Annotated in this window: 64 protein-coding genes (2 of these 64 cut by a window edge); 17 read left to right on the forward strand and 47 right to left on the reverse strand. The window is 36.4% G+C overall.

The features are described from left to right. The 3 genes from BR87_RS05470 to yugI form a co-directional block, all read right to left on the reverse strand. Positions 1 to 94 carry the beginning of a glucose-6-phosphate isomerase gene (locus tag BR87_RS05470; RefSeq protein WP_035029599.1) on the reverse strand. 1253 nt of this gene lie to the left of the window's left edge, so only the first 94 of its 1347 coding nucleotides appear in the window; it begins with the start codon at positions 92 to 94; its stop codon lies off the left edge, out of view. 136 nt (positions 95 to 230) lie between these two features. Then, a complete protein-coding gene (locus BR87_RS05475; protein ID WP_035029601.1) occupies positions 231 to 611 on the reverse strand; it encodes a hypothetical protein in 381 nt (126 codons plus the stop codon). 77 nt (positions 612 to 688) lie between these two features. Then, positions 689 to 1066: a S1 domain-containing post-transcriptional regulator GSP13 gene (gene yugI, locus BR87_RS05480; RefSeq protein WP_035029604.1), complete on the reverse strand. Its 378-nt coding sequence runs from the start codon at positions 1064 to 1066 to the stop codon at positions 689 to 691. Positions 1067 to 1289: 223 nt separating this feature from the next. Here yugI and BR87_RS05485 point away from each other — a divergent pair, with 223 nt between their 5' ends. Continuing rightward, the gene (locus tag BR87_RS05485; RefSeq protein ID WP_035029607.1) at positions 1290 to 2465 is read left to right on the forward strand and encodes a MalY/PatB family protein; all 1176 of its coding nucleotides are present in this window, start codon (positions 1290 to 1292) and stop codon (positions 2463 to 2465) included. A gap of 49 nt (positions 2466 to 2514) precedes the next feature. Here the strand turns inward: BR87_RS05485 and BR87_RS05490 are convergent, their stop codons facing one another. Together BR87_RS05490 and BR87_RS05495 are read right to left on the reverse strand one after the other, a co-directional pair. After that, the gene (locus tag BR87_RS05490; protein ID WP_035029610.1) at positions 2515 to 3375 is read right to left on the reverse strand and encodes an ROK family protein; all 861 of its coding nucleotides are present in this window, start codon (positions 3373 to 3375) and stop codon (positions 2515 to 2517) included. 240 nt (positions 3376 to 3615) lie between these two features. Further along, positions 3616 to 4206, reverse strand: coding sequence for a peptidylprolyl isomerase (locus BR87_RS05495; RefSeq protein ID WP_035029613.1), 591 nt, complete (start codon positions 4204 to 4206; stop codon positions 3616 to 3618). A gap of 202 nt (positions 4207 to 4408) precedes the next feature. Between BR87_RS05495 and BR87_RS05500 the strand changes: the two genes are divergently transcribed. The 4 genes from BR87_RS05500 (at position 4409) to BR87_RS05515 (ending at position 7234) form a co-directional block, all read left to right on the forward strand. Beyond that, positions 4409 to 4909, forward strand: a complete 501-nt coding sequence (locus tag BR87_RS05500) for a divergent PAP2 family protein (RefSeq protein WP_035029616.1) — start codon at positions 4409 to 4411, stop codon at positions 4907 to 4909. 218 nt (positions 4910 to 5127) lie between these two features. Beyond that, positions 5128 to 6063 (forward strand): NAD(P)/FAD-dependent oxidoreductase, encoded by a 936-nt coding sequence (locus BR87_RS05505; protein WP_051929909.1) that lies wholly within the window; start codon positions 5128 to 5130, stop codon positions 6061 to 6063. Between the two features lie 130 nt (positions 6064 to 6193). Further along, positions 6194 to 6700 carry a phosphatidylglycerophosphatase A family protein gene (locus tag BR87_RS05510; RefSeq protein WP_035029623.1) on the forward strand — a complete coding sequence of 169 codons (507 nt, stop codon included), beginning with the start codon at positions 6194 to 6196 and terminating at the stop codon, positions 6698 to 6700. Positions 6701 to 6793: 93 nt separating this feature from the next. Beyond that, entirely contained in the window at positions 6794 to 7234 is a 441-nt protein-coding gene (locus tag BR87_RS05515; RefSeq protein ID WP_035029626.1) for an Hsp20/alpha crystallin family protein, read from the forward strand. A gap of 61 nt (positions 7235 to 7295) precedes the next feature. Here BR87_RS05515 and BR87_RS05520 read toward each other — a convergent pair whose 3' ends face one another. Genes BR87_RS05520 through BR87_RS05535 form a run of 4 tightly spaced genes read right to left on the reverse strand, consistent with a single transcriptional unit; the run spans position 7296 to position 11044 of the window. Continuing rightward, positions 7296 to 7931 (reverse strand): TIGR01906 family membrane protein, encoded by a 636-nt coding sequence (locus BR87_RS05520; protein ID WP_051929690.1) that lies wholly within the window; start codon positions 7929 to 7931, stop codon positions 7296 to 7298. Beyond that, a complete protein-coding gene (locus BR87_RS05525; protein WP_035029628.1) occupies positions 7931 to 8695 on the reverse strand; it encodes a TIGR01457 family HAD-type hydrolase in 765 nt (254 codons plus the stop codon). The genes BR87_RS05520 and BR87_RS05525 overlap by 1 nt, the downstream gene beginning before the upstream one ends. Positions 8696 to 8713: 18 nt before the next feature. Beyond that, complete coding sequence (locus BR87_RS13600) at positions 8714 to 9628, reverse strand: YutD family protein (protein ID WP_051929692.1); 915 nt, start codon at positions 9626 to 9628, stop codon at positions 8714 to 8716. Positions 9629 to 9646: 18 nt separating this feature from the next. Next, positions 9647 to 11044 carry a bifunctional metallophosphatase/5'-nucleotidase gene (locus BR87_RS05535; RefSeq protein ID WP_035029630.1) on the reverse strand — a complete coding sequence of 466 codons (1398 nt, stop codon included), beginning with the start codon at positions 11042 to 11044 and terminating at the stop codon, positions 9647 to 9649. Positions 11045 to 11780: 736 nt separating this feature from the next. Here BR87_RS05535 and BR87_RS05540 point away from each other — a divergent pair. The 4 genes from BR87_RS05540 (at position 11781) to BR87_RS05555 (ending at position 14715) form a co-directional block, all read left to right on the forward strand. Further along, positions 11781 to 12515: an amino acid ABC transporter ATP-binding protein gene (locus tag BR87_RS05540; RefSeq protein WP_280512195.1), complete on the forward strand. Its 735-nt coding sequence runs from the start codon at positions 11781 to 11783 to the stop codon at positions 12513 to 12515. A 31-nt stretch (positions 12516 to 12546) separates the two neighbouring features. Further along, positions 12547 to 13338, forward strand: coding sequence for a transporter substrate-binding domain-containing protein (locus tag BR87_RS05545; RefSeq protein ID WP_404813353.1), 792 nt, complete (start codon positions 12547 to 12549; stop codon positions 13336 to 13338). A 65-nt stretch (positions 13339 to 13403) separates the two neighbouring features. Next, positions 13404 to 14051 (forward strand): amino acid ABC transporter permease, encoded by a 648-nt coding sequence (locus BR87_RS05550; RefSeq protein ID WP_035029637.1) that lies wholly within the window; start codon positions 13404 to 13406, stop codon positions 14049 to 14051. Between the two features lie 16 nt (positions 14052 to 14067). Beyond that, positions 14068 to 14715, forward strand: coding sequence for an amino acid ABC transporter permease (locus BR87_RS05555; RefSeq protein ID WP_035029639.1), 648 nt, complete (start codon positions 14068 to 14070; stop codon positions 14713 to 14715). 427 nt (positions 14716 to 15142) lie between these two features. Here the strand turns inward: BR87_RS05555 and BR87_RS05560 are convergent, their stop codons facing one another. Both BR87_RS05560 and BR87_RS05565 read right to left on the reverse strand, forming a co-directional pair. Then, complete coding sequence (locus BR87_RS05560; protein WP_035029642.1) at positions 15143 to 16087, reverse strand: alpha/beta hydrolase; 945 nt, start codon at positions 16085 to 16087, stop codon at positions 15143 to 15145. Positions 16088 to 16170: 83 nt separating this feature from the next. Beyond that, positions 16171 to 17037: a helix-turn-helix domain-containing protein gene (locus BR87_RS05565; protein WP_035029645.1), complete on the reverse strand. Its 867-nt coding sequence runs from the start codon at positions 17035 to 17037 to the stop codon at positions 16171 to 16173. 105 nt (positions 17038 to 17142) lie between these two features. Between BR87_RS05565 and BR87_RS05570 the strand changes: the two genes are divergently transcribed. Continuing rightward, on the forward strand, positions 17143 to 17721 hold the full coding sequence (locus BR87_RS05570; RefSeq protein WP_169741135.1) for a hypothetical protein: 579 nt from the start codon (positions 17143 to 17145) through the stop codon (positions 17719 to 17721). Between the two features lie 111 nt (positions 17722 to 17832). Here the strand turns inward: BR87_RS05570 and BR87_RS05575 are convergent, their stop codons facing one another. From BR87_RS05575 to BR87_RS05590, 3 genes are all read right to left on the reverse strand, one after another. After that, complete coding sequence (locus BR87_RS05575; RefSeq protein WP_035029651.1) at positions 17833 to 18375, reverse strand: DUF1697 domain-containing protein; 543 nt, start codon at positions 18373 to 18375, stop codon at positions 17833 to 17835. 78 nt (positions 18376 to 18453) lie between these two features. Then, entirely contained in the window at positions 18454 to 19374 is a 921-nt protein-coding gene (locus tag BR87_RS05580) for an alpha/beta fold hydrolase (RefSeq protein ID WP_035029654.1), read from the reverse strand. Between the two features lie 683 nt (positions 19375 to 20057). Beyond that, positions 20058 to 20867 carry an aldo/keto reductase family protein gene (locus BR87_RS05590; RefSeq protein ID WP_035029659.1) on the reverse strand — a complete coding sequence of 270 codons (810 nt, stop codon included), beginning with the start codon at positions 20865 to 20867 and terminating at the stop codon, positions 20058 to 20060. A gap of 195 nt (positions 20868 to 21062) precedes the next feature. Here BR87_RS05590 and BR87_RS05595 point away from each other — a divergent pair, with 195 nt between their 5' ends. Together BR87_RS05595 and BR87_RS05600 are read left to right on the forward strand one after the other, a co-directional pair. Further along, positions 21063 to 21839 carry an ABC transporter ATP-binding protein gene (locus tag BR87_RS05595; protein WP_035029662.1) on the forward strand — a complete coding sequence of 259 codons (777 nt, stop codon included), beginning with the start codon at positions 21063 to 21065 and terminating at the stop codon, positions 21837 to 21839. A gap of 2 nt (positions 21840 to 21841) precedes the next feature. Further along, positions 21842 to 23533: a hypothetical protein gene (locus BR87_RS05600; protein WP_035029665.1), complete on the forward strand. Its 1692-nt coding sequence runs from the start codon at positions 21842 to 21844 to the stop codon at positions 23531 to 23533. 192 nt (positions 23534 to 23725) lie between these two features. On the opposite strand, the gene BR87_RS05605 is transcribed toward BR87_RS05600, so the two are convergent. From BR87_RS05605 to BR87_RS05625, 5 genes are all read right to left on the reverse strand, one after another. Beyond that, a complete protein-coding gene (locus BR87_RS05605) occupies positions 23726 to 24295 on the reverse strand; it encodes a hypothetical protein (protein ID WP_035029668.1) in 570 nt (189 codons plus the stop codon). Positions 24296 to 24487: 192 nt separating this feature from the next. Then, positions 24488 to 25048, reverse strand: coding sequence for an SOS response-associated peptidase (locus BR87_RS05610; RefSeq protein ID WP_035029671.1), 561 nt, complete (start codon positions 25046 to 25048; stop codon positions 24488 to 24490). 76 nt (positions 25049 to 25124) lie between these two features. Continuing rightward, positions 25125 to 26522: an ABC transporter ATP-binding protein gene (locus tag BR87_RS05615; protein ID WP_035029673.1), complete on the reverse strand. Its 1398-nt coding sequence runs from the start codon at positions 26520 to 26522 to the stop codon at positions 25125 to 25127. Between the two features lie 9 nt (positions 26523 to 26531). Further along, on the reverse strand, positions 26532 to 27212 hold the full coding sequence (locus BR87_RS05620; RefSeq protein WP_035029676.1) for a CbiQ family ECF transporter T component: 681 nt from the start codon (positions 27210 to 27212) through the stop codon (positions 26532 to 26534). Then, the gene (locus BR87_RS05625) at positions 27212 to 27802 is read right to left on the reverse strand and encodes an MptD family putative ECF transporter S component (protein ID WP_035029679.1); all 591 of its coding nucleotides are present in this window, start codon (positions 27800 to 27802) and stop codon (positions 27212 to 27214) included. Before BR87_RS05625 ends, BR87_RS05620 begins: the two co-directional genes overlap by 1 nt. 499 nt (positions 27803 to 28301) lie before the next feature. Between BR87_RS05625 and BR87_RS05630 the strand changes: the two genes are divergently transcribed. After that, complete coding sequence (locus tag BR87_RS05630; protein ID WP_244877034.1) at positions 28302 to 28631, forward strand: hypothetical protein; 330 nt, start codon at positions 28302 to 28304, stop codon at positions 28629 to 28631. A gap of 81 nt (positions 28632 to 28712) precedes the next feature. Here the strand turns inward: BR87_RS05630 and BR87_RS13485 are convergent, their stop codons facing one another. The 25 genes from BR87_RS13485 to BR87_RS05745 form a co-directional block, all read right to left on the reverse strand. Then, positions 28713 to 28844, reverse strand: coding sequence for a hypothetical protein (locus tag BR87_RS13485; protein WP_280511699.1), 132 nt, complete (start codon positions 28842 to 28844; stop codon positions 28713 to 28715). 75 nt (positions 28845 to 28919) lie between these two features. Further along, positions 28920 to 29576 carry a uracil-DNA glycosylase gene (locus tag BR87_RS05635; protein WP_035029681.1) on the reverse strand — a complete coding sequence of 219 codons (657 nt, stop codon included), beginning with the start codon at positions 29574 to 29576 and terminating at the stop codon, positions 28920 to 28922. Between the two features lie 152 nt (positions 29577 to 29728). Beyond that, complete coding sequence (locus BR87_RS05640) at positions 29729 to 30517, reverse strand: hypothetical protein (protein WP_035029684.1); 789 nt, start codon at positions 30515 to 30517, stop codon at positions 29729 to 29731. 50 nt (positions 30518 to 30567) lie between these two features. Continuing rightward, on the reverse strand, positions 30568 to 31314 hold the full coding sequence (locus BR87_RS05645; protein ID WP_035029685.1) for a DUF6557 family protein: 747 nt from the start codon (positions 31312 to 31314) through the stop codon (positions 30568 to 30570). A gap of 265 nt (positions 31315 to 31579) precedes the next feature. Next, entirely contained in the window at positions 31580 to 31891 is a 312-nt protein-coding gene (locus BR87_RS13360) for an MFS transporter (RefSeq protein WP_244877035.1), read from the reverse strand. Between the two features lie 63 nt (positions 31892 to 31954). Next, positions 31955 to 32779 carry an MFS transporter gene (locus tag BR87_RS05650; protein ID WP_244877036.1) on the reverse strand — a complete coding sequence of 275 codons (825 nt, stop codon included), beginning with the start codon at positions 32777 to 32779 and terminating at the stop codon, positions 31955 to 31957. Beyond that, the gene (gene abc-f / locus BR87_RS05655) at positions 32776 to 34260 is read right to left on the reverse strand and encodes a ribosomal protection-like ABC-F family protein (protein WP_035029688.1); all 1485 of its coding nucleotides are present in this window, start codon (positions 34258 to 34260) and stop codon (positions 32776 to 32778) included. Before abc-f ends, BR87_RS05650 begins: the two co-directional genes overlap by 4 nt. Positions 34261 to 34699: 439 nt before the next feature. Then, positions 34700 to 35080 carry a DUF956 family protein gene (locus tag BR87_RS05660; protein ID WP_035029690.1) on the reverse strand — a complete coding sequence of 127 codons (381 nt, stop codon included), beginning with the start codon at positions 35078 to 35080 and terminating at the stop codon, positions 34700 to 34702. A gap of 160 nt (positions 35081 to 35240) precedes the next feature. Then, positions 35241 to 36155 carry a PTS system mannose/fructose/sorbose family transporter subunit IID gene (locus BR87_RS05665; RefSeq protein WP_035029693.1) on the reverse strand — a complete coding sequence of 305 codons (915 nt, stop codon included), beginning with the start codon at positions 36153 to 36155 and terminating at the stop codon, positions 35241 to 35243. A gap of 21 nt (positions 36156 to 36176) precedes the next feature. Then, positions 36177 to 36980, reverse strand: a complete 804-nt coding sequence (locus BR87_RS05670) for a PTS mannose/fructose/sorbose transporter subunit IIC (protein WP_035029696.1) — start codon at positions 36978 to 36980, stop codon at positions 36177 to 36179. Between the two features lie 31 nt (positions 36981 to 37011). Next, positions 37012 to 38004 (reverse strand): mannose/fructose/sorbose PTS transporter subunit IIA, encoded by a 993-nt coding sequence (locus BR87_RS05675; RefSeq protein WP_035029698.1) that lies wholly within the window; start codon positions 38002 to 38004, stop codon positions 37012 to 37014. A gap of 341 nt (positions 38005 to 38345) precedes the next feature. After that, on the reverse strand, positions 38346 to 39629 hold the full coding sequence (locus BR87_RS05680) for an extracellular solute-binding protein (RefSeq protein ID WP_035029703.1): 1284 nt from the start codon (positions 39627 to 39629) through the stop codon (positions 38346 to 38348). Between the two features lie 24 nt (positions 39630 to 39653). Next, the gene (locus BR87_RS05685) at positions 39654 to 40946 is read right to left on the reverse strand and encodes an MBL fold metallo-hydrolase (RefSeq protein ID WP_035029706.1); all 1293 of its coding nucleotides are present in this window, start codon (positions 40944 to 40946) and stop codon (positions 39654 to 39656) included. Beyond that, entirely contained in the window at positions 40930 to 41748 is an 819-nt protein-coding gene (locus tag BR87_RS05690) for a carbohydrate ABC transporter permease (protein WP_035029709.1), read from the reverse strand. Before BR87_RS05690 ends, BR87_RS05685 begins: the two co-directional genes overlap by 17 nt. Positions 41749 to 41750: 2 nt before the next feature. Beyond that, the gene (locus BR87_RS05695) at positions 41751 to 42632 is read right to left on the reverse strand and encodes a carbohydrate ABC transporter permease (protein WP_035029711.1); all 882 of its coding nucleotides are present in this window, start codon (positions 42630 to 42632) and stop codon (positions 41751 to 41753) included. Then, positions 42632 to 43708: an ABC transporter ATP-binding protein gene (locus tag BR87_RS05700; protein ID WP_035029715.1), complete on the reverse strand. Its 1077-nt coding sequence runs from the start codon at positions 43706 to 43708 to the stop codon at positions 42632 to 42634. The genes BR87_RS05695 and BR87_RS05700 overlap by 1 nt, the downstream gene beginning before the upstream one ends. Before the next feature lie 278 nt (positions 43709 to 43986). Continuing rightward, positions 43987 to 44559: an MFS transporter gene (locus BR87_RS05705; protein WP_244877037.1), complete on the reverse strand. Its 573-nt coding sequence runs from the start codon at positions 44557 to 44559 to the stop codon at positions 43987 to 43989. Between the two features lie 291 nt (positions 44560 to 44850). Continuing rightward, positions 44851 to 45492, reverse strand: coding sequence for a bifunctional 4-hydroxy-2-oxoglutarate aldolase/2-dehydro-3-deoxy-phosphogluconate aldolase (locus tag BR87_RS05710; RefSeq protein WP_035029718.1), 642 nt, complete (start codon positions 45490 to 45492; stop codon positions 44851 to 44853). A gap of 15 nt (positions 45493 to 45507) precedes the next feature. Further along, positions 45508 to 46050 carry a 6-phospho-3-hexuloisomerase gene (gene hxlB / locus BR87_RS05715; protein WP_035029721.1) on the reverse strand — a complete coding sequence of 181 codons (543 nt, stop codon included), beginning with the start codon at positions 46048 to 46050 and terminating at the stop codon, positions 45508 to 45510. Then, positions 46047 to 46673 carry an orotidine 5'-phosphate decarboxylase / HUMPS family protein gene (locus BR87_RS05720; protein WP_035029724.1) on the reverse strand — a complete coding sequence of 209 codons (627 nt, stop codon included), beginning with the start codon at positions 46671 to 46673 and terminating at the stop codon, positions 46047 to 46049. Before BR87_RS05720 ends, hxlB begins: the two co-directional genes overlap by 4 nt. Further along, positions 46673 to 47635 (reverse strand): sugar kinase, encoded by a 963-nt coding sequence (locus tag BR87_RS05725; protein ID WP_035029728.1) that lies wholly within the window; start codon positions 47633 to 47635, stop codon positions 46673 to 46675. The genes BR87_RS05720 and BR87_RS05725 overlap by 1 nt, the downstream gene beginning before the upstream one ends. A 28-nt stretch (positions 47636 to 47663) precedes the next feature. Beyond that, the gene (locus BR87_RS05730) at positions 47664 to 48935 is read right to left on the reverse strand and encodes a hypothetical protein (RefSeq protein ID WP_035029732.1); all 1272 of its coding nucleotides are present in this window, start codon (positions 48933 to 48935) and stop codon (positions 47664 to 47666) included. 14 nt (positions 48936 to 48949) lie between these two features. After that, positions 48950 to 49195 carry a hypothetical protein gene (locus BR87_RS05735; RefSeq protein WP_035029736.1) on the reverse strand — a complete coding sequence of 82 codons (246 nt, stop codon included), beginning with the start codon at positions 49193 to 49195 and terminating at the stop codon, positions 48950 to 48952. A 2-nt stretch (positions 49196 to 49197) separates the two neighbouring features. Continuing rightward, positions 49198 to 49935 carry a sugar phosphate isomerase/epimerase family protein gene (locus tag BR87_RS05740; RefSeq protein ID WP_035029739.1) on the reverse strand — a complete coding sequence of 246 codons (738 nt, stop codon included), beginning with the start codon at positions 49933 to 49935 and terminating at the stop codon, positions 49198 to 49200. Between the two features lie 176 nt (positions 49936 to 50111). Beyond that, positions 50112 to 51101, reverse strand: coding sequence for a LacI family DNA-binding transcriptional regulator (locus BR87_RS05745; protein WP_035029742.1), 990 nt, complete (start codon positions 51099 to 51101; stop codon positions 50112 to 50114). A gap of 526 nt (positions 51102 to 51627) precedes the next feature. On the opposite strand from BR87_RS05745, the gene BR87_RS05750 reads away from it, so the two are divergent. Further along, positions 51628 to 52110, forward strand: a complete 483-nt coding sequence (locus tag BR87_RS05750) for a DNA-deoxyinosine glycosylase (RefSeq protein ID WP_035029745.1) — start codon at positions 51628 to 51630, stop codon at positions 52108 to 52110. 125 nt (positions 52111 to 52235) lie between these two features. Then, positions 52236 to 53123, forward strand: coding sequence for a GIY-YIG nuclease family protein (locus BR87_RS05755; RefSeq protein WP_035029748.1), 888 nt, complete (start codon positions 52236 to 52238; stop codon positions 53121 to 53123). A gap of 113 nt (positions 53124 to 53236) precedes the next feature. Here BR87_RS05755 and BR87_RS05760 read toward each other — a convergent pair whose 3' ends face one another. Next, complete coding sequence (locus BR87_RS05760; RefSeq protein ID WP_051929697.1) at positions 53237 to 55018, reverse strand: DUF2207 domain-containing protein; 1782 nt, start codon at positions 55016 to 55018, stop codon at positions 53237 to 53239. A gap of 370 nt (positions 55019 to 55388) precedes the next feature. Here BR87_RS05760 and BR87_RS05765 point away from each other — a divergent pair, with 370 nt between their 5' ends. Next, positions 55389 to 55787, forward strand: coding sequence for a VOC family protein (locus tag BR87_RS05765; protein WP_035029751.1), 399 nt, complete (start codon positions 55389 to 55391; stop codon positions 55785 to 55787). A gap of 93 nt (positions 55788 to 55880) precedes the next feature. On the opposite strand, the gene BR87_RS05770 is transcribed toward BR87_RS05765, so the two are convergent. Together BR87_RS05770 and mazE are read right to left on the reverse strand one after the other, a co-directional pair. Next, on the reverse strand, positions 55881 to 56237 hold the full coding sequence (locus tag BR87_RS05770) for a type II toxin-antitoxin system PemK/MazF family toxin (protein ID WP_051929699.1): 357 nt from the start codon (positions 56235 to 56237) through the stop codon (positions 55881 to 55883). Between the two features lie 22 nt (positions 56238 to 56259). Continuing rightward, positions 56260 to 56463, reverse strand: coding sequence for a type II toxin-antitoxin system PemI/MazE family antitoxin (mazE, locus tag BR87_RS05775; protein ID WP_035029754.1), 204 nt, complete (start codon positions 56461 to 56463; stop codon positions 56260 to 56262). Between the two features lie 216 nt (positions 56464 to 56679). Between mazE and BR87_RS05780 the strand changes: the two genes are divergently transcribed. Then, on the forward strand, positions 56680 to 57163 hold the 5' end (the start) of the coding sequence (locus BR87_RS05780; RefSeq protein WP_035029757.1) for a DEAD/DEAH box helicase. Its footprint extends 2054 nt past the window's final position; only the first 484 of its 2538 coding nucleotides appear in the window; the start codon lies at positions 56680 to 56682; its stop codon lies off the right edge, out of view.

Genomic DNA, 57163 nt, shown 5'->3' on the forward strand with positions numbered 1-57163 from the left:
CATTAGCAGTTGTTACTTGCTGTTGCATGTTTGAAATTTCATGTGGTTGAATAAATTTTTCGATTTTTGAATAATCAAATTTAATATGTCCCATTTAAATCACTCCATTATCTTGTATTTGTGAATCAAGGTGCAACGCTGTCATTCATTCTTAACTTTAGTAGTTTTAGAAGAAAAAAGCAAGAAAAAACAGCATTTCTACTAAGAAATACTGTTAAGAAATAGTTAAATTAAAATTGCGGAACCCCGGATATTTTCCAATTTTCTAGAGTTTCTGTCAAGATGCTTGATTGTTGCCAAGATAATTGGGAAAAGTTATTCTTTAATATCTCATTGGTTTGAATACTGGCATCAGCTAATTCAAATACAAAAAGCGGGATACGGTTTCCTTCAACTATAGCATTGGTTAATTCAAAAAGATTTAAATTTTGGATATCGATTGCCAGGGTACTCTTTAGCTCTTCTAAAATACAAGCTAAACCAGTTTGTTTACTCAGAATCTGGGTGGACGGAAACGAAAATTTTTCGCCTTCTTTTTTTACTAAAAACACATATTTTCCTTCTATGTTATGGGTCATAATTGTTCCGGCTACCCATTGTTTTTCTGTCATTTCAAGCACCTCACACTTAAATTTTTAAGTAATCACACAGTAAACTTCTCTAGGTATTTAAAACAGCGGCTATATTTCTAATTCACTTGCCTTTTTTCATCTGCTTTTGCTTCTTCGATCCATTGGGGCATTAAATCACGAATTGTTTTGAATCCATCCTGATTCAATTTTTCTTGACGGTGTCTTCTTTTCTTAGAGTGATAATGAAAGTGGCTTTGGTCTTCTAAAGCTCTCAATGATAAGCTGATTTTTTTGGTATACTCATCAATATCCAAAATCATCACATCCATCTCATCGCCAACAGCTAGAACTTCATTTAGATTTTTTACATATCCATGCTTGCATTCGGAAATATGGATTAATCCTTGTGTTTCTTTGTCTAATGCAACAAATGCACCATAAGGTTGGATACCAGTTACTTTACCTTTAACAATCATACCGATTTTATAATCCATTTTCTCACCTCGTTCATTTTTACGCTGTAATAGTACTTTTAACACTGCAATGCAATTGTATCACAACAATAAAAGTTATGAAAATAGTATTCGCTTTCAAAAACGGGTCAAATTTTATTTTTTGTTTTAGCTAGCTGCTACTAGATTTGGAAACGTTCCCTAGTTAACGTATAATAGAGGTAATGATTCGTTGTATTTTTTACTATAAAAAGGATGTGATTAAATGGAAAGTAAGTTTGATGAAATTATTGACCGTACTAATCAATTGGATATTAAATGGGGGCAGTCAGAAAAAGTATTTGGTTCAATAGATGTTCTTCCCATGTGGATCGCGGATATGGATTTCGCGAGTCCAAAGCCGGTTCTCGATGCCTTAAAATCTTTACTTGATTCTCGTATTTTAGGATATACCGCTCCTCCTGATACACTTTACCAAGCTATTATCGATTGGCAAAAAGAACGTCATCACATGGAACTGACAAAAGAAGCGATTCTCTTTTCGCCAGGAGTCGTGCCAAGTATTGCCTTGATCATTCAAACATTTACGAAAGAAAATGAAGCGATTATGATTCATGATCCTGTCTATACACCCTTTTCAAATATGATTACATTAAACCATCGCCGTTGTGTGCGCTCTACTTTAATTGTAGAACAAAATCAGTTTAAAATGGATTTCATCGAAATGGAAAAACAAATGGTCGAGCAGCAGGTTAAACTATTTATTCTATGTAATCCGCAAAATCCAGGCGGACGTGTCTGGTCAAAAGAAGAGCTCATTCAATTGGCTGAGCTTTGTAAAAAACACCAGATCCTAATCATCAGCGACGAAATCCATGGTGATCTGATTTTTCAACCTTATCAGCTTGCTTCATTAGTAACACTGGATGTGTCTTACCAAGAGTTTGTGATTACACTCTCAGCTGCTACTAAAACATTTAATTTAGCTGGAATTAAAACTTCAATGATTTACGTACAAAATAAATTTCTAGCTGATCAACTAAAATTAGCGCAAGCTAAAATGGAACAAAGCAATTTAACGACATTTGGTTATATCGGAACAGAAACAGCTTTGACTAAATGCGGTCCTTGGCTAACTGATTTATTACAGTACCTTAGTGAAAATCTAGAAATAATTTGTGCATTTTTTGATAAAGAATTACCAGACGTATCTTATATGAAACCGCAAGGCACTTATTTATTCTGGTTTGATTGCTCTAGTTTAAATATGACTGATGCTGAATTAGCAGCACATTTTGCTACAGTAGGAAAAATAGGACTAAATGCAGGAGCAGCTTATGGTCCAGCTGGTTCACATTATATGCGGTTAAACTTTGCAGCATCAAAAAGCCTTATAATTGAAGGTTTAAATCGAATCAAATTGGCCTTTGAGAACCAATAAAGTTATTAAAAAAGGAGAACAGGAATAAAAATCCTGTTCTCTCTTTTTTTTAAGCGATTTGTTCTGCAGCTAACAATAAGCAGCCGGTAATACCCGCATTGTCTCCCAATGCCGGAGGAACAATATATTCTTCCAATGGCGGCAACTGTACATATCCATTCATCAGTTTTTCAAATTCCTGACGAACTAGTTGGAAAAGCTGTGTCTGTTTCATGACACCGCCACCTAAAACAATTCTTTCTGGACTTAACACTAATGTATAATTCATTAAAGCTTGTGCTAAGTAGTAAGCTTCCATTTCCCAAACAGCCGATTCATCAGCTAATTCATGGCCCTTTTTGCCATACCGTTGTTCAATGGCTGGCCCAGCAGCGATTCCTTCTAAGCAGTCTCCGTGATAAGGACAGAATCCGCCAAATGTTTCATCAGGATGTAACCGGACCATCATATGTCCCATTTCTGGATGACCGTAACCTTCTAATAATTTTCCATTTATTACTGCTCCGCCGCCGATACCCGTTCCGACCGTTAAGTAAACACAACTTGACAATCCTAGCGCTGCGCCTCTTTTCAATTCACCAAGAGCTGCTGCGTTAACATCTGTTGTCCAACCTACCGGAATAGCATACCGGTTTTTTATTGCTCCTAAAAAGTCGTAATTTTTCCAAGCCGTTTTCGGCGTAGAAGTAACGTATCCATATGTAGCTGAAGAAGTATTGACATCAATTGGACCAAATGATCCTATTCCAATAGCATCTAGATCATAAGAATCAAAAAATGAAAAAACTTGATTCAGTGTTTCTTCAGGTGTCGTCGTTGGTATACTGACCTTTTCTTTTAATTCGCCTTGTTCATCACTTACTGCACATACAAATTTTGTACCACCTGCTTCAATTGCACCATATATCATTTTTGCACAATCCTTTCCATCATCATTTTCCTCTATATTGTAGCACAAACTAACAGATGTGAGGGCGTTTTCAATTAAATAATAAAGAAAAAATAATCAAGCTTGTATTGGCACTCGCAAAAACAGGGGTTACTGTGGAATAGGAAACCAACGCTAAACAGTGATGGCAGAGTATTTATCCCTTCCTACTTTATAAAAAACCTCTCTGCTATTTTTATGCAGAGAGGTTTTGGTAACATACTAAGCTACTTCAATTGTTTCAATTACAACATCATGAACTGGTTTGTCTTGAGCGCCACGTTGTACATTTTGGATTGTGTTTACCACGTCCATACCTTCGATAACTTGTCCAAAAACAGTATGTTTAAAGTCTAACCATGGTGTACCGCCATTTTCTTTATACGCTTCAATAACTTCAACAGGATATCCTGCTGCTTCCAATTGGTTTACCATATTGGCTGGTGTTGTTGAAGCCGTTACGATAAAGAATTGACTGCCGTTTGTACCAGGACCGGCATTAGCCATTGAAAGGGCTCCGTTGATGTTGAAGACTTCATTTGAAAATTCATCTTCAAATTCTTGTCCCCATAAACTTTCTCCACCCATACCAGTACCTGTTGGATCGCCACCTTGAATCATAAATTCAGGAATAACACGGTGAAAAATAACTCCGTTGTAATATCCTTTTTCAGCCAATCCTAAAAAGTTTTCGACTGTTTTGGGCGCAACACTAGGGAAAAGTTTAACTTTGATTTCTCCCATATTTGTTTTTATTGTTGCTACTTTCTCGTCTTCAGCTACTTCTGTTGACAATTGCTTAAATTGAGTCATTTTAAAACCCTCCTAATTTTTACTTACTTTACAATCATACTCAACTCTTGCTCAATTTACCATTGATTTTATTTATTTTTTCAACTTGACCGTTTCTTTTCTCGTTTATTTTTACTGTCGGAGAAACATTTTTATCAAGCTTGCATTCTTTTCATGGTATGATAGAAAATAAACAGCTTATTTTTTTAAAAGGTGGTACGTTATGGCAATTTTATCGAATTTTCCGCTTGTTGCTGCATTAACAGCTATTATTTTTGCTCAATTTATTAAAGTTCCTATTGCGCTGCTCTTGCAAAGAAAAACCACATGGGCATTGGCAACTTCCACAGGCGGTATGCCGAGTTCTCATTCTGCTGCGGTTTCTGCGCTCATCACTGCCTTATCTTTACAAGAAGGAGTACGTTCCCCTTTAGTGGCTATCGCTAGTACATTTGGGGTGATTGTAATGTTTGATTCGATGGGGGTCCGCAGACAAAGCGGTGAACAAGGGATTCTTCTAAACCATTTGGTCATTGATTTTCAAGATTTGCGTAATAAGGTTCTCAAGTTACAACACGAACCAAGTAATTTCACAGCTGAAGAAAAAGAACGCCATTTAAAAGAATACTTGGGACATAAACCCATTGAAGTCTTTTTTGGTATCTTAACGGGTATCGGAGTTGCTTTTGCAGTTCGTGAATTATTGTCTATTTTTGGTTTTTAAATGGCTGCTTTATTTTACGGTGCCCTTTCCCCTTCCATGAACGTATTGTGGAAGGTAAAAGGGCATTTTTAGTTAATGAGCAATCTATGAAGTTCTTTTGTTTTTGTGCTATACTGAAAAACGCTTTGAGGAACAGACTTGTTATATATGGAGGAATTACTTTGAAACCAACGAATGAAGTATTTGACATCACTATTATTGGTGGCGGTCCTACGGGGATGTTTGCTGCTTTTTACGGCGGTATGCGTAATGCAAAAGTCAAGATCATTGAAAGTTTACCACAACTCGGTGGACAGTTATCTATGCTGTATCCTGAAAAAGACATATTTGATATTGCTGCTATGCCGGTAGTTGGTGCTCAAGAGCTGATTGATAATTTATCAGTTCAGATGTCACGGTTTGAACAAACAATTTGTCTGGAAGAAGAAGTTGTGGATGTGCATAAGAATGCTGAAGGGATTTTTGAACTAAAATCCAAGAAAGCAACGCACTATTCAAAAGCTGTTATTATTACCGCTGGAAATGGCGCTTTTCAACCTAGACGATTAGAAATCGAACATGCTGAACAATATGAAGGCAAAACATTACATTATTATGTTAACAATATCGAACGATTCAAAGACCGGACAGTCGCGATTTGCGGCGGCGGTGATTCAGCAGTAGACTGGGCGCTAACATTAGAACCGATTGCAAAAAAAGTTTACCTGATTCATCGTCGCACTAAATTCAGAGCTTTAGAACATTCTGTTTCCTTGTTAATGGAATCGGGTGTAGAAATAAAAACGCCTTTTGTTCCAGAAGCCATTGACGGCAAAGAACATGTTCTAGAACACGTTACCCTAAAAAAAGTGCGCGGGGATAAAACAGAAACTTTGGAAATCGATGATTTTTTAGTAAATTATGGTTTCAGCTCTTCCATTGGTCCAATGAAAAATTGGGGATTCGATGTCACTCGTAATGAAATCGTCGTAAATACTAAGATGGAAACTTCCATTCCCGGTATTTATGCGGCTGGAGATATTTGTACGTATGAAGGAAAAATCAAATTAATTGCCACAGGTTTTGGCGAAGCCCCAACTGCTATCAATAATGCTATGAGCTATATCAACCCCGATGAGCGCGTACAACCCATGCACAGTACCAGCTTATTCTAAATAGTTATTTATCGCGCGTCTGTTTTTCCTGTTGATCAGGTCAAACAGGCGCTTTTTTTAAGGGTTATCTGCCGACTAAATCAGTAAATTGAGGTATACTGGACTTACTTAACTAGGAGGTATGCATATTATGGTAAAGTCAAGTAATGAGTTACATCAAAAAGCACTCGAATTGTTAGACAAACGCGGTGTAAAATTAACCGATATTGCTGAGCTGGTCCTTTTTTTACAAACTCCGTATATCAAAGATTTAACAGTGGATGAATGTTTAGCGAATGTTGAAGCAGTCTTATTAAAACGCGAAGTGCAAAATACTATTTTAACAGGCGTTCAGCTGGATATATTAGCAGAGCAGAATGCATTAATGAATCCACTGCAAGATATTATTACAGACGATGAAGGTCTTTATGGAATTGACGAAATTCTGGCTCTTTCGATTGTAAACGTCTATGGTTCAATCGGTTTTACGAATTACGGCTACATCGACAAAATCAAACCAGGAATTCTAGCTAAACTTAATAGTCATGAAGGCGATGAAGTGCATACTTTTATGGACGATATCGTTGGTGCAATTGCCGCTGCAGCAGCCAGTCGCTTAGCGCATGCTAACCCATCACAAAGTGAACTGGTTAAATAAGTTGCACCATTAATGACGGCTGTTTTATTTGGCTTTTTTGATTAAAGAAGTATACTAGACTTGTAAGAAAAAATGATAAAGGAGAGAGCAACCATGCCACATGATTTACAAAAAAAAGGTAACTTTCCGGATTTCTCTGATTTCTTTCCAAGTTTATTTGACGACAACTCTTTTTGGGATAGAGCTTCCCTATCAAACACAAAAAACAATTTCAAAGCCGATGTGCACGAAACAGAAAAAGAATATGAAGTGAAAGTCGATCTTCCCGGATTTGATAAAGAGAACATTTCAATTGAATTTGACCACGATGTTTTAACCATTCATGCTAAACGCCAATCAGAAACAAGTGAAAAAAATGATGAAGGCCAATATATTAAGCAAGAACGTTCTTATGGCAGTATGACACGTCAATTTTATCTTAAAAATGCAGATGAAGAAAACAGCAAAGCAAATTACAAAGATGGCGTACTCACTTTAACGATGCCAAAACTTTCTTCTGAAGACAACAAGAAAAAACAAATTACTATCGAATAATACCAACAAATTAAAAAAGCCTGAAACCTTTTCTCTTAACAGGAAAAAGGCTTCAGGCTTTTTATTCTTTTTTAAAAGCTATACGTTTAGTAAAAAAGTAACCCGCGATAATCGTTACTTCAATTAACGCAAAAGCCAATATAAAACAATGCATAAAAAATGATTCCGGCAAAGCCAAGATTACAGGGTCCGTTGACGGATTAAACATCCAAGCATCATTGTTAAAAAAGACTTCATGAAAAGTAATAAATAACTGGTCGAAGTTTAAAGCAATCAAGATCAACACAACAAAAGGAATGAGCATGCCCCATTGAAAAGGCCTAATCAATTTCCAGACTAAACGCTGCCGTTTCATAAAGAACACATAAAAAATAGTGCTGATCGTCGTGACTGCTGCAACTGCATAATTAAATAAAAACAACTTTTTCACTTCATAAAAATGAAACAGCCCATCTTCTGAACTTGGAAAATCTGGCATGTGCAATTCTGTGATCCAGGGTTTATTTAAATAATCGAGTAAAATATGGTAGTTTTCTAACAGCACTGTTTTACTGATTCCCAACTTTTCGGGGATAGAAAAGTAATCAAGATCAAAGGCATATAAAGGAACAAAGTTGATTGTAATGGCAATGGCTACAGTTAAGATACATAAAAAAAGACATGCGATACCAAAAAAGTGAATGAACTTTACTTTCATCACACAATCCACTCATCTAAAGAAGAAATTTGATGAGTCGGTTGTTCCATCCCAGCAGTAAGATCATCCCGCTTAGTAAAACCTGTATAGACTAATAACGTATCTATTCCATTGTGGATACCAGCAAGAATATCTGTTTCATAATTGTCCCCTACCATCACTACTTCTTCTTTCTTCAATCCAATTGTCTTCAATGCCTCATTCATAATGATTGCTTCAGGCTTCCCAATAAAAGTAGGCTGAACTCGCGTAGCAGCTATCACCAATGCAGCTAATGAACCAGCTCCCGGAACCATTCCTTTTTCACTGGGCAGATTTGTATCTTTATTCGTAGCAATAAAACGTGCTCCTTTGTGAATAGCTAAAGTAGCTGTCTCAAAATCTTCATAAGTGGCTTTACGATCTAAAGCCACTGCTACAAAATCAGGGTTGAGTTTATCTTCGATAAATCCAGCATCGCTTAAAGCATGCTTTAATCCAGTTTCTCCAATAGCGAACACTTTGTTGCCTTGGTTTAATTCTTTCATATAAGTTGCTGTTGCCAATGAACCAGTATAGATAGTCTCTTCAGGGACATCAATTGAAAAATGGTTCCGTAAATTATCGGCCACTTCTTTTTGCGTTTTTGTTGTATTATTCGTGACAAATAGAAACGGGATCTGCTTATCTTGCAGCCGTTTAATAAAACGAGAAGCAGCTGGTATCGGTTTGCTTCCCAAATACATCGTTCCATCTAAATCAATTAAATATCCTTTATAATCCATGAGTGTTCTTCACAGCTCCTATTCGTTATTTTTTTTCGTTTCCACATCTTTACGGCGAATACTAAAGTGGCGTTTGCCCTTACTGTCTTGGACGGTCTTAAATGCAGCTTTTTCTTTCTCTGCAACTTTCGTTTCTTTTTGAACAGTTGCCGGAGTGACCTCTTTTTTAACAAAATCACGTTTTCCTTTTGTTCCAGTTGGCTTGCTTTTCTTTTTTTCTGTGACTGACTGTGAAGCAGCCGGTTGTTTTACTCGTTCTGACTTTTGGTTCGTAGGATTTTTTCCTTTTTGGTTTCTTCGTTTGCGAGCAGGCTTATCAGATTTTTCTGAAAATCCTCCTTTGTTTTTGCTTTTTTTCGTTTCCAAACGATGCAAAACAAAATAAGGACAGCCGAAATTACAGTATTCATATAAATAATCTTCCAAGTTATTGATTCTTTGGTCTTGAGGAACTTTTCGGTTTCGATTATCATAAAAACCTTTTAACCGTAATTGTTCAAAACCCCAATCTGCTACTACATAATCGTATTTATCTAAAATTTCACTGTATCTTTCACTTAATCGTTCAGCATCAAAAGCTTCTCTGTAGTCTTTAACGATTTCATATTTGGTGCCGTCGATCGTGATAGTAGTTGCATCTATTCGCTGTACTAATTGTTGTTCCGTCGGTTCTAAAGTCTCTTGTATCTCTAGACCCATAGATGAATGCGTTGCATGCTGATCTTTTTTCTCAGGATATTCTTTTTTTGTTAGGTTTCTAGTTGTTTGTTGGGATTCATTAACCGAGCTTCTCTTCGTTCTTTTTTGTTTGGTTGATTTATCCATTTTTTCGCTTGATTGATGTGAACTCTGTTTTTTGCTAGATGACGGTTTAGAGTCATTATGCTGTTTTTCTATATTTTGCTTAGTGGTCTGTTCTTTCTGTTCTGACATTTTTTTCACCTGCATTTTCTATTCTGATTTGTCTTCGCTTATTAAAGGATACGTTTTCCCTAAATGCTGGCCTAAAACATTGCGAATAAAGTAAGGGAATAACACTTCGTTCTCTCCTTTTATTTCAATGGTCGGAAAGAAAGGAATATACATAAAATGATCGACCGTTGCAAAGGTATACCTTTTTTCTTTAACGATCTGTTCTCCTAACCACTTTACTTCTCTGGTTTTTTTATCAAATTCAATTCCGTTATAACACAACTCGCCAAAAACTTGTCCTCTGAATCCCATGCCTTTTATAGGGAAATTACGTAAAAAGTCCCGATTTTTTTCCATTTCATACATGAGACGAATCATATTTTCACCGTCTAAAGTACAGCGCAGAATTCTCATTGGATGCGGCAATACTTGATGCAATTCATCATTGGTCACAATGCCTTCAATCAGCGGCTGCATAAATAATCCTGCATTTAAAATAGCTGCTTCTGTTTTAGCATAGTCTTTAACAGCTTCCAATCCGACTTCAACTAAAGTCGACTTTTTTTGCCAGCTGACTGAAAAATTACTAGGGATCACTGCAATTTCTTGTTCATTTAATAATTGGTGTCCCAATTGCTCATAGCCTTGAATCAATTCTTCTTCGTTTTCTACAGCAGGTAATTGCCTAGTTTCTACTACAGCTGCTTTTGCCGAGACCAAATGAGGTCCTTCAGTTTCTAAAACCACATGTCCAATATATTGACCGAACTTACCAGCTGCTGCTAGTAAAGTGTTTCGGACTTTCTCCCCTTCCGGCAATAAATGATGTGTATGCGAACCTAGAATGACTTTGATCAACGGATATTTTTCGGCAATTTTCCGATCCTCTATAATTCCTAGATGCGACAGCAAGATAACCGTGTCTACTAATGGGGACAGCAGCTCCAACATTTCCGGTATCACATCTTCCGGTTCTCTTACAAACCAGCCAATAGGTTCATAACTTGTCGGAAAAGGAGCGGTTAGACCAAACAGCCCAATCTTATGCCCTGTTTTTGTTTGCAAAATTTCGAATGGTTGAGACCATGCCGGATATTCTCCAGTTTTTTTATCTAATACATTGGATAACACGACTTTAAAATTAGCTTCATCGTATAAATGATTGAGTTCTGCTTTTGAACTGCCAATCCCTTCGTTATTGCCAATCGTTACCGCATCATAGTGTGCTTCATTTAATAACCGCACATTTGCTTGTCCATTAGTAGCTTCTGTCAAGGGATGAACGCGATCGCAAGCATCTCCAATATCAAAAGAAAAGTACGTTTCATCCATATCATTTATTCTTTTTTTCTCAGATTGAAGATAGGCAGAAATTCTAGGCCAATTTTCAAAATGTGAATGGATATCGTTGGTATGATAAATATGAATCTGATCCATAGAGTTTTACCTTCTCTTCCTAAAGTATAGATACTCTTAGTATAACAATATTCGCAGGATTTCGCTCGATTTTCAGCAAAAAAGTATTATTCTGTGCAATGAATTACCCACTTTCGTACAAAACCACTAAAACCTTCTGCTTTTGCATAGCTTATTTTGTAATCGTTCTCTAAAAAAATTAAAACTTTTTTATTTACAATCGATGTAGTTTAATGATAATCTTAGTGATAGTCAACAGACCTGATCAAATAGAAACGAACGATTTTTCCATTAATTTTTTTATTGTTTGTTTCAAATCATTCTTTTAAAGAAGAACCGACCGTAAATTTAAGTGCAATACAACGTTTCATTATTCTATTATCACTGCTAGTCCTCATTAAAGAGGTCAAGTTTTCTCTGTAGATCCTTTATATCAAATTACTTTCTTACACTAAAAGTCCGTACCCTTTAGTAACTATACAGTAACTTCCTTATAGCTATTCAGCTAAGCTGATGGCTCTTTTATTTTAAGAAAAGTAGGATAAAAATCCAGCTTTCTGTTAGACACTACCTGTGCAAAGTACAAGGTTATGTCGTTAAACAAAAATCGTTTAAACGAACGATTTTTATTTTTTGTATTTGTTTCTTCTTTCAATATCTGTCTCCCTATAAGGAAGCATATGGAATGTTTAAACCCAACATTTCATATACTTCCTCATTTACTTATCTTTATCAAAAAAAAGCAACTAAGGAGTGTATACAAATGATTGAATTTAAAAATGTTGAAAAGTATTATGGTGATTTTCATGCCTTAAAAAATATTAATCTTACTTTCAATAAAGGCGAAGTCGTTGTCGTAATTGGACCATCGGGTTCAGGAAAAAGCACTATGCTGCGCTGTATCAATGGTTTAGAAGAAATCAGTCAAGGCGACTTAACGATCAACGGAATCAATATCCATGATAAAAAAACGAACATTACCAAAGTCCGGAAAAATGTCGGAATGGTTTTCCAGCACTTTAACCTTTACCCGCACAAAACGGTTTTAGAAAATATTATGCTGGCTCCAACAAAAGTATTAAAACAAACAACCGAACAGGCACAAAAAAAAGCAGAGCTATTATTAGACAAAGTGAACATGTTGGATAAAAAAGATTCTTATCCTTCTCAACTATCAGGCGGTCAACAACAACGGATCGCGATTGCACGAGGATTAGCTATGGATCCAAGTGTGTTGCTTTTTGACGAACCGACTAGTGCTTTAGATCCGGAAACCATTGAAGATGTTTTAGATGTTATGAAAAAACTAGCTAAAGAAGGTATGACGATGATCGTCGTGACTCACGAAATGGGCTTTGCTCGTGAAGTAGCTGACCGCGTTGTTTTTATGGCTAATGGCGAAGTGTTAGAAGACCGAGAAGCGGTTGCTTTCTATGAAGATCCACAAGATCCTCGTGCCAAACAATTTTTAAGCAAAATTATCAATCATTAATGACTAGGAAGGTGATTAAATGGAAAAAACAATTAAACGATTTACTTTACTCTGTTTGATTTTTCCTTTGTTGCTGTTAGCGGCTTGTGGTTCAAAAAGTATTGCAGAAGTCGATATTACAGAACGTTTGAAAGATGACCCGACCATTACATGGGGAGTCAAGGTAGATACGAGTTTATTTGGACTTTATAATATTAAAACGAGCGAAATCGAAGGTTTTGATATTGATATCGCAAAAGCTTTAACAGAAGAGATTACAGGTGATGCTGCTAATGCAAAATTTGTTGAAGTTACTTCAAAGACTCGGATTCCTTTATTGAAAAATGGCAATATTGATGCCATTATTGCCACGATGACGATTAGTGAAGAACGTAAAAAACAAGTTGACTTTTCAGATGTTTACTTTGATGCGGGGCAAGCTTTACTAGTGCCGGGAAATAGCTCCATTCAAAGTGTCTCAGATTTATCTTCTGATACAACTGTCTTGGCTGTCAAAGGTTCAACTTCAGCTGCCAATATTCGGAAACACGCTCCAGACACTCATGTTTTAGAACTAGAGAATTATTCAGAAGCCTTTACAGCACTCCAATCCGGACAGGGAGATGCCATGACCACTGATAATGCGATTCTTTTAGGCATCATCGCTAACAACCCTGGTTACCGTTTAGCTGGCGGAAACTTTACAGATGAGCCGTATGGTATTGCCATCAATAAAGATCAAAACAAGTTTGTTGAAACGATTAATTCAGCTTTTAAGACCATTAAAGAAAATGGTGTATACGATGAAATCTATAACAAATGGATCCCAGAAATGGAAGAATAAAACGACGAGTATCCCTACAACTGGATTTGGTTGTTTAATTTAAACGAAAAAGCGAGGTGGATTTTATGATCCAAATTTTTAATAATTACTCAGGTATTCTATTGGAAGGTTTCAAATATACCTTATACTCTAGTCTAATTGCTTTGGTCATCAGCTTAATTGTAGGAGTCTTATTAGCAATCTTTCAAATATCGACTAATAAGCTGCTTAAAGGACTAGCAAATGCTTATGTCGAATTTTTTCGAAACATTCCTTTATTGATTATTGTCATGTTCTTTTACGTAGTTGTGCCTTTATATTGGTTTCAAATCGACGGGTTTACAGCAGGTACGATTGGGTTGACCATCTACACTTCTGCCTTCATTGCAGAAACAGTTCGCGCCGGTATTTTAAGCGTTCCAAAAGGCCAAATGGAAGCTGGTCTTTCAACCGGATTTACGTATAGTCAGACATTGCGGTACATTGTTTTGCCGCAAGCGATCAAAATCGTTATCCCGCCGCTAGGCAACCAATTTATTAACTTAGTAAAAAATTCTTCTGTTTTAGCAATGGTAGCTGGGCTCGACTTAATGTATCAAGGAGACTTGATTGCCAGCGAAACATTTAATACATTCGATACGTATATCTTGATCGGAGGGCTTTACTTAATTATTACCCTGCCGTTAACGTATTTGATGGCTTATATCGAACGTCGCTTAAATACAAAATCATAAAGAGGAGGAAATTCAATTGAATATTGTAGAAGCTTTTTCATGGGTCAACATCCGCTTCTTGTTGGATGGACTCCTGGTTACTGTAGAAGTAGCGGTCTTGTCCATTCTTTTTAGCTTTATCATTGGAAGTATTTTGGGATTGATTCGCTATTTAAAAATTCCCGCTGTTTCAAAAATCGTCGGCTTTATTATTGACTTAGTCCGAAACTTACCACTCTTGTTAATTATTTTCTTTACGTATTTTGCTTTACCGCAAATCGGTATTCGATTTGATATTTTCTGGTCAGCTGTTGCTGCGATGACGATTTTTGAATCTGCTATGTTATCTGAAATTATCCGTGCCGGGTTAAATTCTGTGCCAAAAGGACAAACAGAAGCTGGACTTTCAACAGGCTTAACCTATGCTCAGACCTTGTGGTATATCATTATCCCTCAAGCTTTCAAAGCCATGGTACCGCCGATTTTAAGTCAGTTGATTTCTCTGATCAAAGATACTTCATTAGCAACAATTATCTCTTTACCTGAAATCACCCATAATGCCAGAATCATTTATGGTCAAAATACAGACTACGTGATTCCTATGTTTATCGCGATGGCGTTATTGTATTTCAGTATCTGCTTCACCTTATCCAGAATCGTCAAACGCTTAAAACTAGATGTCTAAAAAAAGAAAAGCAGGACAAGGCTGTTCTGGCTCGATAGGAAAATATTAACTGACTGTTAGATGTTTCATCTATACAGTCAGTTAAACAGAGAAGCGTCAGCGACGTTGTGCATGTAAGATGGAAGTAGCACTGTGAGCGAAGCTCAAGTGTACCATGTCTCTAAGCCATTAAAATGGCAAGAGCCATGGCAAATGAGCATACTGCGCAATGGGTTGTACTTGTCTTTTTCCCGAGAGCCAAGCTTGGACTGCTAGACATCATGTTGGTAATGCTTAATAATGAAATTTCCTCCGAAAATTTCAAGATTGTAGAATAGATTCATTTTTCTTACCAACACCAAAAATAATAGAATCAGAAAAAGTTCCTATCAAACAGAACAACCTGTTGATAGGAACTTTTTTTGTTTAACTATTTACTGTTAATGAATCAATCTGGTATATAACTTTGCACAAAATCTTGAACCTTTTGTTTGTATTCTTCTTTGTTTTCTTCATAAGAATCTGCATGATCGGCATTCGGTGCAATATACAATTCTTTAGTCGATGAATTGGTTTCATATACATCATACACCATTTCAGTCGGTACAAATTTGTCTTCTGCCCCATGAATAAACAGCATAGGAACTTTATTCTTTTTGACTTGTTCGACTGTATCTGCTTCTCCGAACCAATAATTAGAACGTACTTTTGTTACCAGACTGGTTACTGGAATCAAAGGGAATGCCGGCAAGTCATACATATCTTTCAATTGATAAGCCAATTCTCCAGTCAAGGAACTATAGCCGCAATCTTCTACAATCACTTTTACATTCGACGGCAAGTCTTCTCCGCTGACGTTCATAACCGTTGCGCCGCCCATACTGATTCCGAATAAAGCCAATTCAGCATCTTCTCCGACTTTATCGATCATCAGCTGGATCCATTGCAAATAATCTTTCCGTTCATGCCAACCAAAACCGATATAGTCCCCTTCGCTTGTTCCATGACCACGGGCATCCGGCACAAGTACGTTAAATCCCATATCATGGTATAATTTTACATAAGGTGCCATTTGTTCCAAGCTTCCAGCATAACCATGAGCCAATACGGCTACTTTTTTAGAAGTCGGTTCTCCCGCAATATAAACTCCAGAAAGTTTTAATCCATCCGCAGATTCAATCGATAACTTTTCGCGATTTACTTCATCGTACCATTTCTTTTCTTCTAGCCATGGGTCTTTTGGATCATAGTCTCCATCTACATCTGCTGCTTCTATGAAATCCTTTTGATTTATAGCTACGGCTACATCATAAAAATAATTTCCGGCAAACCCTAATCCAATAACAATCATAATAACTAGGACAGCTAAACCAATCCCAAATTTTCTTTTCATTCAATCACACTCCATTGTTTTTTAATTTGACAGAACAAAAAAACGTTCACTTATTCTATCGTTTTCTTTTATTAACATACAGATTAGAGCCAAATATCATGCTGTTCAAGTAATTCTTGAAAGTGGTTTTTTAGCTCTTTAAAATCTAAGGAGTCTAGTATAAATAAACGATTAGTTAAACGCTCTTTATTTTTTTTACTTTCTTTTCCTAACTTTATATTTGCAACTGAATCATTGATATCTAAGACTATTTTTTCATATATATTATTATTAACTTTTTCTTTTCCTAAACAAGAAAATTCTAAAGATTCTTGATACAATCCTTTTTCAATGTAATAGGTAGACATATTTATCAAGAGGAACAAATAATCGTTTCTAGCTGAAGGATAATCTTTGTACTTTTCAAGAGACTTTAGAACTTTTTTGGAAATCGAATGAATTGAAGAAAGATCAAAAACAAATAGAATATTATTAAGTAATTTCAGATCATAAATATACCATTCCGATAAATTTAGTAAATAACCTTTAATAGGTTGCACAATTTTCTCTACTTCCTCATCAAGTTTAAAATTGTTGTTCCATAAGTAGATATAAGTTTTTGTCAACAAATAGAGATGAAAATATTCAAAATCTTCTTGGCTATTCAGTTTACTTTTTGCTTTTTTTTGGATTTCTTCTAATTCATCGATGCTTCCTTTATTGGCAGCCGACATTAACTGCACTGACAGTTTTCTTACTTCACTTACAGTATAATTTTCTGTTAGATAAAGAAATTCTTCCATAGATATATGCATTTTTTGAAGCAATTTTAATAGAGTATTAAAAGATAAATCATATTTATCATTTTCAATAAGCGAAAGATGGGGTCTACTAATAATGTTTTCTGATAAAACTGCTTGGGATATATTTTTTCCAGTTCTTATTCTTTGAATAGTACCGCCTATATTCATACGTTCCTCCTCCATTGTAATAGAAACATTACAAATCACACTATACCATTTTTATCACGTTATATTCAACGTGTAATAAAAAAAGGAATGCTTTTTTATTACACGTTGAATATAAAGAATTTAGTTGCTAACGGAGGAAAGTTCCCTTATGAAAAAGAAAGTTTTTTTACTCATTTTTATCTTATTTTTTTTGCAGGCTGCATAAGTAAGAAAGAGCAACAACATCAAATGAATACAGACACCAGAATACATAAGAGTTCTTATTTCGAGAGTAGCCACTTTAGATATAAAAGCCTAAATGATTATTCAACTCAAATTGGAAATGGAACAACCATGACAATTCCTGAATTTAGAATCAATGAAGACCAACTTACTGTTACTTTTGAAATGACATTTTCTCCAGAAATTTATGAAAAAGTAGTTGAAACAGAAAAGCCTTTATATGTGGCTATTACAGAACTAAATCAAGAAACTAGCTTTATAACTATTATTGATGAAGTACATCCTCCATACTATGAAGTTACTAATACAATAGTAGAAGATGAAAAAATTAATGTAGCTTTAAATTTTGATTTGATCAAACAATCTAATACTTTTGAAAGAAAAGAATTATTAAATCCATCAAATTATCAGTTAGTTTTTTTAAACGAAGATTTGGAAATAGTCGCTGTTTATATTTACTAACTAAGGTCTATACAAATAATGCTCAGTGGTCGTAGACCATTGAGCATTATTTGTATAGGTGATACATAAGTTAGTATCATACTTTTAAAAAAACTTAGACTACATTGCTCACTAATTTTCTAAATAATTAAGCAATTTAAGTGTCGTATTTCGATTTCTGATCGTTACTTGCTGATAGAAAGGACGGCTTACTAATTTCGAATAATATGTCTTACTGTAATCCTTTTTAAAAGAGGAAGACCAAAAAACAGCATGTTCTCCAATATAAACTTTTTCATAGGCAGTATAAATCGCCGACAGCAGTTCGGTAATCTCTTTTTTGTCAGCTGAAGGCAGTAGAAATAAAGCATTGTGTCGGTAATCTTCGTCTTCTCCCCACCAAATCGGAATATCTGCTAGCTCCTTTTGGTATTCTTTATCTGAAAGAACAACTGCCTCAACAGGAAAAGTAAAATGTTCAAGTAAAATTTTTTGGCATTTTATTAAAACGTCTTGCTTCGTATCCTCTGCACTCTCCACAATCAAATTACCGCTGTTAATATGAGATTTGACATTTGTAAATCCATCATCAACTAAATACTGCTTTAACTCACTCATTGGAACTCTGTTTTTTCCTCCGACATTGACTCCTCGCAACAAAATAATAAATTGCATCATGACAAACTCCTTTGTTAGGTTAATGAACATACTTAGTTAAGAAGGTAGGGATATTTCTTATTCGTTTTTTATTTCTTATGGTGTGCCCCATAAGAAATCACCGACTAATTTATCCACTTGGGTATTTTCATGCAATTGACTGTGATGAGCTTGCGATCCCACAATTTCTTCCTCATGATAATCTAGTCCATTCGTCTGCATTAAATAACCAATGGCTAAACCGCTTCTAACAGGAACGGTGCCATCACTATCCGAACCATTTTGCACATCTCCAACGATATTCAACATCTTAATCGTTTTAGGATACTGTTGAATGCCCGCAGCAAAGTCGCTATAGCGCTCGCTGATAACTAATGGACCATTCTGATTCAATTCATCAAGCGATTGTGCTTCATTGCCCGTCACAAAATCATTAAATGGCGCACCAATCGCAACAAATTTATTAACTGTTGGCAATGATTCATCCTCTCCATAGGTAACCAGATACCGAAAACTGCTCACGCCTCCCATCGAGTGGCCGACCAGATTCACTTCATCGATTTGATAGGTGTTCTTTAGATAGGACAAAACAGCTTTGACCCAGTCTGCTTGGTTCCATTCATTATTTTTATTGTCCGCAAACAGCACTTGGATCAACGGGTTATCTGATTGATTCTGCCAAGTACCTGTTTCAGAAATACTGCCATCCGGCTGAACCGTTATGGTTAAAGCTTTTTTTCCCCAACCGCTCGTTTCAAAACGTGACAACATTCCACTAAAACTTCCTTCTGTTCCTTCATAACCATGGATAAAAAGCGTTGGAACGGCCGTTTGATTTGCGGTCAGCGGATCAGTTGATTCACTACTGGAACTAACAGATTCATTAGTGTTCTTTTCCTTTGATTCACTAGTTGTTGGATTTTCTTTAACTGTTTCAGCTGTTTTTTCATTCCCACATCCTACGCTGATTAGACCTAGCAAGATAACTACGAAAGAAAACAAAAACTTCTTTCTCATGTATTACCACTCCTGACTACTTTTCGCTATAAATAAACCTGTTAATCATAATGAATTTTTTTTAGCATTCCTAACTGCATTTTCTAGGGTAAGAAGTCCAATTCCACAGTATAAAGCAAAAAAAGATAAGACAAATTTTCAATACTCTTCTTTCAATCAACGATCAATGAAAAGTTTGTTCATCAATCATATTTCAGGGACAAACTTAATGCTTTTTTACAGTCGGTTGTCCATAAACCACATTGTGGGGACAAACTTAATGCTTTTTTGCAGTTGGTTGTCCATCAATCACATTTTGTGGACAAACTTAGTGCTTTTTTGCAGTTGGTTGTCCATAAACCACATTGCGGGGACAAAACCGGTGCTTTTTTGCAGTCGGTTGTCCACAAACCACGTTGCGAGGACAAACTTAGTGCTTTTTTGCAGTCGGTTGTCCACAAACCACGTTGCGAGGACAAACTTAGTGCTTTTTAGCCGTCGATTGTCCTCGAATTCCATTTTGTCTCTAAAATATAAATAAAAAGACAAGTTTTTTATTCACGCGAGGGCTTTGTTCAATCAGGAAAATGCTCTTTCCAAAATCAGCTAATTATACATTGTTTTAATTAATTCGATTTCTTGTTTTGCCTTTACGATCATGTAGTTTATACCTATATTGCTAATTTTTTAAAACCAATATATCCTTACAGCGATTCAATGATAGTTATATCGTCTTTCGCTAGTTCGAAATCGAATACCTCTAAATTTGAAGCTTGATGTTCACTATTATGTGATTTGGGTATAACTGCAACGCCTCTTTGAATTTGATAACGCAGCAACACTTGTCCCCAGTCTTTCCCATATTTCTCACCAATTTCAGTTAACTTAGCCATTTGCTCTTCGGTTACTTTATTTAATGGACTCCAGGCTTCCGGAAGAATATCATTTTTGAGCAAATAATCAATGATTTCATTGTTCCAAGTATGCGGATTTGACTGAATTTGATTGACGACTGGTTGGATGCGTGCAAAAGTTTTCAGCAGTTCTAATTGTTCAATACTAAAATTCGATACACCGATCGCTTTGATTTTGCCTTGTTCAACAAATGATTCTAATACTTCCCAAGTTTGTTTCAATTGATCTTTATCTTCAATTGGATGGTGGATCAAATATAAATCGATATAATCTGTTTTTAAATTTTCCAGGCTCTGTAAAACCGTTTGCTCTACTAGTTCTTTAGAAGCGATATACTCTTCTTTTGCAGGGATTTTTGTCGTAAGATAAAACTCTTTGCGTTCAATTCCACTTTCGTAAATTGTTTTTCCAACTCCTGCTTCATTCCGATAAGAAATAGCGGTGTCGATTAAACGGTATCCTGCTTTAATAGCAGACTGCAATGCACTAAAGTCATCGTTCAATTCCCCATTATATTGATTGCCTTCTTTTCCGTAAGTATTCGTTCCGGTTCCAATTACTGGAATGTTTTCTCCATTTGCTAATCTAAAGGTTTCCATTAATCTGCACTCCTTTATTTTTATTTTTCTATCCTTACTTTCTATAGTAAGGATCTTTGTCAATAGAAGTCAAATTTTGGGTAGTTTATCGTTATTTTTTTGTACCTTTCATTTTGCTTAACGCTTTTGTTATACTGAAAAGAGTGAGTCTATACCAACCAATAGAAAAATCAGAACAATAAGGAGAATGCCTACATGATAGAATTTAAAACTGTCTCAAAATCTTACGGCACTAAACAAGCACTAAAAGATGTCTCTTTTACTATTCAGCCAGGAGAAATTTTCGGTCTAATCGGACATAACGGTGCTGGAAAATCGACCGCTATTAAATCGTTAGTCAGCATCATTGATCCGAGCAAAGGCTCTATTTTGATAGATGGAGAAAATATTGCCGCTAACCGTCTTGCTGTTAAAAAGAAAATCGGATATGTTCCAGATTCACCAGATATGTTTTTACGTTTAACCGCTATGGAATATTGGGACTTGATTGCAGTAGCATATGAAATTCCCGAAGAAGAAAAAAATAAGCAGCTCTTAAAATTAATGAATTTATTTGATATGACAGAAAACCAAACCAGTCTGATTAGTTCTTTTTCACATGGAATGCGCCAAAAAACCTTCATTATAGGTGCTTTACTCTCGAATCCAAAAATATGGGTACTGGATGAGCCCATGACTGGTCTAGATCCGCAAGCCTCTTATGATTTGAAGGAACTAATGAGACAACATGCAGCAGAAGGGAACACTGTGCTGTTCTCCACTCATGTATTAGAAGTTGCTCAACAGCTCTGCGACCATATTGCTATCCTCAAGAATGGGGAAATCTTGTATGACGGAACAGTCGAAACATTGCAAGCAGAAAATGAAGATCAGTCATTAGAAACAATCTACTTAAAAATGGCCGGAAGAACTCCGGCAGAAGAACCCATCCGTAATGAAACCGACTCGACTGCTACAGAAAGGAGAGGATGACCTTGCGGCTGCAACACATCACACAGCTGACTAAAGTAAACTTGATCTATGCCAACCCGCAAATGATCGAAAAGAAACGAAATAAAGAAGCAAAATCAGGAAAAACATCTTCTATTCCGCCTTATATGTCTGTCCTTTTACAAAACGGCTTCTTGCTGCTAGTATTTCTATTGTTGTACGGTTTCATGTTCGCTTCCATCGACTTTACCCAGTATCCTGGAATGTTCACAACTTTTATTATGATGTTCATTGTCATGGCTCTTCTGCAAGGATTTTACTTAGTCTATAACTTGTTTTATGAATCAAAGGATTTAGCCCATTACCTTCCGCTGCCTTTTAAAGGAAGCGAAGTTTTTACAGCTAAACTAGTTGTCCTTGCATTAATGATCTTGCCGTACCTGATCCCGATTTTAGCTTTGTTTATTATGTTGGGACAGGATGCCGGACAACTGATGTTGGTGTCTATTGTTACTTCATTGCTTTTATTTTTATTGTTGATGATCGTGGTCTTTTTCTTCTCAGTAGTTTTGGTGCATTTGATCACTAAGCTGTCTTTTTTCCGAAAAAACAAGCAAGCCGTGACAACGATTCTCTATGCATTATCTAGTTTGGGAATGGTAGCTGTTATCTTCTTTATTTCTTCAATGGGCCCAGGAGCAGAAATAGCAAATGGACAAGTGATGCCCGATTACCAGGTGATTCCTTTTATTCATATTTTCCATAAAATTCTATTAAATCCAATCAGTACAACTGCTTGGTTGGGAATCCTTTTGTGGATCGCATTGTTAGCTCTTCTGGCATTGCTTGTTTTCAAATGGGTCGTCCCTGATTTTTACCGCGAAGAAGAGGGAAATGTGAGCAGTAAACCAAATAAAAGTAAAAATCAACAAAAAAATGTGTTTTCTTTAAATAAAAAAAGTACTTCTAATAAAACAAAAGCAAATTCAGCTGCTTCAGCAGGACATCCGGCTTCTGTTAATCGCACCTTATGGAAATACAATTTTGGACTGATACAAGACGGAACACTGATTATGCAGCATCTAAGTTCCAGCATTATTTTTCCCATTCTTTTATTAGGCCCCGCAATCACGAACGGGGTTTATTTACAGGGTTTGACATTCCATTATTGGGCTTTGTCTTTCTTTGCTGGCTTCGTTTATGCTTTTCTTACGTTGAACGCAATCTCTATCGTCGGAGTTATCATCTCGCTTGATCGAGAAAATTTCATATATATGAAATCTTTACCATTTTCAATGAAGAACTACCTGAAACAAAAATTTCTCTTCGCTTTTGTAGCAGAAGCTATATTGCCGCTCATTCTTGGAATAGTTTTTATTTTTATTACAAAAGTACCTTTCTTGCTGGGCGTTTTATTCTTAATCGGCATTATCATCGGTCTTTTCGTACTGTGTCACTATTACTTTGCTCGTGATTTTCGTTTACTGAACCTAGAATGGCAGAATCTGACAGAGCTATTCAGCAGAGGTGGTGGGAACTTCATTCAAGTTATCAGTATTTTTGGTTCCTTCATCATTGGCATCCTGGCCATTGTATTGATTGGCGTCTTACTGAATGTCTTACCTCCTGCCTGGCAGACCATTGTGTCTGTGCTAACAGCAGCAGTTCCAATAGTTTTGTGTATCGTTGCCACAAAATGGTATAAAGAACGGTTTTGGTCTCGTTTCACAGATTGACTTGATTGTAATAAATTTTATACATGAATGGCCATACTTTAGCGGTCATTCATTTTTTTGACATATTTATTTAATGGATCAAACGGCAACTAGATGGAGTTCTATTTAACTGATAAGCATCACCATAATAAATAAAAAATGACCTATCTCTTTAGGTATATAGAGATAGGTCATTTTAGAATCGTTGTTTAATTATTTAGCTACGCTAGTTTCTCCGGAAATAGTTCCTTCATCTAAGTTTGCAGAATCCATTAATTCTTGAGAATCAAATGTGACATTTCCTTCAACTTTTGAATTAGCAAGAGTAAATCCTTCAGCTTTTACTTCAATATTTCCCACAACTGTTCCATGTTCAACTTTAAAGTTCGGAGATTCAACTGTCATTGTTGGTACTGTTAAAGTATATTCAGCAGTCACTTTATGATCTTCGTCTTGTGAATATAAAGCTAGTTTACGATAAACATCTGCGCTTTCATCACCTTTGTCATGAAAAGTCCCAGAAACAACTAAGTCTTCAGGCAAAGTAACATCGTCTGTTATTGCAAAAATCCAATTGCCGTCTTCGCTTAATCCTGCAACTACATCTTCCGGTTTGCTGCTAATTGATGCTCCTGAAACAACTTCCGTACTTTCAGCAACTGAAGAAGCTGAAGATGCTTTATCCGCTGTATCATCGTTATTTCCGCAGCCTGCAACCAAAATAATAAAAGATGCACAAAGTCCTAGAAATAGTCCTCTTTTTTTGTTTAATTTATTTGTCATGTTCCTTTACCTCCATTTTTTTCACCCATTTTTAAAGCTACAAACACCGAGTTCCAGAAGCTTTTAGCAGCATTAATAACTTCATTCATAGCATACACTATCTTTGTGAAATATTCAACATGTTTTATTAAAAAAATCAGTTTTTTAGCAAGAGTACTTCAAATTCTTGCAGTTTAAATCAGCCATTCTAAGTTACACCTTCTCGACCGTTAATTCAGGCATGTTTCTTTTTAGGTAGTCATCAGCAAAATCATCGTTGGTTAAGTAGCGGTTGATATCCGCTTTTGCAATCAACAACGGCATACGATTGTGAATAGGCGAAACTGATTGATTTGGTTCTGTCGTTATAATGATACTGCGTGCACCTTCTTTAAATGTTTTGTAAAATCCACAGATATAAATAGGTTGCGCAGATAAAGTGAAAAGGTACTTTGATTTTTCTTTATCCCATTCAAAGAACCCAGTTGTTGGAAAGACACAGCGAGTACTTTTAAAAGCTGAAGAGAACATCTTTTTCTCTTTAACTGTCTCACTGCGTGCATTGATGATCAATTGGCTAGGCTTAAACCCAGGAAAACCCCACTGCATTCCTGTTACCAGGATATCCTTTTGTTCGTCTGCCAGAATAAGCGCTGTTGTGTCTGATGGAAACACTTCCCCTATTTTGATACTATCCGAATTTTCGCTTGCTAAATCATAAATCCGTTTGATTTCGTCATTCTCGTTAGGTGAAAAGCGGTACCGTCCGCACATACTGATCCCTCCTGCTCCTTTTAAAAACAGTATAGCCAACCAGCAATTAAATTTCTATCATAAGGCTTCTTTTTTCCTAAAAGTTCATAATCTTATCGCAACTTTTAGCAGCTAGTTCTTGATCGTGGGTAATCACAAAAATAATTTTCCCCATAGCTTTTAATCGTTTCATGAGCTTCGTTACGTTTTCCATATTAGTGTAATCAAGACCACTCGTTGGTTCGTCAAAAATCAAAATATCTTTCCCAGAACAAATAGCGGCAGCAATCATTACTCGTTGCTGTTGACCACCCGATAGTGAAACCGGATGACGGTCTTCTAGCTTCCGCAAATCCAACAAATCGATTACCTCATCATACCGTTCAGGATTTTGAGCACCTAATAAAATTTCATTTTTCACACTTTCAGAAAATAATTGATAGTGAACATCTTGCATAACTAAGAAACAGCGCTTCAGCATTTGTTTGGCTGTTTGAGATTTGCCTTTCCAATATACTTTTCCCTGTTTGAATTTCAGCAAGCCAGCTAAAGATTTAATAAAGGTCGTTTTCCCAGCTCCATTTGCGCCCATTATGCCAATAATCATTGGTTCATCAATCGAAAAAGACGGAATTTCCTTTAGTACTGCTTGCTTTTTATATCCTATTGCTAACTCTTCACCGGCCAATAGACTATCTGTTGAAAAATCAAAAGAGCCGATCAATTTTTGTACATTTTCTTTGTAGGAGGCTAAATCAGTGGAACGCAGACCTTTTTGATGCAGCTGATCATTGTTTAAAGCTAAAAAACTTTCTTGGCTGTAAACGGTTTTTAATTCACCTGCTTCAAAATAACAGTAACGGTCAGCAATTCCGTTTAAGTATTCTAATCGGTGTTCAGCAACTATAACGGTCATTCCTTTAGCTTTTAATTGACGAATCGTATGTGCAACCATTGCAATGGCTGCTGCATCTAAGTTGCTGGTAGGCTCATCTAAGACAACGACCTTTGGTTCATGAATAGCAGCGGCACCGAGTGCGACTTTTTGCCGCTCTCCTCCAGATAGTTTAAACAGATTGCGATTTAATAAATCCTGCAACTCTAAATTTGCACTGACTGTATCTATTTTAGTATAAATTTCATCTGGATCCATTCCAGCATTTTCACAAGGAAAAGCAATTTCTTTTGTACTATCAAGATGAAAAAATTGTGTATTCGGATTTTGGAAAACAGAGCCGACGATACTGGCATAATCTTCAATTTTGGATTGTCCCAGCTTCAGTGTATCTGTCTGAAAGCTGCCCTTCCATTTGCCTTCATACACTTCTGGTACTAACCCATTGACTAATCGTGTAAAGGTTGTCTTGCCACTGCCGCTTTTTCCACAAAGAACGATACACTCGCCTGCGGATATTTCTAATGATGAGACAGCAACGGCTGTTTCTTCAGAAAAAGGATAACGAAAAGTAAAGTTGGTTAAATCAATCACAGCCATTCACCCTTCCTATAATGCTTGATGTAAATACACAAAAACGATAAGCAAACCTAGACAAAGCACATCCTGAGTCTTAAACCCTATCCGATCAATGCTCGTATGTTTATTCTTACGGCTGATTCCTTTTGCCAATGAAGCAACCGTCAAATCTTGGGCTGTATTTCCAGCAGATATCATCATCGGAATAATGATGTATTCAAAAAAGCGGACCGGTTGCTTAACCATGTCCCCTTTTGAAAGAAAAACACCACGAAATTTCATAGCGTCTCGAATATGCTGATAATCTTGCTTTATAGCTGGTAAAAAACGAACTGTCACAATAATCGGAATAAGAATACTTTCTGGGGTTCGCAATTTTCGCAAGCCCAGAGTTAATTCACCTACTGTTGTTGTTTTCATCAGATACGTTCCAGCCATCATACATGGCAACAGCAAACGCAAGCTGACGGCAAAGAAAATAAGAACCATCGACAGACTCTCTGCAACATGATCAATGACATAGTGATCTGTCACTAACATCATTGAATAGATAACCAAATACGTTCCCCCAGTTTTTCCTTTACGAGCCAAAACAAATAAGAACGTTAAAAAGACCACAGTAATCGCTTCTAAACTGCCTTGGGCTTGACTCAACAAGATATAGTTGCACCAAAGTAAAATGGCCATTTTAGACCTTGGATCCAATTGCATTACACTAAACCAGCTTTGCTAAAATGTTTTTCCACCATTTTTTGGCCAAATACCCCGCCGATAATAGAAAAGAGAACCAGTGACACTAATACAGCGGCAATCACAGGCCATTCGAAACTAGCTAGAACATTTGTGATATACCCACTATCTTTTCCTCTTTCAACTAAGCTTTGGATATAGGCTTCTTTCATAAACCACATAGGCAAAATCGGTCCCAAGTTCCCTAAGGAAAAGACAAAATAACTGACCAAATTCCATTTGTCGCTTGCATAGTTTCCTTTCTTTGCAACAAAATCTGCTAAAAAACCAAAGACCAAACTGGCTAAAAAAGTAGGTCCGAAATGGCCAGAACTAAAATAAAATAATGCCAATAAAATGCCTACAATTGAAATAGCTCCGAATTTTTTCACTTTAGTCACTAAAAACATATAAACAACTCCGGAAAGAAGAGCAGCGAATGAAGGCGCAAAAATATGTGTCCCTCCTGGGATCAACACCACTCCTAACAACGTTCCAACTGATAAACAAACAAAATATAACGCGCTAAAAACGCCAATATTAATTAAATCCCCTACTTTTAGCTTTTCCATCTTCTTTTCTCCTTCTTATAACGTGGTTCTTTAAATTATCTTGTTCTTATAGAAGCAGACAATTTCTTCAACTAGACGTTTTTATTTTGATAAGCCATGCAAATTGTTAAATGAATCACAGATGCATTTTACTTATCTATTCTAACAGAAAATGACAAACTTTTTATAGGGTTCATTACTTTTTTACTATTATTTATTTACTCTCATCAAAAAAAACTCGTTCTCTAATCAAAAACAGCTTTTCAAAAGGTGTCCTGAGAGAAATGTCCAATCATAGACTTTCATGTGTAGGCGGCTTCGTTACCGTGCCTATTGGTTCAGTTTTTCTAGCAAGTTTTCTAGCACCATTGCTGATGAATAATAGTGCAGGTTAGCCTTTAGATAGAAATCTATTGAGTATACTTAATTTGTCTTTTTCTACAAAATAAGGTTGAGACTATTGCCCCAATCTTGTTTTGTTGTTCCAACCATTTATGTTAAACTCAAATCAAATAGAAAAATGAAAGGAGTTGTCACTATCAGCTCAGGAATAGAAATTGCACTTATTTTACTCCCTATAATAATAGTAGGAGCAATTGGAGTATTTGTAGTTACCAAACTTAAACAGAAACAAGTTCATGGTACCTTGGGTAAGAAAAAAAACAAAGGTACTCAAGATTTATTGAATAGTTTGATCCCATTAGGCATGCTTCTTGGTTGTCTTATTGGTATGATTTCAAGCTCATTTTTCCCTATCTCTTTATTATCTACACTTAGTTTAGGAGCTGGTATCGGCTTATTAGGCGGATATTATGCTTATGAAATTTACAGCAAAAAAGAAGAGAAGTAACAAAAAGCTCGTCAAATGCGCCTTTTATGTTACTTCGCTTTTCTAAATCTGAATCTCTTAAAAATAAGCAGAAAGCTTTATTTATCCTTGTTCATAAACAAAAGAATTAAACGTCACTTCAATTTCTTTATCTAATGTGACAGATACTCGTTCTACGAAATTCGGAAAAAGATATTGCGTTGTTGGTCTATTTTTTGTTCGTTTTCCATTCAAAATACGCTCCTTTAAAAGAATAGTTGCATTTATTATATAGGGCGACATAATGGAATTCTAGAGCAAACAGATGATTCACCTATTGCATTCATCATTTAATTCTCCATTTATTTGCTTTATCCCCTGAACAAATGCTTTTTTCCCGCCTTGAGCAGGATGCCTTACTTTCTGACATTCTATGTCCAGTTGGCGAAGACTTTCTTCCGCTTTATTGCCTACCGCAACAACCTTTTTAATGTGAAACATATCGATCATTTGAACAAGAAACGTTTCTCCTATCAAAAGTTCTTTCTTTGTTGGCGTTCGATTGCTTTTGTCGTTGTCTTTTTTATGAGGATGAAAAGGAAAAGCATTCCATCCTAAGGAGACAATATCTTGTTCTAAAAGAGTATTCCGTATAATGGTAGCCGTTGCTTCTTTTAGTAGTCTTTCTTTTTCCGAAACTAACCGATACCCATTTTCCTTACCAAAAAGGTCTAGTCCCTTCATGTTATTCATTAATAGATGTTCACTGGTAAAAGGAACTCCTGTAAGTCGGCTTCCTCTATACCCTGGTGCTTCTCCAACAAGTATCAGTTTAGGTTTGATTTTACCCATCTGCTTTAAGTAAATAAGCAAATTGTCTCTTCTGATCGTATTTTCTTGATCGTGATAGGAGTACTGGTTGTATACATTTTCTGGAACTTCTAACTTTGCCAGTTCGTCTATAAAGGTTTCATATTTATGCGTCATGTCGTCATTCCTTTTATTTAAAGCTTTAATTCTAAGTAGTATAGCTGCAGTTAATATTATTTAATCATTTATAAAAGGCTGTCATTCTGACTTTATCAGTGAAATAAATTACAAGAAAAAAGCTTAGTTGGTTTTCATTTTTTTATCAGTAATTACTGTTCTTCTGTCAATATGCGTGCCCATTCTTCCTGTGCAGCTGCATCCTCTGAAACTTTAAAAACAAAACTTTCAACAGCTTCTGCGCCAGGCTTAGACACACCATCATCAGCATACTCATCATAGCCCGCACTAAAACTCCCTATCTCTTCCACTGTTCCAATTAATTCATACACTACGCCGTTATCAGCTAACAAATACTTGTGCATAGAAAAATCAGGATCTGCAATCTTATGAAACCCAACTGCCGTTGCTTGTGTAGCCGGAGTTTCGTCATAGCCTGTGATCCCTGAAAGTGAAGTGTAAAATACCACCCCTCCAAGAGCATGTATGTCGAAAGCATCGTAGCCTGGTAATTTTTCCTCAGGAATCGTTTCTTGAACCTGAATTTCTCCATCTTCTGTCACTGCATACCAGTCACCTTTACCAGCGGCTCCATGGTTGAAAAAGAAATCAGATACAGCCATATTACCTGTCTCTGCTCTAGGGGCAGCCCATTCTAAAAAAGCTGCTGTTTTTGCACTTGCTTCTTCAGAAGAATATTTTTTTACCTCAACTACCGGCTGATCATTTTCAGCAATTTCATCCTCAGTTTCACTCTCTTTTATTTTTTCATCAGAGGAATTGTCGCTTTCCTTGTCTTCTATTCTTTCAGAAGAAACTGCTGGTTCTTCTGAAAGATAACTACTAGTGCTTTCTTGCGGTTTCGTATTTTCTACTGAACAACCAAATAAGCTTAAATTTAATCCTAGAGTTAATCCTAATAGCAATCTCTTCTTTTTCATTTTCATTCCCCCTTATCTAATATGCTGACCAACGGTTAATCTTTTTAAATTTAATGATTAGAATTTTGATTAAGAAATATTTCATATTCCATACCAAAAATGAGAAGGAATTCCTCTAATAGCTCTTTATCTTGCTTCAATACATTTACGTTTGACCACCATGAATCTATTTCGGTCGTATCACCTTCAACATCATCAAAATTATCTGACCAGTCTTCAATAACTGAATTTGTCAGTGGTTGATAATTATTAATTAGCAATAGGCGTTCGTCACTTGTTTTTTTCTCCTTAAAGTATTCGATGAATGCTTTGATATTATCCATTGATTGTTGCAAGTCTTCAGTTTCTTTTATGGTATTTTCTAATTCCGTACGGCTTTTGTACTTTTCCTCTTCAGTGAAACCATCGAAAGTGATTTCCCATAACGTCTCACTAAAAAAATCAATTTTAGTGATATCAGATGGAAAAAGAACTTCGTAGTGGAGGATATCTTTAAAAGAAGCATAACTCGCTGAGTAGCGTTTTCTATCTTCAGCAAAAATCCGGTAGACATCAATTATTTCCTCACCTGTAACTGTATCAATTCTATTTGCAGCAGTGATTGTATATAAATCATCAGGAATATGGTCAGCGACATAGTTTTTTTCCAACTCTTCTCTCAACTTAATCAACTTTTCTTCAATACTTAAAATAGTAACGTCACTATCTTGGTAATACTGTTTCTTCCAATACTCAGCAATTTTCTGCATGATTTCAGAATTTGATAGATCTTTTTTTACAATTTCATTGAAGTTCATTTTTCACATCCTCCAATCTTTCAATCTAACTATTTTTATCACTTTACTTAAAAAGTTACTCTTCATTAATAATTCTACCATTGTTTTCAGTTCGTTCATCGCTTTTTGTTTATTATTATACAGCAAATAAAATACAAATTTTCTCTTAGTCCTCGAATCTGCAGTCAAGCTGCCTTTCCTCACTACTATGACACAAAAAAGATTAGCAGGCAAAAATCTTATCAGAATTTCTACCTGCTAATCTTAGTATGTTTTCGTGAAATATTTATCTCAAAGTAGAGTACCCAATCAAACTGATAATTAAACTAAAAATTCCTGCAATCAAAAACCAACTATTTATTCCTAGCAGGTCTGACATTGGACCAGCTACCAATAATCCCAACGGCATCGTTGCACTCATAATACTTCCATAAAAACTGAAAAATCGACCCAATTTTTCTGCTGGGACCACTTCTTGAACATAAGCAGTAAAAGGAATAGTGAATTGATTCCCAAAACTGCCCATCCATAATGAATACAGAGCAAATAACCAAAATCCAACTAAATTAGCTGGTGTGATTCCTGACAATATAGTCATTAGACTGATTCCTATCAATCCATAATTACTCTGCTTCAATTTATTCTGTTTCTTATTGAACTTTCAAAGAACAAATGCTCCAATCATCATTCCCGAAGCATAGACAAATTCAATAGCTCCACCATAAGCAGCCGATAATTGAAAATGATTTGTAGTCATCAAAGGAAATAAAGAAGATAACGGCAAGTAAAAGAACATAATCAATGCTCCTGTTACAGTAACGTTCAAGATGTCTTTGTGTTGGACAAACTCTTGAAAACCTATCCTCAATTCTTCCAAATAAGACGTTTCTTTTTCAACAGTCATCATTTCTTTTATCTTTATTCTGCTGAGAATCACAGAGGCGATCAGCGCTCCAAATGTATCAGTTAATAAAACGATCCATAATGGTATCGCGGAATAAAGAACTGCTCCGATCACCGGTCCTAGCATATAAGCGCCAGATTGCAAAAATTGGTTCCAACTATTTGCCTCAATTAATTCTTCTGTCGGAACCAAAGTAGGTACGATGGATTGAATAGCCGGTGTTTGAAAAACACTTGCTACCGCTCTTAAAAACAAAGAGACTAAAATGAATGATATCTTTGGTCCATTTAAAACAATAGAAAATGAAAGAATCAGCGCAACACAACCGGTAAACAAATCAGCAATTATCGCGATTTTCTTTTTATCCATTCTGTCAATCCAAACCCCAGCAAATGGCCCAATAACCAACTGAGGCAAGAAGGCAACTAAACCTGCTAGAGATAATACCTTACCCGAATTGGTTTGACTCGCCAACCACCACATCATTGCAAACTGAACAGCTGAACTGCCGATTAGACTGGTTGTCTGACCTGAGACTAATAGGATAAATTGTTTGCGCCATTTTTCGGTTGGTTTTTTCATGAATAAACATCTCCTTTCACTAAAGAGAGTGTTTGATCAGTTACTTTCCAAATTTGATCAGCTGTTTTTTCTACAAAGTACTGATCATGAGAAGTGAAAACAACTGTTCCAGGATAATGTTTAATAAAACTTTCCAGCGCTTCTATGGTTTGGATATCGATAAAATTTGTCGGTTCATCTAATACGATGACGTTTGAGGGACGGATAAATACTACAGCCAGCGAAATCCTTGTAGCTTCTCCTCCACTTAAAGCACAGACTGGTTTCGAGAGTTCTGTTTGTCTGAAGCCTAAATGGTCCAATACAGATCTTACTGTATTTTCTGGATAATCGGTTTGTTTCATTAAATAATCAATGATTGGCGTGGTATCCTTTAATTTATAATCCATCTGTTTATAAAAACTCACCCGGACTTTTTGCGAAACGGTTACTCCTTCTCCACCATTTAAAATATGCTGCAATAATGATGACTTTCCTGTTCCGTTATCTCCAGTGATTGCAATTTTCTTGCCAAGTGAAAATTGAAAGTCTACGCGATCCAGTAATAGCTTCTCTCCTGCATACAAGGTAACAGTCTGCCCCATAATCGGGAATCGGTTATGCATTTCTAATGCTTGTCTCATCGGAAAACGGATAGGCTTTAAAGTTGCAACTTTTTCAACTTCTCCCAATTGAGTCACTCGCGTTTCTAACGCTTTAGCTGATTTTTGAACAGCTTTCTGAACGCTGTCTTTTTGTTTAGAGGACGAAAGACGATCGGGTTTAATATGTTTATTTTTATTCTTTTCACTAATCGTACTCATTTTTTTCGCTTGTTTTCTTTTTTGTTCAATAGCTTGTTCTAATCGCTGTTTTTCTTTATTTGCTTTTTCCGCTATCTTGGCCTTCTCTACTCTTTTTTGTTCTTTTTGCACAATATAATCACTGTAATTCCCAGGATATTCATTGATGCTGCCTTCTTCTATTTCCCATATTTTAGTCACTAATTGATCTAAAAAATATCGATCATGGCTAACAAGAATCAATGTGCCATAATAATACTTTAATTCCTCGATTAAGAACCGAATGCTCTCTCCATCTAAATGAGTTGTCGGTTCATCCATTAACAATCCCATTTTATAATCAGATAGCGCTCGAGCTAAACGAATTTTGGTCTCTTCTCCACCACTCAAGCATTCTGACGTATTTATTGGAATGCTTAAACGGTTCAACAGCGCAACATCAAGATCTTCATTAGTAAACAAATCACTCATTTCTTCAATTTGTTTAAAATAATTAAAGTCTACCAAACGATTTACTTTACCTGAATTTGGCGCTACGTTCCCTTGGATAAGATTTAGCAAAGTGGTTTTTCCTTGTCCGTTCCTGCCGACTATTCCAATGCGATCATTTTGATAGACAGCTAAATAATCAGCAGCCAGTAGTTCTTTATTTCCAAAATTCATTTCTATATTTTTTAACTCCAAAGACAAATTTTCCATTATTTTTTTGCACTCCTTTAAAATAGGCCGTGCAATCAACAGATTATTTGGGTACGCAAAAAAGAGATAGTCCCCTATCTCTTTTTGACAATTCTCACATATATCTTTTAACCAGATAGAATTTGAAAAAATGGGCAGATTGCGCCCCTGTTTCTGTCAATATAACAGGACCTTTTGAATAATATTTAATTATTGATTCAAAAGGTTAAAACGCAATTTCATAGATGCAGTCATTTTCCAAATCCTCCTTTTCTAATTGTTTCATTTTTAGCATACATGACAACCATTCAACTGAGCCATTACGATTCTGCTAATTTCTTATAAAGAATAATTCATTTTTGAAAAATAGTCAAGCCGCAGCCATTCCTCAGAAAAATCAAAAGCAAATTAGATATTACCAGTGTCTCGCTTTCAACAAAAGACCATAAATCAAAATAAATTACTTTTTTTTCTTTTTCCCAATTGACTTAAAAGCACGTTTAAGTACATCAAAAAAGCTTAGAGACTGTACCATGTGATCTGGATTTACATATTCTCGTATAGCTCGAAGAACTTTTTTTGGTTTCTTAGAAGAAAAAGTAAAGGTTCCTGACCTCTTTGTTTCAATTGCATAACGCGGAATCCATTTTCCTTTAAACATCACAGAAGCGATGACCTGTTCTACTTCCTCCCACGGAATTTGAATGTATTTACGCGGGTCACGAGAATGATAAAACTCAAATCCTTTATCACCAATCATAATTTTCCCATAATCCGTTAGTCCCGTAAAAGCGGTGGCATCTATTACCAAGTCTATCTTTGTATTAATTGATTCAACCATTCTATCCGCTCCATTTCATTTAACTTGTTTTATCCATTATACGTTGTTTCAACTGATTAGGCCAATACAAAAAGTGGCTGAGGTGATAATCCCCCCGCCACTTTTTGTGTGAACTATTATTAATCGAGACATATCAAACTGTTTTTTTTGATGCCTTTGATTATAATAACCCGATTACATGTCCGCCTACTCCGACTACAAATAAACCAAGAATAATAACGATTGGGCTGACATTTTTCTTAAGCAACCACATACATAATAATGTAAGCAGTAATGCAGCTAGCCCTGGAATTAATTCATCCAAGTTGTTTTGCAAAGTCGTTACTTTCGTCGGTGAAAGTGCCAACCCTGAATTTACTTGTTCAAAAGCTTGTCGGATACCTTCGCCGCCATTAGGAAGTTTGTCCCATTCAATATAGGCTCCTTCATCTAACTGAACTCTGGAAACAACAGGTAGGAAACTGATCGACACCCACCGCTGTACTAAAGCGGCCAGCACAAACATCCCTAGAATAGATGCACCTTTTGTAACATCTTGCAATAAACCACCTGAAAGGTCTTCAGTGATTTTAGAACCGGCTCTGTAACCAAATTCTTGTGTATACCACATGAAGCCCCAACGAATCAGGTTCCAAGCTACGAAGAAAATGATTGGACCAAGGATATTTCCGCCCATAGCTAACGATGCTCCTAAAGCACCTAACATCGGACGTACAGTAAACCAGAAGACTGGATCGCCGACTCCGGCTAGAGGTCCCATCATTCCGACTTTAACCCCTTGAATCGCTACATCATCAACCGGTGCACCATTTGCCCGTTCTTCTTCAAGAGCTAAAGTCACTCCAAGAATTGGGGAAGCAATATACGGGTGAGTATTAAAGAATTCTAAGTGACGTTTTAACGCTGCTGAACGTTCCTCTTGTGTTTTATATAATTTTTTGATTGCTGGAATCATTGAGAAAGCCCAACCACCATTTTGCATCCGTTCATAATTCCAAGAACCTTGGATAAATGTAGAACGCCATGCAACGGCTAAGCGATCTTTTTTTGATAACTCAATTCTTTCTTCTGCCATTTCTCTTCTCCTCCTTCAGAATTAATAATCGTTTAAGATATCGCCAAGCGGGTCACCAGAGTTGCTTCCGCCGCCGCCATTTGAAGATCCTCCCATTTTAGAAAGGTTCAAGTAAATAAGGGCCAAAGCCACACCCAATGCACCAAGCGCAATAAGAGTCAATTGAGAAATTGCAGCTACTACGAAACCAATAACGAAGAATGGCCATACTTCTTTTGTTGCCATCATGTTAATAACTAATGCATAACCAACTGCAACTACCATTCCCCCACCAATAGCCATACCGTCAGTTAACCATGCAGGCATTGATTCTAAGAATGATTGAACTGTGTGTGCAGGAATGAATAAAAGTGCTGCTGCAGGAATCGCAATACGAACCCCTTGCATACATACTGCAAAGATATGCCACATTTCGACCCCTCTAATATTACCTTCTTCAGCTGCTTTATCCATCAAATGTACGATAGGTACAGCAAGTGTACGAACGATCATAGTTAAGAAAAGTCCTGCTACTGCAAGTGGAACCGCGATTGCGATTGCCGATGGAACACCTTTAACGCCTTGTCCACCTAATACTAAAATAATTGCTGATGCAACTGATGCTAATGCAGCATCTGGCGCTACCGCTGCTCCGATATTTGCCCAACCAAGCGCGATCATTTGAAGCGTACCGCCAAGAACGATACCAGCTGTCAAATTACCTGTTACTAAACCGATCAATGTACATGCCACTAATGGTTGATGGAATTGAAATTCATCTAAGATTCCTTCCATACCAGCTAGAAAAGCAACAAGTATTACTAAAATAATTGATATAATAGACATAATAGACCTCCTATTTAATTTTATTATGACGTTATGCGCGTGCTAATTCATTTTTTGCTTTTTTCATAATCTCATTCATATTACCGCGGTTATCATTTGGTACTTTACGTACGTCAAATTTGATGCCTTTTTCTTTTAATTTATCAAAAGCTTCTACATCGTTTGGTCCCATAGAAAGTACATTGCTGACTACTACTTTACCAACTGAATGAGCTAACGAACCAACGTTGACTTCTTCAATGTCTACGCCGCCCTCAACCGCTCTAAGAACATCTTCTGGGTTTTCAAATAATAATAATGCCTTTGTATTTCCGAAGCGAGTATCTTTAGAGATTTCAATCATTTTGTTAACTGGAATAACATTTGCTTTAACTCCTGGTGGCGTTGCTTGTTCGATCAATCTCTTACGAAGATCATCTTTCGCAACTGCATCTGAAACAACGATAATGCGGTTTGGCTGTGTTGTTTTTGTCCATGCTGTTGCCACTTGTCCATGTAATAACCGAGAATCTACACGGGCTAAAACAATTTTAAGTTTTCCATCGCCAACTACTGTATTTGGAGGAAGAGATCCCTTAGGTTGTCCGTCTCCAGCACCTGCAGCAGCTGTTTTTCCTTGGGGCTCTAACTCTTCAGGTTTGATTCTGACCCCTTCTTTTGCTGTTTCAATGATATGTGCTGCAATTTCTTGCGCCGATGTCATTGATAAACGAGATGCATAAGCTTCAATCACCATTGGTAAATTCAAACCAGCAACAATCGCCCATTTGTCTTTGTGCTCTTCATACAAGCTGTTCGCTTGATTGAATGGAGTACCTCCCCATAAATCAACTAAGAATAATACTTCATCTTGATCGTCAAAAGATGCGATCGCAGTTTGCATTTTTGCTTTTACATCTTCCGGGCCTTCGCTCGGCATTAAGGTTATGGCTTTAACATTTTCTTGTTCTCCAAAAATCATTGCGCCAGATTGCAAGATACCTTCAGCAAATTCGCCATGGCTTGCTAGTATAATTCCTACCATATTTTTACCTCCTAAATAATTTATTTACACTTTTTTAGACGCAACTAGTTAGAATAACTTTACATTTTTCTAAAGTTTTTGTCTATTTAAATCGACTTCTCAGTTCCTAACAAAACTGCCTCCTTTTCCAACTGCCCATTATTTTGTCCGTCACTTAATATAATGCAAGTATTGTGCCAACTTTAGTGTATCATTCGAAAAGCTTGTTATAGCGATATTTCATACAAAACAAACAGATAGAGCCCGATACACTGTTTAGTGTATCGGGCTCTATCTGTACTCTATTCACTTCTGTTTTTAGTGTATCATTTGCTATTTTCCAGAAAAGCTACAAGGAAAAATTATTGATTCCAAGCGTCTTCTAATTGCGGAACCGAATTCTTGATTAATTCATCACGATCTTTATCGGTATTCGATAAAATATTCTCCATGATTGAACGAATTTCATTGTAAGCAGGATCTGCATTTTCTTCAACAGGAATGGAGAATAATTCAGTGGTTGCTTCTTCTAAATGAGCTGGAACTTTTGTATCAGTGGAATTCTTATACTCGTCACTGTTCACAACAGATTCAACAGTCGGCATATAGCCCGTTTCAGTTGCCCAATACAATTGGTTTTCAGGTTCTGATAAAAACTTCATGAATAGAAATGCAGCTGTACGTTGTTCAGCTGATGCACTATCAAACATGTAAATATCTGTCCCTTGCTGTAAGTTGATCGGTTCTGGACGAGCTGCTACACCGTATTCAAATTTACCTTCTGTATCTTGTTTTACAAAGCCTTCACCAGCAATCGATCCGACAAACATTGCAACTTGCTCATTTGCAAACGGACCGGATAAGTAGCCGTCTGAACCAGCAATACGGAAGTATCCATCTTGAACACCATCAGCATAATAAGAAATAACTTCTTTTGATTCTTTGCTCTCAAGGTCTAAGTCTTTTGTAATAGCAACGTCTTTATTTTTCATTCCAATAGCATAGTAATTGTTTAGCGAATCAAAGCCTGCACCAACAACTTTTCCGTTTGATTCTTTATAAATCTTTTCAGAAGCATCTTTCAGTTCTTCCATAGTAGTAGGAACTTCTACGTCATATTCAGCCAGCATATCTGCATTGTAATACAGCATCTCTGTCGATTTATTGAACGGAATCCCATATTGGGTATCGTTGATTTTTGCGCCGTTTAATAACGATTCCGTGATAGCTTCTTGATCTCCCCAGCCAATGGTTTCATCATCAATATAAGGTTGTAGATCAACGATCATCTCATCTTGCGCTGCATTCCATAACCAACCTGGATATGCTTGAGTGATAGTCGGCAAGTTTTTAGGAGAAGGCAAAGTCGAATTGATCTTCGCTTGCAAATCTGGATAGGAAGATTGGTTTTGCAATTCTACAGTAACATTTTTATTTTCAGCCATAAAATCTTCTGTTATTTTCTTCAATGCTTCTTCTTGTGCACCATTCATCGCATGCCAAAAAGTAATGGTTGTTTCTTCAGGCAACTCGGTTAAAACTTCATCGTTAGAGGCCGTTCCTTTGTCATTTCCTGATCCACAAGCTCCTAATACAAGTGCCGTTGCTGCCACAAATAATGTGGTTGCCAATTTATTGATTTTCATTTTTCTACTCTCCCCTTATCCTTTTTATAAAATAATGTTGTCGCCGCGATTCGGCAATATTCTTTCTCCATAAGGATTCTCCAATTTTTCTGGTTTCAACGTATGGATGGGAACCAAGAGTTTCGGTTCGATCATTCGAATAATTTCTTTAAGATCATCCGGATGAGCATGACCTGAAAGCGAAAGACGTACGAATTCAACTTGCAAGTCCTTCAACAAATTCAAGAAAATTGCATATTGAGGATCGAAATCCCCCAAAGGCTGTGCATCACTATGAACGTATAGGCCTCCTCCTTGTAAGTTTTCAATTTTATTAACGACCTGCCATATGTATTCAGTTTGGTCATTAAGCAAAACTTCATAAGACAGTTCAAGCGCTGGGTCCAGTGCTTGAATCTTGTTATTCTCTTCCGCATAATAGTAGCAAACGTTTATATCGCTTACTTCTTTGAGCAAAGCCGCCATAGTTGCTTCCAACACGACCGTGCGCGGAGAGTATTCAATCAATTTTGCGAACCGCAGAACATTCGCGGGATAGCCGTTAAACGTTATTTGCCGGTTCAGGTTCTCTTCCATCAAACGAACAAATTCTTGGATCAATTCTTCTTCGCTGGAAACAGTGATTTGAGAAGGATCCGGCTCTCTTTCTGGAAAGCTGATGCTCACACCTTCCATCATCAACAAGTCGGTATGTTTAGCTTGTTGGCAAAAAGCTTCTGTATTTGCACGGTCATATCCATGCAAACGTAAATCCCCTGTATACACTAAGAAGTGATCCGGTGTCCGGATCAAAAGAGCAGCTGCTCCGTAAGCGTCATGATCGACAGGTACAATTTCAACGCTGATTTCCCCAACTTGTACTACATCATGAGCATTCAGTCCGGTCATTTCTCGTGTAAAGCCGCTTTTTTCGAAAGGCGATGCAATCAAAAAGTCGCCATTTCTGTTAAGCGAATGAAGAATTGCTTTTGTTTCTTTCATCGTATATAGCGGAATCTTCGGATCCAAGTAATTGATCATTTTAGAATGGTCTAAATGAGCATGGGATAAGAAAACGGCAGTATGTCGGTATTCTTTTTCATCGTTCCCTTGATAAGTATACCCTAAACGCTCATCATACAAACCCTTCAATTCTGGAACCAGCCGATTTTTTAATAATGTAGCTAAACTTTCATCTTGCAACCCTAATTCCGGCCGGTATTCTGTACCAAAATCAAAAAAGATATGGGCATCTTTATAAGCAACTTCGATAATCGTTCCTCCGATAGTCAAAATACCACTATGGAAAGTTACAGTTGTTTTAGCCTTTGATTCCATTTTTCGACACTCCTCGCATAATTTCTTTTCGGAAAATTAAATAGATGATCAAGATTGGAATAACGGTTAACGTAGCTGCTGCCATTTGCAAATGGACATCGCTTCCGCTTTCAGTAGTAAAAGCAGCCAATCCATTGTTCAACAGCCGGTATTTTTTCTCATTTGTCACCAAAAGCGGCCACAAGAAGGAATTCCAGCTTGAAATGAACGTCAAAATCCCAACTGTTACAAGAGCTGGTTTCGACATCGGAACAAGTATCTTTCGAACGTATTCCATATCTGAAGCTCCATCTATTTTGGCAGCTTTATAAAAAGCTGTTGAGATGCTTTGCAAATAGCCGTATAAATAGTAAATATAGAAAATACTTGTTAAGAACGGGATGATCAAAGCCGAATAAGAATTCAACAATCCCATACGAGAAATCGTATTGTAGTTTGTGAAAATAATCGACTCATAAGGAACCATCAACAATGAGATCATGACCCATAGAACTACTTTTTTAAAGGCAAACTCCAAGCTGCTCAAAGCAAACGCCGCCAGAATAGCTGTGATCACTGTCGCAATTGTTGTCACAGTCGAAACAAAAACCGTATTTAAAAAATAACGTAAGAAAGGAGCTCTTTCAAAAACCTCTGCATAATTCAGCCATTGAAACTTTTCCGGCATAAATGTAGGCGGAATGCTGGTCGCTTCACTGTACGTCATCAAACCAGCCAACATCATGTAAATGAATGGGAAAACAGTAATGACAGCCATGACTCCTAAAAAAGTTAGAGAAAGAACCGTTACAATATGCTTCATGCTTATCTCCCCATTCTCTTCAAAATTTTATTTTGGATAAATGTGATCAACAAGATCACAATAAACAAAATCACCGTGGCTGCCATAGCCACACCTGGTCTGCCAGCTATATGGAATTTATCATAAATGTAAAATACGGCAGTAGTCGCACTTTTAGCTATTCCCGGCTGGCCGTTAAATAACGCATACACTTGCGTATACACTTTGAATGACGAAATCAAATTTACTGTTAGTAAAAACGTGATCGTTGGAATCAATTGTGGGAACGTAACTCGCCGGAATATCTCCCAACTGTCTGCTCCAAACATTTTAGCGATTTTGTAATGTTCTTTGTCGATGTTCCGCAAGCCGGCCAAAAGAATAATAATATTGAAGGCCAAACTTGTCCATATTCCAAAAATAATCAGCGTGGGCATACTCAAATCAACGTCATCCAGCCAATTGAGTCCCGGAATACCAAAGATTCCTAAGACATAATTGACAATTCCGTATGACCCATTAAAGAAATACCGGAACACGATCCCGATTGCAATTGTACTTGTGACATAAGGCAAGAAGAAAATCGTTTCAAAAAAACTTTTGTGCTTCACTTTTTCAAAAATGATCCAAGCGATCGCAAGCGAAAGGATCAAGCCGATTGGAACAACAGTAAAAGCAAAGAGGCCTGTGTTCCCCATGGCTTTATAAAAAACAGGGTCAGTCAAGACCTTTTCGTAGTTTTCCAGTCCAGCATACCGAGGATTGATCAGTGTGCCTTTTTGAAAACTCATAAAGAAAGATCGATACAAAGGATAAATACTAAACAATACAACAATCGCCAAAGCTGGAAGAAGGAAGAGCCACGCTTTTAGCTGATTCTCAGGATTGTAGCCTTTTTTGAACATTAGTAAATTCGTTCTCCGCTTTTCTTAAAAATAAACGCCTTTGGATAAACCAAATCAAAATTCACTGAAGTTCCTTCTTCTAGTTCTTCTTCAATGCTGACAATTGATTTCATCCGATTTGAATCAATTTGGAAATTTAATATTCTTTCTCGTCCGATCAATTCCACATTCGCCAGTGTTGCTTTGAAAACTCCTTTGCCTTCTGCCAGCAGCACGTCTTCAGGACGAACTCCTAAGACATACTCTCCGTCCGGCATCGTGTCTTTAAAACGAGTGGATGAAAAATGTGAAATAGGAATCTCAAAAGAGTCGCTATACTTCATCATTCCGTTTTCAACGACTACGGGAATCGTATTGATAATCGGGTTTCCAATGAACTGAGCCACAAAAAGATTGGCAGGTTCTAAGTATAAGTTTTGCGGATCATCATTCTGTTGGATGATGCCCTCATTTAATAAAATGATTTTATCACTGATCGATAATGCTTCTTCTTGATCATGTGTAACAAAAATTGTCGTAATGCCTACTTCTTTCACTAAACGGCGAATTTCTTCCCGTATTCTTAACCGCAAGCGAGCATCTAAGTTGCTTAACGGCTCATCCAACAACAGCACATCCGGTTTTTGTACCAGAGCCCGTGTAATGGCTACACGCTGTTGCTGCCCTCCTGATAATGTACCAGGCTTTTTACTATGTAGCTCTTCAATATTTGTTAAAGCCATATATTGTTCAGCTGTTTCTTTAGCTTTTTCTTTAGAAATCTTTTTTTTGCCTACTGTTAGCGGAAACATAATATTTTCCAAGACTGTCATGTGCGGATAAAGAGCATAATTCTGAAAAACAAATCCAATATTGCGGTCTTTCGGTTCTGTTTTGACCACTGAGCTACCTGCAAAACGGATGTCTCCGCCTGAAGGACTTAATAAGCCGGCAATCAGGTTAAGGATCGTTGATTTACCGCAACCACTTGGTCCAAGCAAACAAACCAAATCACCTTTCTCAATCGTAAAATCTACTGATTTTAAAGCTTCAAATCCATTACCGAACACTTTCTTCAAGTCGATAACTTCTATCATATAACAGCCTCCTAAGCTAAATTTTGCGTCTTACTTAACCCTCTTTTATCAAATAAGAAACCTTAAGCAAGTTATCTTTCTATCATTCATCTGAAAATTCTCTAAGTAAAACCAGTAAAATTTATTTCTAACAAGTTAAGAATAGCAAACTATTCCACAATATTCCAGAACAGAATTATTTGTTTTTTCTAATAAGTAAGAACCAGTAAGATTGAACCTCTCCTGATTAATATCAGGAGATTATTGGCTATCAGATAAACAGTCTCGTTTCATTAATTTTAAAGATATTTTTTGAATAAAACACTAACAGATACTCCAATCAATATTACACCCATGATAGCTGGTGCGGCATGGCTGATTATTGCATACAGCTGTCCCCCAATAATCGGGCCAATAACTCGGGCTAGAGATTGGATGCTTTGAGAACCACCTTGGATACGGCCTTGTTCACTGGCACTAACCGATTTTGAAATCATTCCATTAAATGATGGCCCAAAAATAGAATCACCAAATCCAAAGAAAATCATCCCTATAATAAAGACAGGATAATATACAATCAACGCAGAAACCGCAATAAAAATATATCCTATGATTTCACTTATCATACCTAAAAGAGCGATTTGTTTATCTGTCAAAATTTTAAGTAATCGCGGCATAATGATGGCTTGTGAGAAGATATCAAGCACTCCTATTATTGAAAATGTCAGACCGATAAGTACAGGCTGCCATGCAAATAAATCTATTGAAAATTGTGGGAAAATAGCTTGTAACGATCCATTAGGAATCCAAATTAAAAATCCAGCAATCAGTAGCCATTTATAGGATAAAATACATTTTCTCTCTTCATTCATCCTAGAATGACTCTTCTTCTGCTTTCCCATAACGATATCCATTTGTTTCAAAAGGTCTTTTATACGTTCTATTAAACATGCTGCTTTTCTGTGTCAAAATAAATTAAACTATTTTCTATTCTGTTGAGATATCTGATGAAGACAATGGCAGTTCAGTTGTTCATCAAATATTAGTCTTTATTAATAATAAAAGTGCATAAAATAAAAAAGTTAGAAACATTTTCAGCAATGTTTCTAACTTTTTGGTTATATAATTTTTAATCTACAATAAATGTTTGCTAACAAAAGTATTTATTTATTCAGTTCATTAATCTTTTGTGCATATTGACTAGCTATTTTTGTTACTTCCGTAAAATCACCTTTAAATGCAGGAGCGATCAGATTTCCACCTACACCAACAGCTATGGCACCTGCTTTAAACCAGTCCTCCATATTTTCAAGATCTACTCCGCCAGTTGGCATGATATTTAACTGAGGTAATGGCGCTTTTAATACTGAAATAATTTTTGGCTCATACGCACTTCCAGGAAATAGTTTTACAATATCAGCTCCGCTTTTCAATGCATTTTTCATTTCTGTAATTGTCATACATCCTGGCAAATAAGGAATTTGATAAAGGTTACAGATTTCAGCAGTCTCTTGGTCAAAAGTTGGACTGACAATGTATTCGGCTCCTGCCATAATGGCAATTCTTGCAGTCACAGCATCCACGACTGTACCTGCACCAATTACGATGTCTGTTTGCTTTTCATATAAAGAACGTAACTGTCTGATGACTTGATCGGCTTCTGGAACAGTGAAAGTCAGTTCAATACTTTTTATGCCACCTTTGATAATGGCTTCGCTTGCTGCTAAAGCTTCCTCTTTCGTTCCTCGTACAACAGCAATAACACCTGCATTCTTCAAGCGAATCAATGTCTCTACTTTTTTCATATTGATCTCATCCTCCTACTCAATATTTACATGTTCATGAAGTGCATCTTCATTTGACGTTTGATCGCGATGAGCTAATTTTAATGTTAACGCATCAAGAACAATATGAACTGTTTGGTCGAATAAAGAAGATAACAACTGAACAGATTTGATGCCGGATCCCGTTTTCGTTGCACCAGGTACAACAATCACTTGATCTGCTAGCTTAGCTAAAGGGGATTCAATATTGCTAGTCAATACAACAATGTCTAACCCTAATTGTTTCGCTTTTTCAGTATCAGAAACGATTCCTTTTGTCGTTCCTGAACCAGAAATTGCGACCCAAGTATCGCCTTTTTGGATTGAAGGCGTAATGGTTTCTCCCAGAACGTAATCAGTATAACCAATATGCATCAAACGCATCGCAAATCCTTTCGCTTGAAATCCGCTTCTTCCAGCACCAAGGACAAAAATCCGCTTATCTTTTTGAAAATAAGCCATAGCTTTCTCTAGTTGGTTTTCATTGACTAAATCCATAACTTGTTTAATTTCGGTCATAATGGTTTCTATTGTACTCATTGATGAATCGCCTCCATAAAAATTTCCACTGCTTTAGCAGGTTCTTGGCTTTTTGTGATTTTTGAACCAACAATGACAATTTCTGTCAGCCCTTGTTCAGCTAGTTCTTTTGCTTGTTCCAAATCGATTCCTCCAGCAATAGCAATTCGTTTCACTTGAGGAAAATTCTTACGAAATTCAGCCACACTAGCTGTTGCATCTAACTTGTCTTTTCGATCAATGGAATGATGCAAGCAGAAAATAGCTTCTTCAAATTCTAGAATTTGTTCTATTTTAGCATTGTTGACTTCCAATAAATCGATCAGCATGGTTTTGCCTTTTTCTTGACTTACTTCGTAGCAAGCTTTTAACGTATCATAAGAAGCTGCACCCATTACGGTCAAAATATCCCCACCATAAAAATAACCTTGTTGAAATTCGTATGCTCCTTCATCAATTGTCTTGATATCTACTAATAATTCACTTTCTGTTAACACTTGGCGGATTTTCTCAATGGCAAGGTTTCCGCAATCTTTAACTAAAGAAGTACCCATTTCAAGAATATCAGTTTTCCCATTTAGTTCTTGGGCTAACCTTATGGCATCTTCTAATGAAACACGATCAATAGCTGTTTGTAATTTCATTATTTCACGACCTTATGTTCATTTAAAAAGGTTTCCAATTCTGCTGGTGTTGGGTAGCCGTCATTGTCGCCGGGCGATTGAACAGCTAAAGCCCCTATTGCATTCGCTCTGATAACTGCTTCTTTTAATGTCTTATCTTCAATCAAAGCAGTAATCAACCCTGCCGCAAAGCCATCTCCAGCGCCTACTGTATCAACAACTTCTTTTACCTTGAATCCCGGAACCGTAAAACTTTTTCCGTTTTTTTGTTTCACAAATGCCCCTTCTTCTCCTAGCTTAACAATCACCGTTTGCGTTACTTCTCCATTTTGCAAGTAAAAATCAGCAATTGTTTCTGGGTCGCGACTTCCCATTAAAATTTCCCCTTCATTGATTCCAGGTAAAATGATTTCTGCATGAGAAGCTAATTCATTGATCGTCTCCACCATTATCGCTTGGCTTTCCCATAACTGCGGACGCAAGTTAGGATCAAAAGTTGTACGAGTCTGATGTTCTTTTAGTAATTGAACTAAATAACGGAAACCTTCTAATGCTTCTTTAGAAATAGCTGGGAAAATTCCTGATAGATGAGCAAATTTAACATCTGAAAAATCGATACGATCTAAAATCGTTTTATCAAAGTGAGCAGCAGCTGATCCTTTGCGGAAATAGAAAATATTTGGATCACCTGTACTGACTCGGTCTTTTAATTGAAAAGCTGTCCAATAATCTTTGGTTTCATCAATATAGTCTGTACCGATTTTATTTTTATTCAACTGGTCAATAATAAACTCTCCAAAAGGATCTTCACCTAATTTTGTAATGTACTGTGTGGTATGGCCTAATCGTGAAACACCTACTGTCACATTAACTTCTGCGCCTGCTAAAAACTTTTGGAAATGACTAGCATCTTTCAAGCTCTTATCTACTTCTTCTGATCCAAATAATGCGATTGGTTCTCCAATTGTTAAAAATTCGCTCATGATTCATTCCTCCATTTAACTATTTTTTTTATAATAAAATATAAGCGGCAATGAGATTGATAACTGTCGCACCCCAAGCCCAAGGCAAACCTGTTAATAAAAATGTTTTTGTATCGATTTTAGCGTATTGAACAGACCATAAATTCCATGATTGAGTAATACAAGCTGAGATACCCATCATTGACGGTACTACTAATAAACCATACAAGAAATATTGATCAAACATTCCTGTACCAACTAATATTGCTGCTGTGGCAGCTCCTGCGCCATAAAGCATCAATGGCCCACGGAAATAAGATAAAGGTGCAATAATAGCAATAATAATTACTAAAATTAACTTGTTATCCGGAATAATTTGCTGGAAGATGGGAGTAAACCCTGACATTGCATGTATAGCAGCTGATTGGAACATCGTCAAAACAAATAACATAATCAATAAACCTGCAATATCACTGATTGCGTGTTTAGCGGTTTCATTCATCATCATAACGAAGCGAGTGTAACTTTTCATATTTCCTGTCGCCGCAAAAGCAATGATCGTAGATAACAACAACGCAGGAACAGCATCCCATTTTGCAAAAATACTTAAAGCTACTGGCAAGACAGGCAAAATATATGTCCAAATTGGAACCTCTACTATTTCTTCTGATTCTTCGCTTTCAACGATTTCAGGTTTCCCATTACGGATCTTTTTAGCATGGAATAAGATGAAAATAAACACAATCATCATTTGAACAGCCATCGCCACAAAGCCAAAGCGTTGATAATGCAATCCCCATTCAACTTTAGGGAAGAAAACTTGGAACTGAACGAATAAAACATTGTTGACATACATTGCTGCTCCAATGGACATAGTAAAAATGGAAACAGCAATATTTTTAGGAACACCAATCGAAAACAGAATAGGGAATAAAATAACTCCAACTGCGATTGCCGAACCAACTCCATAAGAGCTGGTGAAAATCAATGCAATAACCAAAGCAATTAAAATCGTTGCTAATACAGGACTTTTTTTCCCGATTTTTTCTGTTCGTCGGCTAATGCTTCCTGCAATTCCTGTATCGACTAAAACTCGCCCAAACCACGAACCAAAAATAATATAGGCAGCTGTCTTTCCATAGTTTAGAACAGGATCAGTAAAAATTTCTTTGATTGCTTGGTTAAAAGGCACCATTCCAATAATTGTCCATAAGACTGCCATTACGAAGAATCCAACTGTTAAATTTCCACCTTTCATCGCATAAACAATAAAAACGAGAAAAGTAGCGGCTAATAGAATACCTACAATTGCGCTGCTCATAATTTGTCACCTCCCTAGTACTGATTTAGCTCACTTAATATTTTTTGATACGTTGATACTTTATGATGATTGTCTTCAGTAAAGAAATTATTTTCTAATTTGTTGAAACGTTGAACAAGATAATAAGCTGTTAAGTAAGCAGCTAGTGATTCTTTCGCTGCAACTTCCATTTCCTTTGTAGAAAAATCTGGTTGTTTCATAGTGTCCATAAAATGATAGGCAAATTTTTCAGGATCGATTTTTGTTTGTTGTTCAGACATGGTTATTCCTCCTCCAATAAAGCTTTTGCTTCAAGAATTTCTTGTTTTTCTGTAGTTGGATATTCAATAGCTACCGGGACGTTTCCAGGTAAAACGCTTAAAATTTCTCGCCAATTAATCTCTCCATGATCTAATCCAACTGCTTGTGGTTTACCTTCCATGTAAATGACATCTTTTACATGAATATAGCTGACGTATTTTCCTAATTGTTCTGCAGCTATTTTTTCGTCTTCACCAACAAACCGCCAATTTCCAAGGTCATAAACATAACCAATAGTTAAACCTTCTTCTTCAACCGCTTTCATAAAAGTGTCAATAGCTGAAATAGTTCCAGAAGTTTGTGTCTGGTCATTTTCAATATTCACTTCAATCCCCTGCTCAGTTAGTGGTTTTAATTCTCTTAAATCACCTGTAAAACCTGCAAAATCCCCAATGTTCCACTTAATATGTGTAATTCCCATTTGTATTGCTTCTAATACATAATCACCTAGTTTAGAGTTTACTTTTCCGTCTACGAACACTTCATCAGGAACACTGTAAAATAATTCTAATTCGTACTTTTCTACTAGTTTTTTAATATCATCCATTTCGTTTGCTAAATTTTTAAAATACTCTCTTCGCACTTCAATTTTTCTAAAGCCTAATGCAACAGATTCTTCAATCAATTCACTCTGAACTGCCCCGTTTTGAACCTTTTCAGCAAACACTAACATGTTCAATACTAACCCTTTATCTATCATAAAACTCATCCTTTCAAATTTAGTTAACCGGTTTCCATAAATAAATTGTAAACCGGTTTCCTAAATAAGTCAAGCGCTTTCAGCCAGGAAATATTTACTCTGTTTTGAACAAATAAAAAAAAGCCTGAGAAACTGGTTCTCTAAGCTCTTTCGTTTGCTAAAAATATATAAAAACATTATATAGAATTACGCCACTGTAATTTAGCTGGAACGATATGTCTTTCTATAGAAGTTTCGTTGTGATTAATAAATTTCATCATCTGCTCGCCAGCAGTCTCTCCAATAAGTTTTGTTTGCTGTTCAATACTAGTAATTCCAGGACCTACCAAAGCAGTTAAATTCCAATCATCAAATCCTGTAATTCCAATTTCATCTGGTATTTTTATCTTTTCATTAATTAGAATGGTAAGCAGTTGCATTAGAACCCGTCCGTTTGAAGCAAATAATACAGTTTTTTTAGGATCTTTGACGAATGTCACTATTTCTGATTTTAAACTTGCCTCAAAATTTGTTTCTATCAACACCAATTCTCTATTTGCTGCGTCTGTCAATTCTTTGACTGTTTGATAGCGCAACTCTCGAGTAACGATATCTGCTAATGGTTCACTAACGACAACGATTTTTTCATACCCTTTATCCAATACGACTTCCATCAATCTTTGAGTAGCTTCCACGTTATCAGAAGCAATCAACGGCCACTTAAGCGGTTCTGTTTGTCGGTCAACTAATAGTAAAGGGATGTTAGCATCTTCTAAAAAGTCATAATGTGAGGCATCACGTGAAGAAGCTTGAAGAATAATCCCTTCTACTCCCTGGTCAACCAGTTTTTCTAAAAGCTCTCTTTCCTGCTTAACTGAATTAGCAGCATCAACAATAATCATTTGATACTCAACTTTTCCTAAAACTTCCCCAATTCCTTTTAGCAATAAAGAAGAATACATGTTTGAGATGTCGGCTACTACGATACCAATTAAATAACTGCGCTTAGACTTTAAAGCTTGTGCTTGGCGGTTAGGCCGGTATTTCAAATCCACAATAGTTTGAGCAATGCGCTCTTTCGTTTCTTTAGACATATTGCCATAATGCCCATTTAAAAATCGAGAAATCGTTGTTTTAGATACACCCGCTTTTTCGGCAACTTGAGAAATCGTTACATTTTTCCTCATCCATCCACTTCCTTACTGAAGCTTTTTCAATCTTCCTTCACCTAACATTATCGCTAATTTCCAGCTACTTATCAACTGCTATCTGATAGCAGTTCTGCAAAGCTTGTTCTTTCATTTTACTGAGTAGAATAAATTCTAAGTTAATAAGCCATTTTTCTAACTACTCCACTCCTAAAAGGTATTTCAAGGTTATCTTAATTAAATAATTAAAATACTCATTTATTCGTTATACTTTCACTTCTCTTAATTTTTTATTTCATTAGTTATGCCCTCCAAGCTTTAGTTTAAACATCTATCAACTACATACTACCTATTTTTACTCGTCCTGTTTAAGCATAATTTAAGTATACATTCAGTAAAATTAGAAGCAATACCGGAGAAATAAACAGCTACCGCAATCGAGATAGCGCTTCTAGGAATCCTTACATTTTTGCTATACAATTGAAAGATAAAGCTTCATTTTTTACCTATAGATAAAAAATCTGTACTAAAAACCAAATTAATTTAATAGTAAGGAGAAAAAATGATGAAGAATGGTTTAGATGCAATCTATGATGAAAGTACTAAAATCTTAATACTCGGCAGCTCCCCAAGTGTGAAATCATTAGAATTGCAACAGTATTATGCCAATAAAGGGAACCAATTTTGGAAAATTATCACTGAATGCCTAAACACTACTGATCCACTCGACTATGAAAAACGGTTAGAACTACTGATACAAAATAAAATCGGCTTATGGGATATTTATAGTCAATTTGATAGAACGGGAAGTTTAGATAGTAACTTTAGACAAACGAAATTAAACGATTTTGATGCACTACTTTCAACTACTTCCATTGAACTTGTCATTGCAAATGGAAATAAAGCTTACCAAGAAGTTGTAAAATCAACTATTTTTGAGCACTACACTGTTATAACGTGTTTATCCACTAGCGGCGCAAATAACGGTAAAGCACAAGAAAGAAAAACAGAATGGAAAGAGGCTATTCAAAATGCTTTTCTTTCTTAGAGAATAGTTCAGTGATATCAAAAAAAATTTTTTATTTTTTACGCATTCAAATGAGACTGATTTAAAGCCTATAATATGTAGCTTATTCAATCATCATTTATAATAGACACGGAGGTCCGAATTCAATGAATCGATTTACAGAAGAAGTGATTAATCAGCTGGGTTATTATGTTTATGCGCTCGTTAATCCTATTAGCCATAGTGTTTTTTATATTGGTAAAGGAACTAGAAACAGAGTATTTGCTCATGAACAAGAATCCTTAAAAGTTGATTTTCTCAGTGATATTGCTGAAAAACAAAAGTTAAATGAGATAAAGCAGATTCATTCAAAAGATATGGAAGTCGATAAATATATTTTGACTTTTGGATTAAGTGAAAATGAAGCCTTCCATGTAGAAAATGCTGTTATTAACTTTTGTAAACTAATTGATGATCAAAAACTCAACATTAAAAAATTGAGCAATATCATGAGTGGACATCGTTCTGATGGTCAAAAGGAAGCACTACAAACATTTGGAAGAGTGGATCTATTGCAAGATGCCCTTAGTCCAAAACCTGTTGATATAAGTCAGCTAAGCCACCATAAAATGATGTTTGTAAAAATTAAACCTACAAAAGATAATTCAGATTCTAAACGAGATTTAAAAACTGAAGAAATGTATAACCCTGAATCTGAAGCATTAAAAAAAAGAACGTTAGGTAATTGGGTGATGAGTTTAGATAAAGCAAGCAGCATAGAATACATTCTAGGAGTCTACCCGGGAAGCGGCATGATCGTAAGTGCTTTTAAAATTATTAAGGATAGTCCTAGATACAAAGTGATTCAAGGAGAAACTCCATCTGGAAGAAAGCAAATAAGATATGATTTTTACCAGTATGCCGAATCCATCACAGAAATAGATGGGATTCAACTTTTCCCCAATCATATCAAACTGACAGGTTACCAATACGTTGACAGCAATGGAATACCTTGTACTATTCAAAGTGAAAGAGTCTATGTAGGATTTGATTAGAAATACGACAAACTGAACGGATAACAGTAAAAAGACAAACTACCTTTATACGATAGTTTGTCTTTTTACATTTAAAATTAAGTGACCTGCATCAAACTATAAAGACACTCTCGCTAGCGAGCTCCTCCGCCGCCTCCACCACCGGCACCTGCTCCGCCACCAAATGAGGTTGAGCCTCCTGTTCCGGATACTGCTGATGAAGCACTTGAATGGAATCCGCCACTTGCTAAGCCGCTGGACCAATTCTTTCTAAAGCCTGTCATACCGTTCCAATACCAGTAATAGTACATAAAGTCATTCCCTCCAGAAACATTCATTGGGTTTGGAATTACTTTCTTGAATTCCTTCGTGATCTCCTCACTTCTAAAGTACAACGTATTCCAGAATAAAAATTCTGCAAAAGAAAATGAAGTTTTATTGTCAGTAAATCCTTCTAATTCAACTTCCTCTAAATCATTATCGAATTGAACCAGACGATCAAATAGTTTGTCACCTTCAGGACTAGCAATGGCCACCTCATGCTTCGTGCCCCAGACTTCGATTTCTTTAAATGAAATCAGGCCTTCATTTTCTAAATACTCTTTTGAGTAATCGATCAAATAATCCGCAAAGGTTTCTACTTCTTTGGCGTGTTTTTTTGCCCATTTCTTCATTTCATTGTCTTCAATGAACCCACTGCTGTTTGCGGCATCCAACAACATGAGCCACAATCCCGTTTCATAGGTTACTTCATGATTTGTCTCTATTTGATCAACAAAGTTAGTGAACGACTGAGGGTAACGCGCACGCTCTTCTTCAAAATGAAAAATTTCTATTTCCGTGTTAAAACCATCACCAAACAACGTTTTATCTTCGGCTGTATGGATAATCATTCGTTCTTCTGAAGTCCATTTCAGTAGATATGCTGAGAAATAATCTTCAAAATACCCTTTTTGAATGTCTTGCAGCAAATAGGCAATTCCCGCAAAATCTTCTCCCTGATAGGGAATTTCTTCTAATAAAATCCCTTTATTTTCTTGGATCCTTTGTACTCCTGAACGCATTTGTCCCGCTTCTTCTTTTGCTTTTTTTAATTTTCTAAAGTAGGTAATCGCAAAAGCAGCAGTTCCTCCACCACCTACTGCAAAGAGAGACGCGATAACTATCGGAATTGTATTTGAAGAAGCCTCGTCATTATACGCTGAACCATCCATCGCCATTTCACGCTGTTCTTCTAAGGTCATATCTACCGTAGCCTGTGTATGAAACAGCCCTTGTGGAAATTGAAGCAGCACTGTTACATCTTTACTGCTGTCGACTTCTTCCTCAGCTTTCCAAACGACCGTATCACCTTCTAATTGGAGATCTCCTTCAAAGCCAAATCCCCAGAAGCGGACATTTTCTGTTGTAAAAGGTTCAAATCCAGAAATTTCAACTGTCAGATTTTCTGCTGGAATGTCAGAAAAGGTATCAAAATTCCATAGTAATGCTTGCCCATCTTCCAATTCACGTACTAAATTTGATAAAGTATAAGTTACTTCGTATTCCTGTTGCCCATACTTGCCAATCCCCCAAATAAGTTCTAGTCCACTATCCGTTTCTACAGTGCCATAATAACCTGCCTTTTCCTCTAATGAAGCATCTGAGTCCCACTCTTTCGCCTCTTGAAAACCTGCTACTGAAAAATCAAGCAATTGTGAATCTTGCAGGTCATCCAATACGATATATAATTCGGTTCCTTCGTCCATATTCATCTTTCTATGTTCCGTAACAATACCAGATCCGTCTTCTTGCAATTCCACTTCGATGGTCATATCTGATAATTCATTTTCCGCAAAAACCGTTTCTCCAAATGCCATACTGAACAGAAAAACTATAACGCCGATACCCAACAACCTTTTTATACTTTTATTCATTTCCTTATCCCCTTCTTTCTTTTACACGTTTCTTTTATAGGTACTTTTAGTATACACAATATCTTTATCCTTTAGGAAATGTTTTCCCTGAATAAAAATCGTAAAAGGATTTCAATCATTGTATCAAAAAAATAGGCTGCCACTCCTCGGTGTCATTTCGAGGAGCGGCCTTAAAAAGGTGCTTATTTTATGAAGCAATGATTCCTTTATCCATAGCTGCTAGCCTGTCCTCTACAAAAGAGTCATTGTCGCTTATGTAAAAATGCTAATTTTTTTTAATACGTTTGTGGTTTAATCGAATATTTTTGACAAAAAAATCTCCTCGTGAGATGCTGTGCTTGTAATAAAATGAAAAGAACGGAGGATTTTTATGGCAACAATGGTTTTTGTCAATTTTCCTGTCTCTGATCTCAAACGTTCAACTGCATTTTATGAAAAATTAGGATTTACTCAAAACAAAGAATTTTCAACAGACGAAGCTGTCTCAATGGTTTGGGATGATCACTTTTGGATTATGCTGCTAAATCACGAGTTTTACAGCCGTTTTATTAAAGACAAAACAATCGCAGATACTAAAACAACTAGCAGTGCCCTCATTGCATTCAGTATGGAAAGTGCGGATGCAGTCAAAAAATTCGCTGAAACAGCCAAAGCCAATGGCGGGGATTTTTACACAGTCGATATGGGAATACCGGAAGATCAAATGTTCGGACTTGAAGTGGAAGATCCAGATGGAAATATTTTAGAACCCAATTGGATGGCAATGTAAGTATAAGTTTAAAAACCGTCAGAACAAGTCTCTGGCGGTTTTTAATGTTAGATAAAACTTTAAATTCATAACAACTAAATTGCTTTAAGGTCCTTATTCTCCTAATAGTTTATCAAAGGAAAAAATATCGGTAACTATTTGTGCAACAATTCCTAATTCAGCAGTCGTAGCTTTTTCGATAAACGTTACGGCTCTTTCTTTTGCCATAAAATCGAACCCTTTTATTTGCATCGCATTGATTGTTCCATAGATGCTGTGACCCTTTGATAAAGGAATAAACCCTGGTCTATTTTTATTGTAGGAGATAAAGCCAGTTGTGGCATTGTAAGCATCTGAGTTAAGAACTAAAGCTGGCTTCTTCTTTTGAATTTCCCTTCCAGAACTAGGATTAAAATTTATCCAAACGATATCCTCTTGTTTTAGAATATAAGTATTAATCGAGTAAATCATATTACACTTCTTCTCTTCCAATTCATTTTTTATCTTCGTTAAATTCATCTTCAAATCTTAAAGTTTCATTGTTTTCTAGAGCATTTTCAAAAATATTATTTACTTTAGGTACGTAAGTAATACTTCCTAATTCACCTTTCAGGGCCACATATTCTTGACCGGGTTGCAGATTGAACTTCGCAGGGACTGTTAACACAATGACATTCCCTTGTTTTCTCGTCTTCATCATGCTCATCTCCTTTTACTTGTTCACCTACATTTTGCCAAATTTCAACGGTTATTACAATGTATTTGCTAACGAGTTCGCAATCAACAACTTTTTCTTCCTGCTTTCAGTTTGGTCCTAAAAACCGTATAATACTATAAAAAGAAGCTTTATTTAGATTAGCTATGTTTCTTAGTTTCTTAATCGAATAATATAGAAGGAAGGACTGATAAGTAAGTGGCTCAAGCAATTTTTCTAGAAAAGGGATTTCATATTGAAAATCCAACAACAGACTTTGAACGTGCAATGAAAGATGCGCCTTTTCAAACTCTTTATGAACAAGGCTTTTCTTCAGAGATCGTAGAAACGGATATCTCTATTGCCTATTTGATCGATATCACGCAAGAGTTTGTCTCTGCGTTAAAAAATGACGGAGAAATTGAAGTGACACGCACATTCCGTTTTCCTTCAGAAACAGTTTATCAACAGCTTGTGAACAGCGCACCTTTTGTCACTGGCTATGAGTTTATTACAGTTCAATGGCTGCAAGACATCCATCAAGAATTGGCAGCGATTTTTAATGAAGAGCTGAGCTATTTTCAAGGCAGTGTTTCCGAATACATTCAATCAAAAAACAAAAATATCATCGTTGCGGGCAGAGTTTACTTTCATTTAGTTGAAAGCAAACAAGACGGCTTTCCTTTCGCTTTTCTCGCTACTT

This window comes from Carnobacterium mobile DSM 4848 (assembly GCF_000744825.1).
GTDB lineage: Bacteria > Bacillota > Bacilli > Lactobacillales > Carnobacteriaceae > Carnobacterium_A > Carnobacterium_A mobile.

Bases quoted from the DNA above. Each gene is read 5' to 3' on its own strand.
- BR87_RS05475 (WP_035029601.1), bottom strand. From the start codon at position 611: ATGACAGAAAAACAATGGGTAGCCGGAACAATTATGACCCATAACATA.
- yugI (WP_035029604.1), bottom strand. From the start codon at position 1,066: ATGGATTATAAAATCGGTATGATTGTTAAAGGTAAAGTAACTGGTATC.
- BR87_RS05485 (WP_035029607.1), top strand. From the start codon at position 1,290: ATGGAAAGTAAGTTTGATGAAATTATTGACCGTACTAATCAATTGGAT.
- BR87_RS05490 (WP_035029610.1), bottom strand. From the start codon at position 3,375: ATGATATATGGTGCAATTGAAGCAGGTGGTACAAAATTTGTATGTGCA.
- BR87_RS05495 (WP_035029613.1), bottom strand. From the start codon at position 4,206: ATGACTCAATTTAAGCAATTGTCAACAGAAGTAGCTGAAGACGAGAAA.
- BR87_RS05500 (WP_035029616.1), top strand. From the start codon at position 4,409: ATGGCAATTTTATCGAATTTTCCGCTTGTTGCTGCATTAACAGCTATT.
- BR87_RS05505 (WP_051929909.1), top strand. From the start codon at position 5,128: ATGTTTGCTGCTTTTTACGGCGGTATGCGTAATGCAAAAGTCAAGATC.
- BR87_RS05510 (WP_035029623.1), top strand. From the start codon at position 6,194: ATGGTAAAGTCAAGTAATGAGTTACATCAAAAAGCACTCGAATTGTTA.
- BR87_RS05515 (WP_035029626.1), top strand. From the start codon at position 6,794: ATGCCACATGATTTACAAAAAAAAGGTAACTTTCCGGATTTCTCTGAT.
- BR87_RS05520 (WP_051929690.1), bottom strand. From the start codon at position 7,931: ATGAAAGTAAAGTTCATTCACTTTTTTGGTATCGCATGTCTTTTTTTA.
- BR87_RS05525 (WP_035029628.1), bottom strand. From the start codon at position 8,695: ATGGATTATAAAGGATATTTAATTGATTTAGATGGAACGATGTATTTG.
- BR87_RS13600 (WP_051929692.1), bottom strand. From the start codon at position 9,628: ATGTCAGAACAGAAAGAACAGACCACTAAGCAAAATATAGAAAAACAG.
- BR87_RS05535 (WP_035029630.1), bottom strand. From the start codon at position 11,044: ATGGATCAGATTCATATTTATCATACCAACGATATCCATTCACATTTT.
- BR87_RS05550 (WP_035029637.1), top strand. From the start codon at position 13,404: ATGATCCAAATTTTTAATAATTACTCAGGTATTCTATTGGAAGGTTTC.
- BR87_RS05560 (WP_035029642.1), bottom strand. From the start codon at position 16,087: ATGAAAAGAAAATTTGGGATTGGTTTAGCTGTCCTAGTTATTATGATT.
- BR87_RS05565 (WP_035029645.1), bottom strand. From the start codon at position 17,037: ATGAATATAGGCGGTACTATTCAAAGAATAAGAACTGGAAAAAATATA.
- BR87_RS05575 (WP_035029651.1), bottom strand. From the start codon at position 18,375: ATGCAATTTATTATTTTGTTGCGAGGAGTCAATGTCGGAGGAAAAAAC.
- BR87_RS05580 (WP_035029654.1), bottom strand. From the start codon at position 19,374: ATGAGAAAGAAGTTTTTGTTTTCTTTCGTAGTTATCTTGCTAGGTCTA.
- BR87_RS05590 (WP_035029659.1), bottom strand. From the start codon at position 20,867: ATGGAAACCTTTAGATTAGCAAATGGAGAAAACATTCCAGTAATTGGA.
- BR87_RS05595 (WP_035029662.1), top strand. From the start codon at position 21,063: ATGATAGAATTTAAAACTGTCTCAAAATCTTACGGCACTAAACAAGCA.
- BR87_RS05605 (WP_035029668.1), bottom strand. From the start codon at position 24,295: ATGACAAATAAATTAAACAAAAAAAGAGGACTATTTCTAGGACTTTGT.
- BR87_RS05610 (WP_035029671.1), bottom strand. From the start codon at position 25,048: ATGTGCGGACGGTACCGCTTTTCACCTAACGAGAATGACGAAATCAAA.
- BR87_RS05615 (WP_035029673.1), bottom strand. From the start codon at position 26,522: ATGGCTGTGATTGATTTAACCAACTTTACTTTTCGTTATCCTTTTTCT.
- BR87_RS05620 (WP_035029676.1), bottom strand. From the start codon at position 27,212: ATGCAATTGGATCCAAGGTCTAAAATGGCCATTTTACTTTGGTGCAAC.
- BR87_RS05625 (WP_035029679.1), bottom strand. From the start codon at position 27,802: ATGGAAAAGCTAAAAGTAGGGGATTTAATTAATATTGGCGTTTTTAGC.
- BR87_RS05630 (WP_244877034.1), top strand. From the start codon at position 28,302: ATGAAAGGAGTTGTCACTATCAGCTCAGGAATAGAAATTGCACTTATT.
- BR87_RS05635 (WP_035029681.1), bottom strand. From the start codon at position 29,576: ATGACGCATAAATATGAAACCTTTATAGACGAACTGGCAAAGTTAGAA.
- BR87_RS05640 (WP_035029684.1), bottom strand. From the start codon at position 30,517: ATGAAAAAGAAGAGATTGCTATTAGGATTAACTCTAGGATTAAATTTA.
- BR87_RS05645 (WP_035029685.1), bottom strand. From the start codon at position 31,314: ATGAACTTCAATGAAATTGTAAAAAAAGATCTATCAAATTCTGAAATC.
- BR87_RS13360 (WP_244877035.1), bottom strand. From the start codon at position 31,891: ATGACTATATTGTCAGGAATCACACCAGCTAATTTAGTTGGATTTTGG.
- BR87_RS05650 (WP_244877036.1), bottom strand. From the start codon at position 32,779: ATGAAAAAACCAACCGAAAAATGGCGCAAACAATTTATCCTATTAGTC.
- abc-f (WP_035029688.1), bottom strand. From the start codon at position 34,260: ATGGAAAATTTGTCTTTGGAGTTAAAAAATATAGAAATGAATTTTGGA.
- BR87_RS05660 (WP_035029690.1), bottom strand. From the start codon at position 35,080: ATGGTTGAATCAATTAATACAAAGATAGACTTGGTAATAGATGCCACC.
- BR87_RS05665 (WP_035029693.1), bottom strand. From the start codon at position 36,155: ATGGCAGAAGAAAGAATTGAGTTATCAAAAAAAGATCGCTTAGCCGTT.
- BR87_RS05670 (WP_035029696.1), bottom strand. From the start codon at position 36,980: ATGTCTATTATATCAATTATTTTAGTAATACTTGTTGCTTTTCTAGCT.
- BR87_RS05675 (WP_035029698.1), bottom strand. From the start codon at position 38,004: ATGGTAGGAATTATACTAGCAAGCCATGGCGAATTTGCTGAAGGTATC.
- BR87_RS05680 (WP_035029703.1), bottom strand. From the start codon at position 39,629: ATGAAAATCAATAAATTGGCAACCACATTATTTGTGGCAGCAACGGCA.
- BR87_RS05685 (WP_035029706.1), bottom strand. From the start codon at position 40,946: ATGGAATCAAAGGCTAAAACAACTGTAACTTTCCATAGTGGTATTTTG.
- BR87_RS05690 (WP_035029709.1), bottom strand. From the start codon at position 41,748: ATGAAGCATATTGTAACGGTTCTTTCTCTAACTTTTTTAGGAGTCATG.
- BR87_RS05695 (WP_035029711.1), bottom strand. From the start codon at position 42,632: ATGTTCAAAAAAGGCTACAATCCTGAGAATCAGCTAAAAGCGTGGCTC.
- BR87_RS05700 (WP_035029715.1), bottom strand. From the start codon at position 43,708: ATGATAGAAGTTATCGACTTGAAGAAAGTGTTCGGTAATGGATTTGAA.
- BR87_RS05705 (WP_244877037.1), bottom strand. From the start codon at position 44,559: ATGAATGAAGAGAGAAAATGTATTTTATCCTATAAATGGCTACTGATT.
- BR87_RS05710 (WP_035029718.1), bottom strand. From the start codon at position 45,492: ATGAAAAAAGTAGAGACATTGATTCGCTTGAAGAATGCAGGTGTTATT.
- hxlB (WP_035029721.1), bottom strand. From the start codon at position 46,050: ATGAGTACAATAGAAACCATTATGACCGAAATTAAACAAGTTATGGAT.
- BR87_RS05720 (WP_035029724.1), bottom strand. From the start codon at position 46,673: ATGAAATTACAAACAGCTATTGATCGTGTTTCATTAGAAGATGCCATA.
- BR87_RS05725 (WP_035029728.1), bottom strand. From the start codon at position 47,635: ATGAGCGAATTTTTAACAATTGGAGAACCAATCGCATTATTTGGATCA.
- BR87_RS05730 (WP_035029732.1), bottom strand. From the start codon at position 48,935: ATGAGCAGCGCAATTGTAGGTATTCTATTAGCCGCTACTTTTCTCGTT.
- BR87_RS05735 (WP_035029736.1), bottom strand. From the start codon at position 49,195: ATGTCTGAACAACAAACAAAAATCGATCCTGAAAAATTTGCCTATCAT.
- BR87_RS05740 (WP_035029739.1), bottom strand. From the start codon at position 49,935: ATGATAGATAAAGGGTTAGTATTGAACATGTTAGTGTTTGCTGAAAAG.
- BR87_RS05745 (WP_035029742.1), bottom strand. From the start codon at position 51,101: ATGAGGAAAAATGTAACGATTTCTCAAGTTGCCGAAAAAGCGGGTGTA.
- BR87_RS05750 (WP_035029745.1), top strand. From the start codon at position 51,628: ATGAAGAATGGTTTAGATGCAATCTATGATGAAAGTACTAAAATCTTA.
- BR87_RS05755 (WP_035029748.1), top strand. From the start codon at position 52,236: ATGAATCGATTTACAGAAGAAGTGATTAATCAGCTGGGTTATTATGTT.
- BR87_RS05760 (WP_051929697.1), bottom strand. From the start codon at position 55,018: ATGAATAAAAGTATAAAAAGGTTGTTGGGTATCGGCGTTATAGTTTTT.
- BR87_RS05765 (WP_035029751.1), top strand. From the start codon at position 55,389: ATGGCAACAATGGTTTTTGTCAATTTTCCTGTCTCTGATCTCAAACGT.
- BR87_RS05770 (WP_051929699.1), bottom strand. From the start codon at position 56,237: ATGATTTACTCGATTAATACTTATATTCTAAAACAAGAGGATATCGTT.
- mazE (WP_035029754.1), bottom strand. From the start codon at position 56,463: ATGAAGACGAGAAAACAAGGGAATGTCATTGTGTTAACAGTCCCTGCG.